This is a genomic window from Celeribacter sp., from assembly GCF_048261515.1.
Taxonomy (GTDB): Bacteria; Pseudomonadota; Alphaproteobacteria; order Rhodobacterales; family Rhodobacteraceae; genus Celeribacter.
In genome coordinates, this window is the sequence record NZ_JBLXFZ010000010.1 from 56361 (window position 1) to 99569 (window position 43209).

Annotated in this window: 47 protein-coding genes and 1 riboswitch (1 of these 48 cut by a window edge); of the genes, 19 read left to right on the top strand and 28 right to left on the bottom strand. The window is 58.6% G+C overall.

Going from position 1 to position 43209, the window contains the following annotated elements:
* The 11 genes from ACN0SC_RS15400 to miaB all read right to left on the bottom strand — a co-directional run.
* On the bottom strand, positions 1–64 hold the 5' portion of the coding sequence (locus ACN0SC_RS15400; RefSeq protein WP_417250577.1) for a (d)CMP kinase. Its footprint begins 551 nt before the window's first position; only the first 64 of its 615 coding nucleotides appear in the window; its start codon is at positions 62–64; its stop codon lies beyond the left edge, outside the window.
* 95 nt (positions 65–159) lie between these two features.
* On the bottom strand, positions 160–1509 hold the full coding sequence (gene aroA, locus ACN0SC_RS15405; RefSeq protein WP_417250578.1) for a 3-phosphoshikimate 1-carboxyvinyltransferase: 1350 nt from the start codon (positions 1507–1509) through the stop codon (positions 160–162).
* 80 nt (positions 1510–1589) lie between these two features.
* A complete protein-coding gene (gene trmB / locus ACN0SC_RS15410; protein WP_417250579.1) occupies positions 1590–2306 on the bottom strand; it encodes a tRNA (guanine(46)-N(7))-methyltransferase TrmB in 717 nt (238 codons plus the stop codon).
* Between the two features lie 132 nt (positions 2307–2438).
* Positions 2439–3620 (bottom strand): methionine adenosyltransferase, encoded by a 1182-nt coding sequence (gene metK, locus ACN0SC_RS15415; RefSeq protein WP_417250580.1) that lies wholly within the window; start codon positions 3618–3620, stop codon positions 2439–2441.
* A gap of 8 nt (positions 3621–3628) precedes the next feature.
* Positions 3629–3677: riboswitch (SAM-SAH riboswitch) on the bottom strand.
* A gap of 69 nt (positions 3678–3746) precedes the next feature.
* A complete protein-coding gene (gene lnt / locus ACN0SC_RS15420) occupies positions 3747–5369 on the bottom strand; it encodes an apolipoprotein N-acyltransferase (RefSeq protein ID WP_417250581.1) in 1623 nt (540 codons plus the stop codon).
* Positions 5281–6237 (bottom strand): transporter associated domain-containing protein, encoded by a 957-nt coding sequence (locus ACN0SC_RS15425; RefSeq protein WP_417250582.1) that lies wholly within the window; start codon positions 6235–6237, stop codon positions 5281–5283. Before ACN0SC_RS15425 ends, lnt begins: the two co-directional genes overlap by 89 nt.
* Positions 6238–6281: 44 nt before the next feature.
* The gene (gene ybeY / locus ACN0SC_RS15430) at positions 6282–6770 is read right to left on the bottom strand and encodes an rRNA maturation RNase YbeY (protein WP_417250583.1); all 489 of its coding nucleotides are present in this window, start codon (positions 6768–6770) and stop codon (positions 6282–6284) included.
* A gap of 86 nt (positions 6771–6856) precedes the next feature.
* Positions 6857–7870, bottom strand: coding sequence for a PhoH family protein (locus ACN0SC_RS15435; protein ID WP_417250584.1), 1014 nt, complete (start codon positions 7868–7870; stop codon positions 6857–6859).
* A 230-nt stretch (positions 7871–8100) separates the two neighbouring features.
* A complete protein-coding gene (locus ACN0SC_RS15440; protein WP_417250585.1) occupies positions 8101–8424 on the bottom strand; it encodes a hypothetical protein in 324 nt (107 codons plus the stop codon).
* 11 nt (positions 8425–8435) lie between these two features.
* Positions 8436–9008: an OmpA family protein gene (locus tag ACN0SC_RS15445; protein ID WP_417250586.1), complete on the bottom strand. Its 573-nt coding sequence runs from the start codon at positions 9006–9008 to the stop codon at positions 8436–8438.
* A 313-nt stretch (positions 9009–9321) separates the two neighbouring features.
* Complete coding sequence (miaB, locus tag ACN0SC_RS15450; RefSeq protein ID WP_417250587.1) at positions 9322–10671, bottom strand: tRNA (N6-isopentenyl adenosine(37)-C2)-methylthiotransferase MiaB; 1350 nt, start codon at positions 10669–10671, stop codon at positions 9322–9324.
* A 193-nt stretch (positions 10672–10864) separates the two neighbouring features.
* Here miaB and ACN0SC_RS15455 point away from each other — a divergent pair, with 193 nt between their 5' ends.
* The 3 genes from ACN0SC_RS15455 (at position 10865) to ACN0SC_RS15465 (ending at position 12957) form a co-directional block, all read left to right on the top strand.
* The gene (locus tag ACN0SC_RS15455) at positions 10865–11725 is read left to right on the top strand and encodes a glycosyltransferase family 2 protein (protein WP_417250588.1); all 861 of its coding nucleotides are present in this window, start codon (positions 10865–10867) and stop codon (positions 11723–11725) included.
* Between the two features lie 158 nt (positions 11726–11883).
* A complete protein-coding gene (locus ACN0SC_RS15460; protein ID WP_417250589.1) occupies positions 11884–12321 on the top strand; it encodes an FKBP-type peptidyl-prolyl cis-trans isomerase in 438 nt (145 codons plus the stop codon).
* 126 nt (positions 12322–12447) lie between these two features.
* Positions 12448–12957, top strand: coding sequence for a hypothetical protein (locus ACN0SC_RS15465; protein ID WP_417250590.1), 510 nt, complete (start codon positions 12448–12450; stop codon positions 12955–12957).
* Positions 12958–12966: 9 nt separating this feature from the next.
* Here the strand turns inward: ACN0SC_RS15465 and ACN0SC_RS15470 are convergent, their stop codons facing one another.
* On the bottom strand, positions 12967–13584 hold the full coding sequence (locus ACN0SC_RS15470; protein WP_417250591.1) for a DNA-3-methyladenine glycosylase I: 618 nt from the start codon (positions 13582–13584) through the stop codon (positions 12967–12969).
* Positions 13585–13640: 56 nt separating this feature from the next.
* Positions 13641–14072: an iron response transcriptional regulator IrrA gene (irrA, locus tag ACN0SC_RS15475; protein WP_417250592.1), complete on the bottom strand. Its 432-nt coding sequence runs from the start codon at positions 14070–14072 to the stop codon at positions 13641–13643.
* Positions 14073–14315: 243 nt separating this feature from the next.
* Between irrA and fabA the strand changes: the two genes are divergently transcribed.
* From fabA to ACN0SC_RS15490, 3 genes are all read left to right on the top strand, one after another.
* Positions 14316–14825, top strand: a complete 510-nt coding sequence (fabA, locus tag ACN0SC_RS15480) for a bifunctional 3-hydroxydecanoyl-ACP dehydratase/trans-2-decenoyl-ACP isomerase (protein ID WP_417250593.1) — start codon at positions 14316–14318, stop codon at positions 14823–14825.
* Between the two features lie 684 nt (positions 14826–15509).
* Entirely contained in the window at positions 15510–16739 is a 1230-nt protein-coding gene (locus ACN0SC_RS15485; protein ID WP_417250594.1) for a beta-ketoacyl-ACP synthase II, read from the top strand.
* A 133-nt stretch (positions 16740–16872) separates the two neighbouring features.
* Positions 16873–17661: an enoyl-ACP reductase FabI gene (locus tag ACN0SC_RS15490; RefSeq protein WP_417250595.1), complete on the top strand. Its 789-nt coding sequence runs from the start codon at positions 16873–16875 to the stop codon at positions 17659–17661.
* Positions 17662–17760: 99 nt separating this feature from the next.
* Here the strand turns inward: ACN0SC_RS15490 and ACN0SC_RS15495 are convergent, their stop codons facing one another.
* Complete coding sequence (locus ACN0SC_RS15495; protein WP_417250596.1) at positions 17761–18369, bottom strand: hypothetical protein; 609 nt, start codon at positions 18367–18369, stop codon at positions 17761–17763.
* A gap of 330 nt (positions 18370–18699) precedes the next feature.
* Between ACN0SC_RS15495 and ACN0SC_RS15500 the strand changes: the two genes are divergently transcribed.
* From ACN0SC_RS15500 to ACN0SC_RS15530, 7 genes are all read left to right on the top strand, one after another.
* On the top strand, positions 18700–19476 hold the full coding sequence (locus ACN0SC_RS15500; RefSeq protein WP_417250597.1) for a hypothetical protein: 777 nt from the start codon (positions 18700–18702) through the stop codon (positions 19474–19476).
* 101 nt (positions 19477–19577) lie between these two features.
* Positions 19578–20417 (top strand): alpha/beta fold hydrolase, encoded by an 840-nt coding sequence (locus ACN0SC_RS15505; protein ID WP_417250598.1) that lies wholly within the window; start codon positions 19578–19580, stop codon positions 20415–20417.
* Between the two features lie 82 nt (positions 20418–20499).
* Positions 20500–20826 (top strand): hypothetical protein, encoded by a 327-nt coding sequence (locus ACN0SC_RS15510; protein ID WP_417250599.1) that lies wholly within the window; start codon positions 20500–20502, stop codon positions 20824–20826.
* A gap of 60 nt (positions 20827–20886) precedes the next feature.
* Positions 20887–21672 (top strand): 3-oxoadipate enol-lactonase, encoded by a 786-nt coding sequence (gene pcaD, locus ACN0SC_RS15515; RefSeq protein ID WP_417250600.1) that lies wholly within the window; start codon positions 20887–20889, stop codon positions 21670–21672.
* On the top strand, positions 21665–22387 hold the full coding sequence (locus ACN0SC_RS15520) for an alpha/beta fold hydrolase (protein WP_417250601.1): 723 nt from the start codon (positions 21665–21667) through the stop codon (positions 22385–22387). Before pcaD ends, ACN0SC_RS15520 begins: the two co-directional genes overlap by 8 nt.
* Entirely contained in the window at positions 22384–23619 is a 1236-nt protein-coding gene (locus ACN0SC_RS15525; protein WP_417250602.1) for an MFS transporter, read from the top strand. Before ACN0SC_RS15520 ends, ACN0SC_RS15525 begins: the two co-directional genes overlap by 4 nt.
* An 83-nt stretch (positions 23620–23702) precedes the next feature.
* Positions 23703–23894, top strand: coding sequence for a hypothetical protein (locus ACN0SC_RS15530; protein WP_417250603.1), 192 nt, complete (start codon positions 23703–23705; stop codon positions 23892–23894).
* A 159-nt stretch (positions 23895–24053) separates the two neighbouring features.
* Here the strand turns inward: ACN0SC_RS15530 and ACN0SC_RS15535 are convergent, their stop codons facing one another.
* From ACN0SC_RS15535 to ACN0SC_RS15550, 4 genes are all read right to left on the bottom strand, one after another.
* The gene (locus ACN0SC_RS15535; RefSeq protein ID WP_417250604.1) at positions 24054–25292 is read right to left on the bottom strand and encodes an APC family permease; all 1239 of its coding nucleotides are present in this window, start codon (positions 25290–25292) and stop codon (positions 24054–24056) included.
* Between the two features lie 278 nt (positions 25293–25570).
* Complete coding sequence (locus ACN0SC_RS15540; RefSeq protein WP_417250605.1) at positions 25571–25975, bottom strand: ArsR/SmtB family transcription factor; 405 nt, start codon at positions 25973–25975, stop codon at positions 25571–25573.
* Between the two features lie 66 nt (positions 25976–26041).
* Positions 26042–26386, bottom strand: a complete 345-nt coding sequence (locus tag ACN0SC_RS15545; protein WP_417250606.1) for a hypothetical protein — start codon at positions 26384–26386, stop codon at positions 26042–26044.
* On the bottom strand, positions 26373–27419 hold the full coding sequence (locus ACN0SC_RS15550; RefSeq protein WP_417250607.1) for a permease: 1047 nt from the start codon (positions 27417–27419) through the stop codon (positions 26373–26375). The genes ACN0SC_RS15545 and ACN0SC_RS15550 overlap by 14 nt, the downstream gene beginning before the upstream one ends.
* Positions 27420–27875: 456 nt before the next feature.
* Between ACN0SC_RS15550 and ACN0SC_RS15555 the strand changes: the two genes are divergently transcribed.
* The 5 genes from ACN0SC_RS15555 to ACN0SC_RS15575 all read left to right on the top strand — a co-directional run bounded on the left by ACN0SC_RS15555 (position 27876) and on the right by ACN0SC_RS15575 (position 30510).
* Complete coding sequence (locus tag ACN0SC_RS15555) at positions 27876–28502, top strand: helix-turn-helix domain-containing protein (RefSeq protein ID WP_417250608.1); 627 nt, start codon at positions 27876–27878, stop codon at positions 28500–28502.
* 84 nt (positions 28503–28586) lie between these two features.
* Positions 28587–28928: a hypothetical protein gene (locus ACN0SC_RS15560; protein ID WP_417250609.1), complete on the top strand. Its 342-nt coding sequence runs from the start codon at positions 28587–28589 to the stop codon at positions 28926–28928.
* Between the two features lie 10 nt (positions 28929–28938).
* Positions 28939–29466: a hypothetical protein gene (locus tag ACN0SC_RS15565; RefSeq protein WP_417250610.1), complete on the top strand. Its 528-nt coding sequence runs from the start codon at positions 28939–28941 to the stop codon at positions 29464–29466.
* A 20-nt stretch (positions 29467–29486) separates the two neighbouring features.
* Positions 29487–30209, top strand: coding sequence for a hypothetical protein (locus ACN0SC_RS15570; protein WP_417250611.1), 723 nt, complete (start codon positions 29487–29489; stop codon positions 30207–30209).
* 127 nt (positions 30210–30336) lie between these two features.
* On the top strand, positions 30337–30510 hold the full coding sequence (locus tag ACN0SC_RS15575) for a hypothetical protein (protein ID WP_417250612.1): 174 nt from the start codon (positions 30337–30339) through the stop codon (positions 30508–30510).
* 7 nt (positions 30511–30517) lie between these two features.
* On the opposite strand, the gene eutC is transcribed toward ACN0SC_RS15575, so the two are convergent.
* The 10 genes from eutC to hisN all read right to left on the bottom strand — a co-directional run bounded on the left by eutC (position 30518) and on the right by hisN (position 42030).
* Positions 30518–31270: an ethanolamine ammonia-lyase subunit EutC gene (eutC, locus tag ACN0SC_RS15580; protein ID WP_417250613.1), complete on the bottom strand. Its 753-nt coding sequence runs from the start codon at positions 31268–31270 to the stop codon at positions 30518–30520.
* Positions 31271–31272: 2 nt separating this feature from the next.
* On the bottom strand, positions 31273–32649 hold the full coding sequence (locus ACN0SC_RS15585; protein WP_417250614.1) for an ethanolamine ammonia-lyase subunit EutB: 1377 nt from the start codon (positions 32647–32649) through the stop codon (positions 31273–31275).
* On the bottom strand, positions 32649–33557 hold the full coding sequence (locus ACN0SC_RS15590) for a phosphotransferase (protein WP_417250615.1): 909 nt from the start codon (positions 33555–33557) through the stop codon (positions 32649–32651). The genes ACN0SC_RS15585 and ACN0SC_RS15590 overlap by 1 nt, the downstream gene beginning before the upstream one ends.
* A gap of 26 nt (positions 33558–33583) precedes the next feature.
* The gene (locus ACN0SC_RS15595; protein WP_417250616.1) at positions 33584–34522 is read right to left on the bottom strand and encodes a phosphotransferase; all 939 of its coding nucleotides are present in this window, start codon (positions 34520–34522) and stop codon (positions 33584–33586) included.
* Positions 34519–35802 (bottom strand): Zn-dependent hydrolase, encoded by a 1284-nt coding sequence (locus ACN0SC_RS15600; RefSeq protein WP_417250617.1) that lies wholly within the window; start codon positions 35800–35802, stop codon positions 34519–34521. The genes ACN0SC_RS15595 and ACN0SC_RS15600 overlap by 4 nt, the downstream gene beginning before the upstream one ends.
* Entirely contained in the window at positions 35795–37636 is a 1842-nt protein-coding gene (locus ACN0SC_RS15605) for an ABC transporter ATP-binding protein (protein WP_417250618.1), read from the bottom strand. The genes ACN0SC_RS15600 and ACN0SC_RS15605 overlap by 8 nt, the downstream gene beginning before the upstream one ends.
* A gap of 1 nt (position 37637) precedes the next feature.
* Complete coding sequence (locus ACN0SC_RS15610) at positions 37638–38549, bottom strand: ABC transporter permease (protein ID WP_417250619.1); 912 nt, start codon at positions 38547–38549, stop codon at positions 37638–37640.
* Positions 38549–39529, bottom strand: coding sequence for an ABC transporter permease (locus ACN0SC_RS15615; RefSeq protein WP_417250623.1), 981 nt, complete (start codon positions 39527–39529; stop codon positions 38549–38551). Before ACN0SC_RS15615 ends, ACN0SC_RS15610 begins: the two co-directional genes overlap by 1 nt.
* A gap of 68 nt (positions 39530–39597) precedes the next feature.
* Positions 39598–41172 (bottom strand): ABC transporter substrate-binding protein, encoded by a 1575-nt coding sequence (locus ACN0SC_RS15620; protein WP_417250620.1) that lies wholly within the window; start codon positions 41170–41172, stop codon positions 39598–39600.
* A gap of 63 nt (positions 41173–41235) precedes the next feature.
* Positions 41236–42030, bottom strand: coding sequence for a histidinol-phosphatase (hisN, locus tag ACN0SC_RS15625; protein WP_417250621.1), 795 nt, complete (start codon positions 42028–42030; stop codon positions 41236–41238).
* A gap of 211 nt (positions 42031–42241) precedes the next feature.
* Here hisN and ACN0SC_RS15630 point away from each other — a divergent pair, with 211 nt between their 5' ends.
* Positions 42242–43060, top strand: a complete 819-nt coding sequence (locus ACN0SC_RS15630; RefSeq protein ID WP_417250622.1) for a DeoR/GlpR family DNA-binding transcription regulator — start codon at positions 42242–42244, stop codon at positions 43058–43060.
* The last annotated feature ends 149 nt before the right edge of the window (positions 43061–43209 follow it).

A 43209-nucleotide genomic window follows, 5' to 3' on the forward strand; every position in this document is an offset into this window, starting at 1 on the left:
GCGCCTTGGAGATCGTGCCTTTTCCAGCAGCGGCAGGACCATCGGTGGCGACACAAAAAGGCATTGGCAAAGCTCCAGCATAGGCCGCGCGATGTGTGCGCGGACCGTTTTTGTGGCCCGTGGGCGCAGTCGTGTCAATTGCTTCGCGCGAATGAACGGTCAGTCGCCCTGACTTGAGATTTGCGCACCAAGGCCGCGCATGAGTTTCTCGAATACAGGAAACGAGGTGGCAATCGGCGAACCATCATCAACCGAGATCGGCTCTTGGCTGGCCATGCCACAAACGAGGAACGACATGGCAATGCGGTGATCGATGAAGGTGGCGCAGGTCGCTCCACCCGCAACGCCATCAGGTCCGCATCCATGCACGGTCATGCTGTCTTCGGTCTCGTCCACCGTCACACCGCAAGCCTCAAGCCCCCGCGCCATCGCGTCGATGCGATCGCATTCCTTGACGCGAAGTTCCTTGACCCCCGTCATGACCGTTTTGCCCTCAGCAAAGGCCGCGACCACCGACAGGATCGGATATTCGTCGATCATCGAGGCGGCGCGCTCGGGCGGCACCTCGATGCCTTTAAGCTGCGAATGACGCACGCGCAAATCGGCCACGGGCTCGCCACCCTCTTCGCGCGGGTTCTCGAAGGTGATGTCCGCGCCCATTTCGACGAGCGTGGTATAAAGTCCGTTGCGCGTGGTGTTCTGGCTAACACCTGGCACGAGAATCTCGGAGCCTTCAACGATGAGCGCGGCGCAGACTGGGAAGGCTGCCGAGGAAGGATCGCGCGGCACGGCGACCTCTTGCGGCGTCAACTCGGGCTGCCCAGTGAGCGTGATCTTGTGGCCTTCCGCGACCTCCTCCACCACCACTTCGGCCCCGAAGCCGCGCAGCATCCGTTCGGTGTGATCGCGGGTGGCTTCCTTTTCGACCACCACGGTCTTACCTGGCGCGTTGATGCCGGCCAGAAGCACGGCGGATTTCACCTGCGCCGAGGGCACAGGCGTGGCGTACTCAACGGGCGTCGGGGTGTCTGTGCCGACAAGCGTCAACGGCAAGCGTTCGCCCGAACGACCAACGGCCTGCGCACCAAAGAGCGCCAGAGGATCGGTCACACGCCCCATCGGGCGCTTGTTGAGCGAAGCATCACCCGTGAAGGTTGTGGCAAAGCCATGCGTTGCGACTGCACCCATGATGAGGCGCACGCCCGTGCCCGAGTTACCGCAATCGATGACCTGCTCGGGTTCGCGGAACCCGCCAACGCCAACGCCATGCACAGACCACTCGCCCGCGCCGTGACGCACCACTTCCGCGCCAAGCGCCTGCATCGCACGGCCCGTGTCGAGAACGTCCTGCCCCTCAAGAAGCCCCGTGATTTTCGTCTCACCAACAGCCATCGCGCCAAGAATCAGTGCGCGGTGCGAGATGGATTTGTCGCCCGGCACATTCGCCGTGCCCTTCAGGGGGCCGCATTTTTGCGACGTCATGGGGATCGGGGTGCCGTGTCCTGACATGGGGAAGTGTCCTCGCTTGGGGGAGTGCGTTGTTCCGCCCGTGATAGCGCAACCGCACGTGGCGGTCCATACGGGCGCGATCAGAGGCGGCGGAAGGTCATGTAATGCGCCTTGCGCCCCTCGCGCAGCGCCTTTTTCTCGTAGCGCGTGGAGATCCAGTCTTCCCACGGCTCACGCCAGTCCTGCGGCCCTTCAGCCAACCATTCAAAGCCCGCGGACGGCACCTCTTCCATCGTCTGACGCACATAGTCGGGGATGTCGGTGGCCACGCGGAACTCTGCGCCCTCAGCCAGAACGCGGTGCAGCGGGGCGAGGTGTTCGGGGGTTACAAAGCGACGGCGATGGTGGCGCGCCTTTGGCCACGGGTCGGGATAATTGAGAAAGGCTTTGGCAATCGATCCATCGGGCAACACATCAAATAGGTCACGCGCATCGCCTGCGTGGATCGCCACATTGGTGATCGTCCCGTCGCGGCGAAGATGGCCTAGACATGACGCCACGCCATTGATGTAGGGCTCGCAACCGATAATCGCGACTTCGGGATAGCGCTTGGCCATATGCACCAGATGCTCGCCCGCGCCGAACCCCACTTCGAGCCAGACAGGGCGATCGCCGAAACGCGCCTTGAGATCAAGTTTGGTGCGGTCGGGGTTTTCTTCCCAAGTCACGGGGCCAGGCGAAAGTCGCGGAAGATCTTCGTCGAGATAGACCTCCTGCGCCTTATTGAGGGACTTGCCCTTGATCCGGCCGTAGAAGTTGCGCCACGGAGCGCCCGATTTATGCGTGTCATCTGTCATGGGCGCGTGTTTAGAGCCGCGCCCGCCTTTGCGCAATCACCCTTCGCCCCGCGAAACAGGCGAAATTCACCGCAGCAAAGGAAAACGGGCAGGAATCCCCTGCCCGCTTGCCCATTCTTTCTCGCACCACGATCAAACCGCGTTGGCGAGATCCTCGGCCAGATCTGTGCGCTCCCACGAGAACCCGCCATCCGCGTCTGGTTTGCGCCCGAAGTGGCCATAGGCCGCCGTGCGCTGAAAGATCGGCTTGTTGAGACCAAGATGGGTGCGAATGCCGCGCGGGGTGAGGTCCATCACCTTGGGGATCGCCGCCTCGATCAGCGCGGGGTCGATATCGCCCGTGCCATGCAGGTCGGCATAAATCGACAAAGGCGCAGCCACACCAATGGCATAGCTGAGCTGGATCGTGCATCGGTCAGCAAGACCCGCCGCCACCACGTTTTTCGCCAGATAGCGCGCGGCGTAGGCGGCCGAGCGGTCCACCTTGGTCGGGTCTTTGCCCGAGAACGCCCCACCACCATGCGGCGCGGCGCCGCCATAGGTATCCACGATGATCTTGCGCCCCGTCAGACCCGCATCGCCGTCAGGCCCACCGATCACGAACTTGCCCGTAGGATTAACGTGCCAGATAGTCTCGTCAGTCAGCCAGCCCTCGGGAAGAACCTCGCGAATGTAAGGTTCGACAATGGCGCGCACATCCGCGCTCTCAAGGCTCTCGTCGAGGTGCTGTGTGGAAAGCACAAGCGAATCCACTCCCACCGGCACGCCATTCTCGTAGCGCACGGAAAGCTGCGATTTGGCGTCGGGCCCGAGGGCAGGCTCGGTGCCATCCTTGCGCACTTCGGCAAGCCGACGCAGGATCGCGTGCGAGAAATGGATCGGGGCAGGCATCAGCTCGTCCGTTTCGCGCGTAGCAAAACCAAACATGATCCCTTGGTCGCCAGCACCTTCGTCCTTGTTGTCGGCGGCATCGACACCTTGAGCGATATGCGCGGATTGCTCGTGCAGGAAGTTCTGCACCTTCACCGATTTCCAATGGAACTTGTCTTGCTCGTAACCGATATCGCGGACGCAATCGCGCACGATACCGTCGATCTTACCCATGTATTCGGTCAGTTTGTCCTGATCGGACAGCCCTACTTCACCCCCCACCACGACGAGATCGGTGGTTGCAAAGGTCTCGCAAGCAACACGCGCCTCTGGTTCCTCGGTCAGAAATGCGTCAAGGATCGCGTCTGAAATGCGGTCACAGACTTTATCAGGATGGCCCTCGGAAACGGATTCCGAGGTGAACGTGTATTCTTTGCGTGGCATTGGGGTCTTGCTCCATTGATTGTCGCCCGCCACGTCAGGAAGCCGTTGTGGGGGCCGATAGGGAACATGCGATATATCCCGCGCAGCAAGGCGTCAATCTCCTTTCCCCACGCGCCCACGTATATCCTAGGCGCGCGTGACCACTTTGCGACGGAGGAACTGCGCGAGGCCACCAAGGATCGCGAATGCGGCGATCAAAATCGCGACACCCGTTTCGTGGAAGCGGGAGTAGATCGTGGGCGCGGCGGCTTCGGGAAGTGGTGCGGTGACGGCACCCGCCTGCCCCAAAGGAACAGAGCGTCGGATTTCTCCGCGCGGATCGATCACCGCCGAAATCCCCGTATTGGCCGCACGCACCATGGGCAGCCCCGTCTCAATGGCGCGGAAACGGGCTTGGGCGAGGGACTGCTGCGGCCCCGCGAAACGCCCGAACCATGCGTCATTGGTCAGATGCAGGAGGAAGTCGGGGCGCTCCGTGCCACGCAGGTCGCGAGGGAAAATCGCCTCATAGCAGATCAGCGGCAGCGCACGACCTGCGGCACCGAAGTCGAGAAGCTGCGGTCCTGCGCCCGCCGAGAACCCGTATCCCTCCGAGGCCGTGAACGTGCCGAAACCGAGCGTTGAAAGAACTTGTGGCAAAGGAAGATACTCGCCGAATGGCACGAGGTGATGCTTGTCATAAACCGCATCGAGAGCGCCCCCCTCCCCGATCACCGCAATTGAATTGTAGCCGCGCCGCCCGTCGATCCGTCGCCCGCCGACAACGGCGGTTGCTGGGGCGACACGTTCGGCAATTTCGCGTAACTGCGGCTCCGCGAAATTGAGCATCTGCGCTAGTGCAGTTTCAGGCCAGACAACAAGGTCGGCTTGCGACGCGTCAGAGAGCTGTAATGCGAGATCGTAAAACACCGGGATATAGCGCGGATCCCATTTCTGGTGCTGCGGCGCATTAGGTTGCACCACGCGCACGCGTGTCGTTGTGTCGGCGGTGTGTGCCTGCTCACCGAGCAAATGACCGCCCCCGAAGATAGCGATGAAGACAAGGGCCAGAAGCCCCACCCCGCGCCCGTTGAGATGTTTGCGCATCCCCACTTGCGCAAGAAGCGCGGCCAGAGCAAGGGTGAGACCCGTCAGCCCATAGGGGCCAAGCACGGCGGACCAAAAGGCCACGGAGGTGTCGAGCCAAATGTAAGCAGGCAGCGCCCAAGGGAAGCCCGTAAAAATCCAGCCTCGCGCCAGCTCGATCGCAGTCCACAGCGCGAGCAACCCGAAGGTGCCGAGCTTTACCCCACGGGCCGCGGCAAAGGCCCCCGCCCACAGAAGCGCCAGCCCGCCACACATAAAAGATAGTGCGAAGGGAATCATCCACCCGTGCCGCAACGGCTCCACCAGGAAAGGGTTCACGAGCCAGTTGAGCGCGCCGAGAAAGGTGCCGAAGCCCAAGGCCCAGCCGATCCACGCCGCGTCGCGGACAGATTGCGAACGTTGCCACAGTAAAATTCCAGCGGCCAATCCGAACAGTGCCACAGGCCAAAAGCCTAAAGGCTCCTGCCCCGTTGCCACGAGCAGCCCCGCGCCGATAGCGCTCCATCGGGGACGACGCAGGGCCGCCCTGCGCCAGCGGCGAAACCGTCGCGCAAAAGGCCGAGCGCGCATGGGATCAGTTACCGCTTGCTGGCGGCGCGGTGGTGTTGCCCGCCGCCTGCGGCAGACGCACCCGCACCCGTTTGATGCGGCGTGGGTCGGCATCTATGATTTCGAACTCCGTGCCACTTGGGTGATGAATCATCTCGCCACGAGCGGGCACACGGCCCGACAGAAGGAACACCAAACCGCCCAGCGTGTCGATTTCCTCATCGTCGTCCCCATCGGTGAGCTTCAGCCCGATTGCGGCCTCGAACTCTTCCAGCGGCGCCTTGGATTGCGCAATGAAGACCCCTGGTCCGCTTTGGGTCCAGAACACGTCTTCCTCAATGTCATGCTCGTCCTCGATCTCGCCGATGACTTGCTCGACCAGATCCTCAAGCGTCACCAATCCATCAACGCCGCCGTATTCATCAATCACCAAGGCCATGTGCATACGGTCGCTCTGCATCTTTTGCAGCAACACACCGATGGGCATGGATGGAGGGGCGAAGAGGAGCGGGCGGATCATCTTGCGCAGATTGAAGCGCCCGCCGTTACCGTTGAACCCGTGGCCAAGCGCGAAGTCCTTGAGGTGGACGAGGCCAATGGGCGTGTCCAGCGTGCCTTTGAAAACGGGCAAACGCGTGTTGCCGCTCTCGCGGAAAGTCGCGACCAGATCGTCTTTCTTGATGTCCACGGGGACAGCGACGATCTCGGCCTTGGGGACCATAACATCATCGACCCGCATACGCCGCAGGTTGAGCATCCCCGGACGATCCGCGCCGTTCGGAGCGGGCACGGGATCAGGTGCGGCGGGGGCGCTTGTGTCTGATGATGGGGTAGAAGGGGAAAACACGGATGTCAGGCGGGTCCAAAACCCGCGCCTCGATGTGTCGCTGTCATCGGCACCGCGGTTTGCTTCCGCGGATTTTGTGGGATCGTGCGGCGCGCTCTGCGCTGCCGTAGAAGATCCAGGCTCTTTATCGCCCATCGGCCCTTTCCAAATTTACTGTCCCGCCAATTTCGGGATGACCTCTAATATGGGTCGGGCACATCCAGAGTTTCAAGTATCTCTGTCTCTGTGCCCTCCATTATCTCCGCATCCGTGTCCGAGATGTGATCATATCCCAACAGATGTAACAATCCATGAACGAGCAAATGCGCAACGTGGTGGTCCATCGGCTTGTCCGCCGCCTCCGCCTCCGCCGCGCAGGTGTCATAGGAAATCGCGATATCGCCGAGTTCGATTGTTCCGTCAAAGTCGGGTTCAGGCAGAGGCGGTCGCGCATCGGGTGTGGCGCGCTCCTCGGCTGGCCATGACAGCACATTGGTCGCGCGATCTTTAGCGCGGAAATCGGCGTTGAGCACCTTGATCCGCGCGTCGTTGCAGGCCAAAACCGACCCTTCGCACAACTCGGGATCAAGCCCCAAGTGCCCGAGAGTTGCCGCTTCCGCACGCGTAGCCAGCGCCTCAAGCGCCACGGCGCTCCAACGGTCGTCTTCAATCAGAACGTCGAGTGTCATTTCATCCGCCCACGGCCCATTCGCCCTAGAAAATCCTCGCGTGCTCTACACCGAACAACGCGATTGTCCCAGAGAAATTGCGCCCGTCAACTTTCATCGGCCTCGTAGGCTTCGATGATCGCGGCGACAAGCGGGTGACGCACCACATCGCGGGAGGTGAAATAGTTGAACGCAATGTTAGGCACACCCGCCAGAATCCGCTCCGCGTCACGTAGGCCCGAAGGCACCCCGCGCGGCAGATCGACTTGCGAGCGGTCACCCGTGATGACCATGCGCGACCCTTCGCCCAGACGGGTCAGGAACATCTTCATTTGCATGGTGGTCGCATTCTGCGCCTCGTCGAGCACCACGAAAGCGCGGCTGAGCGTGCGGCCCCGCATAAAGGCCAGCGGCGCGATCTCGATGGTCTTTTCCTCTTTCATCTTCGCCAATTGCTTGGCGGGGAGGAAATCGTTGAGCGCGTCGTAGAGCGGCTGCATATAGGGATCGACCTTCTCATCCTGCGTGCCAGGAAGGAAACCAAGACGCTCGCCCGCTTCTACCGCCGGGCGCGACAGGATGATCTTGTCGACATGGCCGTTGATGAGCATGTTCACGCCAACGGCCACGGCCAGATAGGTCTTACCCGTCCCAGCAGGACCGATGCCAAAGGCCAACTCGTTGTCAAAGAGGCTCTGGACATAGGCTTTCTGCGCGTCCGTGCGCGGCTCGATCAATTTCTTGCGGGTCTTGATTTCAATGTTGCCGCCGTTGAACATCTCGATCTGATCACCCGGAAGACCGCCGCCCGCAGCGTTCTCGCCCATGCGCAACATCCCGTCGATATCGCCCGCCTCGACCTCGCGGCCCGCTTCGAGTTTACCGTAAAGCTCCTGAAGCACCGCCGCTGCCTTGCCACGCGATGGCCCGTTGCCCATCACGGACAGGACATTACCGCGCCGGACAATCTGCACATCGAGCTTGTGTTCGATTTGGGCGAGGTTCCGATCAAACTCACCGCACAGGTCGATAAGCAATCGGTTGTCATTGAATTCCAGCAATGTTTCGTGGACAGCGTCCGTCGATTGCGGGGTGGTCAAAGCGCTCAGGCCCAAATGCATCTCCAATATTGAAGTGGCTATGACCCGATCGTGCCAAGGGATAGCGTCCAAAGCAAGCGAAGACACCATATCTAAGGCATTCTTCACGAAATTGTCGAAAATTGGGGACGTATTCGCAGGGCTTTTTCAGATAACCGCCACAGTTTTGAGCGAAAGAAAAACGACCCCTTTCGCAAGAAAGGAGCCGTTTTCCAATGGTTTGTTACACGGCATGCGAGCCATGCCCGCGTTTAGATCGGGTCAGAGAAGCTCGAACCCGACTTGAATGGGCCAACGGCTGTATTCGGCTCGGCAATGCCCGAACACACGGGTTTGCCGTATTTGTCGACGCGCGCAGAGAGGTAGCCCTCAACACCATCGTCAATGATCCAGTGGTCACAGCCCTGCGGGTCGATCCAGATCCCAGCCTGCAGTTGGCTGAGGTGCTTACTGTCGAAACCACGGTCCACAGTCTTGTCCACCTTGTCGCCCATCATGGCTTCGGACAGGGTGCTCTCACAGGCGGCCAGCGACCCGACAGCGGCGAGAAGGGCGATTGCTTTGGTTGCTTTCATCGTCTCTCTCCTCACTTGATACAGATGATTTCAACACGACGGTTTTCCGCCATGCCTGCGGCGGTTCTGTTGGATGCTTTCGGCATCCGCTCGCCATAGCCCCGCACGTCTGAAATCCGAGCGCCAGTGCTGGCGGCAATCTTGGCCACCGCGTTTGCGCGGTTGTAGCTCAGACGCATGTTGTATTCGTCGGAGGCGCGGCTGTCGGTGTGACCGATGATGATATAGGCCGTGGCACCCGCGCTCCTGAAGAACTTCGTAAGACGTTCGCGACCCGCTGGCGAAATGCGGTGGCTGTCCGTGGCGAAGAGTTGATCGGAATTCATCACCGCGCAGGATTTCACGGGGTGACAGGTCGGCATGCCCTGACGGTCCACCTTGAGGTCCATATAGCCCTCAACGCCATCATCCATCACCCAATGCTCGCACCCGTCGGGGTCGATCCAGATTGTCGGTGCGTAGCGCTCACCGTTGACGGTGCCCGAAATTACTTGTGCCGAAGCTGCGGTCGCGGAGAGCGCAAGTCCTGCGATTGCGGCCAGCGCAAGCGCGTTGCGGCCTTTGTTCAGAAACTGGTTCAACACGACGTCATGTCCCCCACTCTATCGTTTCACCCAATGACGCGACCAGCACTGCTTTGCGCGTCACCATTGCCTGTCGCATGGTGCGGCGCAAAAGCAGCAGCTCCCCGACCACGCCACTCATTGCAATATTGTAGGGAAGGATAGCAAACTTCGTGGGTTTGTGAAGGCGGATTTACTACATATTGTATCTCAATGATCAACTGATGACGTATTTTAGCGTCATTGTTGCTTCACGGACAGCATTGACCCCACGATGCGCCTCACTCGCGCGCGCCGCTGCCACAATTCGCATCGAGTCCCGCCGCGCCTTGTGTCAGTCGATCACTTCGCCCGCCAGCGAGTTCGGCCCGCTTTCCACGATGCGAACCCGTTTGATTTCGCCCACGGCGACAGGTGCGGTGACGTGGACGGCGTGCAGATATTCCGACTTGCCGACCATTTGGCCTTCCATGCGCCCCTTGCGCTCGAACAGGACGGAGACCTCGCGGCCGACCATCGCATCCTGAAACGCCCGTTGCTGCTCGGTGATGAGGGCCTGCAGGCGATGGAGCCGCTCGGTGGCCACATCCGCATCAACCATCTTGTCGCCCTTCTCGGCCGCGGGCGTTCCTGGGCGCGGGGAGTATTTGAACGAGAAGGCGGAGGCGTATTTGACCTCGCGCACCAGCGCCATCGTGTCCTCGAAATCCTGATCGGTCTCGCCGGGGAAGCCCGTGATAAAGTCGCCCGAAAGCGCAATGTCGGGGCGCGCGGCACGGATGCGTTCAATCAGACGGATATACTCCTCGGCAGTGTGCTTGCGGTTCATTGCCTTGAGGATGCGGTCGGACCCTGATTGCACGGGGAGGTGCAGGTAGGGCATCAGCTTGGAGCAGGTGCCATGCGCGTCAATCAGCGCCTCGTCCATGTCATTGGGGTGCGAGGTTGTGAAGCGGATGCGCTCTAGGCCATCCACCGTAGCCAACTCCTCGATTAGTTGCGCCAGCCCCCATGTGCCGCCGCCCTGCGCATCGGGACCGTCACCATGATAGGCGTTAACGTTCTGCCCCAAGAGCGTGATCTCGCGCACGCCGCGCTCCACCAGATCGCGAGCCTCGGACATAATACGCGACACGGGCCGCGAAACCTCGGCACCGCGCGTATAGGGCACCACGCAGAAGGCGCAGAACTTGTCGCAGCCTTCCTGCACGGTAAGGAATGCCGCAGGGGCGCGTTTGGCTTTGGGGCGCGCTTTCAGGTGCTCGAACTTGTCCTCTTCGGGGAAGTCGGTGTCGAGCGCCTTCTCGCCGCCTCCTGCCTTGGCCTCCAGCTCGGGCAGACGGTGATAGCTCTGCGGGCCGACCACGAGGTCCACCATCGGCTGACGACGGATGATCTCCTCACCCTCCGCCTGTGCCACGCAGCCCGCCACGCCGATTTTCAGATCGGGGTTGGCAACCTTGAGATCCTTGTAACGGCCAAGCTCGGAATAGACCTTTTCAGCCGCCTTCTCGCGGATGTGGCAGGTGTTGAGCAGGATCATGTCGGCTTCTTCGGGGCTCGACACTTCCGTATAGCCCGACCCGCCAAGCGCCTCGGCCATGCGTTCGCTGTCGTAGACGTTCATCTGGCACCCGTAGGTTTTGATGAAAAGTTTCTTGAGGTCCGCTTTGCTCTCGGCCATGGCCCTGTCCGTGCATGTTTGGGAAGTCAACGCGCCTCCTACACCAAGCCCGCAAACGGGGCAAACGGCTTTTGCATGTGCCCGACGACACACTCCGATGGGACATCGCTTGCAATCCCCGTCCCTTCATGGCTTTTTTACCGAGATCGCGGAGGGTTAGCCGCACGGGTAACAATCGCCAAGGGACGCACGGATGCGCTACGAAAGCCTCGACATTTTTCTGAAAGACGGGGCGGACCTTATCGCCAAGGGGCCGATCGCGCTGATCTTTGCCGAGGATGAGGTGGAGGTGGCTTCGACGCTGCGTCACCACCTCGGCCTCGGGTTCAAACAGGTCATCCTCTTCGCCCCCGACGAGATCACCGTGCCCCAAGGGGTCGAGGCGCAGGTCTTGCGCGTTCGCCACAACACCCGCGCGGTCAATATGCTCTCCACCACGGTCAACCGCATCATTGCCGCCACGCATGGCCAATGGATCTACTACTGCTACAACGCCGAATACCTGTTCTACCCGTTCTGCGAGACCCGCAATATCGTCGATCTGCTGACATTCCACAGCGAGGAACGCCGCAACGCGATGCTGACCTATGTTGTGGACCTCTACGCAGGCGATCTGAACGCTTACCCCAATGCCGTCTCGCTCGAAGATGCGCACCTTGACCGTTCGGGCTACTATGCCCTCGGGCGCGCGGGAACGGACGGGCCGAAAGAGCGACAGCTCGATTTCTTCGGAGGACTACGCTGGCGCTTCGAGGAGCATGTGCCCAAGGATCGTCGCCGCATCGACCGCATCGCCCTGTTTCGCGCCAAAAGCGGATTGAAACTGTCGGAGAACCACCTGTTCAACGACGAGGAATACAACACTTTTGCCTGCCCGTGGCACAACAACCTCACCGCCGCGATTGGATCGTTCCGCATGGCCAAGGCGCTCAAGGCGAACGCAGGCTCGACTTTTGATATCCACGAGTTCACATGGCACAATTCGGTGGAGTTCGAGTGGCAAAGCCAGCAGCTTCTTGATCTCGGTCTGATGGAGCCAGGTCAGTGGTTTTAGGCTGATTTCGAGCTTTAAAGGGGCGAAAACGGCGATCCGTGCGCGTTTCAGGGCTTGCCACCGTTTACATCCGCGATTGAGTCCCTATCTTGGGGCCATCGACGAGAACCCGCCAAAGGGGCGGCCTCACAATTCACCGTAAATCGAAAGTTTCTCTCATGACCGAAGTAAAATCGGGCGACACCGTTCGTATCCATTACACTGGCACGCTCGCAAATGGCACTGTCTTTGACAGTTCCGAAGGCCGTGACCCGCTCGAATTCACTGTCGGCTCCGGCCAGATCATTCCGGGCATGGACAAGCATCTCCCCGGCATGACCGTGGGCGAGAAAAAGACCATCGTGGCCGTGGCCGCTGAAGCCTATGGCGAGCGCCACGCCGACGCCCAGCAGGCCGTCCCGCGCGAGCAGATCCCCGCGGAGATCCCGCTTGAAGTTGGCCTCCAGCTTCAGATGCAATCGCCCGAAGGTCAGGTCATCCCTGTGACCGTGGTCGAAATCACCGAGACCGAAGTGACGCTTGACGCCAACCACCGTCTTGCAGGCGAGGATCTGACCTTCGCCATCGAGCTTGTGGAAGTCGTCGCCCAAGGGTGAGGTCGTCCGACAGCACATATCAGCATCGAAGAGGGCGTCGCATTTGCGGCGCCCTTTTTCATTGGGTCGCACCACGGAGCGGATGCGGCGTTTGACACGAGGGCGCAATGGCGCGAGAAAGCGGACATGAGCGCACGAGACTTCACTTCCGACTGCGGCAACTGCGCCGCGCTATGCTGTCTGGCTCTCGCCTTCGACAAGGGGGAGCATTTCGCCCATGACAAGGCGGCGGGAGAGCCGTGCAAACATCTCGACCACCACGATTGCAGCATCCACACCAATCTTGCCGAGCGCGGTTACAAGGGCTGTGCCGCCTACGAATGCGCGGGCGCGGGCCAGCGGGTGACGGCAATGTTCGGCCAGTCATGGCGCGAGGTTCCCAAACAGGTGGCACCGATGATGGCAGCGTTTCGCACCATGCGCGATGTGCAAGAGTTGCGACAGATCCTTGAAGCCGCAGCGACCTTTCCCCTGCCCGAGAAAACAGCCGAAGAACGTGAGGCTTGGCTGGCAGCACTAGATAGCGAATGGACGCCGCAGAGCCTTGCGCGTTTTGAGGCCAACGCAACTGCCCGCGCGATCCGTGACTGGCTGCGAGGACTTGCCGACTACGTGCCACGCACGCAAAACTCCTGAGACACGCCCTTAAGTAGGACGGATCAGACCTTCGCGGAGTTCCTCTGATTTTCTGTGGTACGCACAGTCTGCCATGTGGTCATTGACCATCCCCATGGCTTGCATGAAGGCATAACAGGTCGTCGGTCCGACGAATTTCCACCCGCGTTTCTTGAGGTCTTTGGACAGGCGTTTGGAGGTTTCGGTGACGGCGACAAAAATCGCCCCGCCCTTTTCGGCGGCCTGCTGCTCGGCGCTCGGTTCAAAAGACCAGAAATAGGCGGCGAGTGATCCGAATTCGGCCCGAACTTCCAAGGCGCGAGCAGCGTTGTTAATCGCCGCTTCGATCTTTCCACGGTGGCGCACGATGCCCGTGTCTAGCACGAGGCGCTCCACATCATCGGCCCCGAAACCCGCGACCTTGGCAGGATCGAACCCCGCAAAAGCCGCGCGGAAATTCTCGCGCTTTTGCAGGATCGTCCACCACGACAGACCCGACTGGAACCCCTCAAGACAGATTTTCTCGAAAAGGCGGATATCGTCGGTGACGGGGTAGCCCCACTCCTCGTCATGGTAACGGATATATTCAGGATCGGAGGCGCACCATTTGCAGCGCACCACACCATCGTCGCCCACAAAAGTCGTCATGCAACCACCTCGAAAACATGGTTGGACTTAGAGCCAGCTTCGCGGAAAATGCGCACCTAGTTGGATTTCGGACGCAGGCGGATCACCACATCGACCGAGGCGATCTCCATTCCCTCGGGCGGCTCGGGAAGGCGGGCGATCTCCATCTCTTCGGCAGGGGCATCGGTCAGCGACCCTGAAGTCTCCCAGAAGAAATGCGGGTGCTCGGCCATGTTGGTGTCAAAGTAGGAGCGCGTCCCGTCGACGGTGACTTCCTGCATCAGCCCCGCATCGCAAAAGGCGCGCAGGGTGTTGTAGACCGTGGCCAGCGAAACCTTCTCTCCCGCCTCGGAAGCAGCGGCAAAGAGGCTCTCGGCGGTGACATGGCGGTCATGCCCGTCACCCACCAGAAGCCGCGCAAGCGCCACGCGTTGACGGGTCGGACGCACCCCTGCACCCGACAGCCAGTCTTCGCTGCGGCATATTTCGATTTCGCGGCGTTCGGTCATTGCGATGACACCTGTTCACTTTCGGCATGGCGCGCGTCCCGGGGCGGCCAGCCCCTCGAAGTCGCGCGTTTGCGTGCAATATAAGGGATTGCGGCACTGATTTTCAAACGGAATTGAGAAATAGCACAAGTCGCGCCGCCAACACCACGCGCCACGCACAGGCCTCCTTGCGCCCTTGCGCGCATGTCGGACGGGGTGTTAGAGGGAAACCAAGCGTCAAGAATGATCGAAAAGGCAGGGCACATGGCCGATTTTCCCACAAGTTTCTCCAAGGAAGACCTCCTCAAATGCGCGCGCGGCGAATTGTTCGGGGAGGGCAATGCCCAACTCCCCGCCCCGCCCATGCTCATGATGGACCGCATCACCGAGATTTCGGCCGATGGAGGCGCACACGGCAAAGGCCACGTACTGGCCGAATTCGACATCACGCCCGACCTGTGGTTCTTCGAATGCCACTTCCCCGGAAACCCGATCATGCCCGGCTGCCTCGGCCTTGACGGCCTGTGGCAGCTCACCGGCTTCAATCTCGGCTGGCGCGGTTGGCAAGGGCGTGGTTACGCGCTCGGCGTGGGCGAAGTGAAACTCAAGTCCATGGTGCGCCCCGACAGCAAGCTGCTGACCTACGAGATCGACTTCACCAAAGCCGTCCAAACCCGCCGCCTGACCATGGGCGTGGCCGACGGGATCGTGAAAATCGACGGCGAACTGGCCTATGAGGTCAAGGACATGAAAGTGGCGCTTAGCGAGAGCTAAGTGCTCTGCGTTAGCAGTTTGTGAGACAGGGAAAGTGTGAAGCGGCGGGGTGAAAGTCTTGCCGTTTTTTTGGGGGGGATGAATACCGCCTTGGCGGGATGCTAAAACCCCAAACCCAAACTGTCTAGAATGAACAGCGCCACACCTGATTAATACAAGAACATTTCATCGTCTCTAAGTTGCAACGTCATGCCAAAGAACGCATAGTGCGGCAGACTTGAAGCGTTGAACGAGTGTGGATGTTGGGGTGCGTAGGTGAAGTTCATAATCTTTATAGTAATCTTTGGCGTCGTGGGGGCCGTCGTCATGTACCTTCCAGCGCTCCTTTTTTCTCTAACGCTCTTCATCCTAAGGTCATTGAGCAAACCCAGACTAGTCAATTATGCGGACAAACTAGAAGCCTATTTTAACATTCATGGCGTCAAATATGAGCCCGCCAATAGATTATCATTTCGAACATCTGGAAATATGTTTGTACAAACCGTGCTGGGTGTAGCCGCTATTTTTTGGAAATTTGTGGCCCTTACCGCTGGCGTTGGGGTGGCTGGGTGGTTCATTGATTAAGATCAAAAAGTCGAAACCTCTAGACTCTGCGATTCGTCCCCTCATACACATCCCTCCCCCCTTGCACGCCCCTCCCCCGCTACCTTACAACCAAAGGCAAGCAATTAAGGGAGCACGTTTATGCGTCGCGTCGTCGTCACCGGTCTCGGTGTAGTTTCATCCATCGGCAAAAATGCCGACGAGGTTCTCGCCTCACTCAAGGCAGGCAAGTCCGGCATCACCGCGAACGAGGCCATGATCGAACATGGATTTCGCAGCCAAATCGCGGGTGCCGTGGATATCGACATCAAGGAGCACGTGGATAAACGCGCGCTTCGTTTCATGGGGCCAGGTGCGGCCTATGCCCATATCGCCATGGGGCAGGCCATCGCCGATGCGGGTCTTGAGGAAAGCGATGTGGTCAACGAGCGCACGGGGCTTATTGCAGGCTCGGGTGGTCCCTCCACCTCCGCCATGTTCTCCGCGCACCAGACGGTTCTGAAATCGGGCAGCCCCAAACGGATCGGGCCCTTCGCCGTGCCCAAGTGCATGGGCTCCACGATCTCCGCCAACCTCTCGACCGCTTACCAGATCAAGGGGATCAACTACTCGATCACTTCTGCCTGCTCCACCTCGCTGCATTGCATCGGTTCGGCCTCTGAACAGATCATGATGGGCAAGCAGGACATCATGTTCGCGGGCGGAGGCGAGGAACTCGACTGGACACTCTCGTGCCTCTTTGACGCCATGGGCGCGATGTCGTCCAAATTCAACGACACGCCGACCAAGGCCTCCCGCGCATTCGACGCCAACCGTGACGGTTTCGTCATCGGCGGCGGCGGCGCGATCCTTGTGCTGGAAGAGCTGGAACACGCCAAGGCGCGCGGCGCGAAAATCTACGCGGAAGTCACGGGCTTCGGGGCGACCTCGGATGGTGCCGACATGGTGGCCCCCTCAGGCGAGGGCGGCGAGCGCGCGATGCGTCTGGCCCTGTCTACCCTGCCCGAGGATCGCAAGGTGAGCTACATCAACGCCCACGGCACCTCGACCCCCGTTGGCGATGTCGGTGAAGTGGAGGCTGTGCGTCGCCTCTTCGGTGAGGGCAATGTACCGCCGATCTCCTCGACCAAGTCGATCACGGGCCACACGCAAGGTGCGGCGGGTGCATTGGAGGCGGTGTTCTGTCTGCTCGCGCTAAAGCACGATTTCATCATCCCCTCCGTGAACGTCGAAACTCTCGACCCCGCCATCAACGAAGGCGAGATCGCCACGGCGCTGGTCGAGAACGCAGGGCTGGATAGCGTGATGACAAACAGCTTCGGCTTCGGCGGCACCAACGGTTCGATGATCATGTCGAAACTGCACGACTGATCCGAAAGACATAACGACATAAAGGGCTGCCCGAACGGGCGGCCCTTTTTCATGCAAACCCCATACACGCCTCAAAAACTTGACCCGACGGCACAAACAGGCCAAACACTCCGCAACGAAAATGAGGGCTAACATGGCTGATCTTCTTAAAGGCAAACGCGGGCTCGTTATGGGTGTCGCAAACGAACGCTCAATCGCGTGGGGCATTGCAAAGGCCTGCGCCGAGGAAGGCGCGGAACTGGCGTTTACTTATCAAGGCGAGGCTTTTGGCCAGCGCCTGCAACCGCTGGCCGAAAGCGTCGGATCGGACACGATGGTCGATGTCGATGTGACCAATCCCGAGCAGATGGACGCGGCCTTCGGTTCGCTCAAGGAGAAGTGGGGCACGCTCGATTTCGTCGTCCACGCCATCGCATACTCGGACAAGAACGAGTTGACGGGCCGTTTCCGTGACACCTCCGTGGAGAACTTCAAGAACTCGCTGCAAATCTCCTGCCACTCCTTCATCGACGTGGCCAAACGTGCCGCCGAACTGATGCCCGATGGCGGGTCGCTGATCACGCTGACCTATGGCGGCTCTAACCGCGTGACACCAAACTACAACATCATGGGCGTGGCGAAGGCCGCGCTTGAGGCCTCCGTGCGCTATCTCGCCAATGACCTCGGCCCAGAAGGCATCCGCGTCAATGCGATCTCCCCCGGCCCGATGAAAACGCTCGCAGGCGCGGCAATCGGTGGCGCGCGCAAGACCTACCGCCACACCTCGGAAAACGCCCCGCTGCGCTCCAACGCAACGCTTGAGGCCGTGGGCGCGACAGCCGTTTACCTCAACTCCGATGGTGGTGCCTATACAACGGGCGAGATCATCCGTGTCGATGGCGGGTTCCACATTCTCGGAATGCCGCAGGAAGCCAACCTTTAAGAGGTCAACCTTCGACAGACGGAAGAACGCAAAACGCCCCGCCAATTGGTGGGGCTTTTTCTATTGCTCGAAGGGGGCGCTCAAAAGGCTGGCGAACGCCTAGTGCGAACACCCGTCACAGCCCTCGCAGGCCCGCGCGCGCTCTTTCATGGATTTGAAACTCTCGTCCCAGCTTTCCCCGTCGCCATAGTCCAGAAAGTTCTGATAGTGGTCATGACGGTCGGGAAGATGGCGAGCGTGTTTGATCGGGCACCAGTAATATTCCGTGCGCCCCGCCACCTCGCGCACATAGGCCAGAACACCGTTGCAATAGCCGCAATAGACGCAGTTCAGCTTTTGCATGAAGTTCAGATAGGTGAGCTTGTGACGGTCCACCGCGATATAGTCGCTGCGCTTCACCTTCGGCAGCTTGTAGGCGGGAAAGCAGATGGCCTGATAGATCGTGACCCAGAGATCTATGAGGACAAAAGGCACGATCAGGCTGTAGATCACGGGCGCGGTGACGATCTCCCACGGGCGAGCACGGCGCAAGAACACCGACCAGCGCACACGGAATGCACGGCCGCGTCGCCGTGCCTCATCCTCGAAAACGACCCGACCATTGCGGACCTGATATTTGAAACGTTCGCGCGCCGCGCGGGCGTCAACTTCCAGTTGGGTCTGTAATTCGCGCCAATTCTCGCGCAGCTTTTCGACAGTCTGGTTCATGGGTGCGCCGATCCTTCTGTTTTGCGGAGCAATAACAATGGGTTTCGAGGGTTCAGTATCACGCAACCGAAGGCCACACGCCAGCCCAACCGTATCCGCCCTAACCGAGATAGAATTGGCCGCGCTGGAACGGTAACGTCCACGCTCAAGAAACACACTGTTTTCGGCACCTTAGCACAGTATGGACACCTCTGGCCGCCACATTGTCGCCACATTCGGACCCCAAATTGGCCGAAATAACGCGGATCGCACGGCTGCCACCGATGCGGTTCCACAGGCGCCACTGGAAACAAGCAGCTCTGTCAACGTGTCAGATTCCTTGGGGGGACAATGACCTTTCTCGTCACGGCCATTGCGCTGGCCATTTTTGCCTTGCCAATGCTTCGTGACGTGCCGCAGCGCGGACAGATACAGGCCGTCGGCTTCGATGGTCTGGGCGTGCTGATCGGCTTTGGCATCACCTGCCTTGTCGCGGCAGTGACCTCTCCAATGATGGGCTTCGGATTTGTCCTTGCCGTGATTGTGCATGAGACGGGCGGCGCGCTGGCCTGTCGGATTGCAGGGCAGGATGTTGCGCGCCTGCGTCTTGTGCCCCTGCCCTTCATCGCCCCGCCCCGCTCGGACCGCGCCTTTACCACGGCACTGGAGGAAAGTTTCGTGGCGCTCTACGGTCCCGCACTGGCCATCGTGCCAATGGTTCTGGCTTTCGGCCTCTTCCACGCCTTTGCCGCGACCGCCCCTGCATTTGCCGATCTGATGCGCGCCACGGCGATTATGCTAGGTGCGTTCAACTTCATCATGCTACTTCCCTTCCTGCCCTTCGCGGGAGGCCGTGTCATGCGCGCGGTATCGGAAGCGTTCTGGCCCAATCTCGGCGTGCTTGTCACCGCCTTCATGACCGCGGCCTTCCTCGCCGCCGCCTTGCGCGACGGGTCCATCGCGATGTTTGTCCTGTCAGCCGCAGGGGCGCAAAGCCTCTTGCACAAAAAGCGCAGCGAACAGGTCGTGCTTTCGCCCAATGAGGCGCTCTTGGTCATGGCCACCTACGGCTTCGCCCTCACCGCGCATTTCACGGGCGGCTGGTGGCTCATCGGCAGTCTGATGTAACCGCGTTTCGCGACGCGCCGCCTCTTCCCCCCCATGCGCCCTCATGCCATTGTGGCGCGGACAGCGCGTGATGCGCCGCGCAAGGACCATGGGGAGCCGCAATGACCGAGACATTCACCACCGCCGATGGCATCCGCCTTGCTTACGATGTGCAGGGCAGCGGCGTGCCGCTTTTGTGCCTCGCGGGGTTGACGCGGAACATGGACGATTTTGAGCCCGTGGTGGAGCATTTCGCCTCCCGCGCGCAAATCATTCGCCTCGACAGTCGTGGTCGCGGAGCATCCGACCATGCCGACCCCGCGACCTACACCATCCCGCAAGAGGGGGCCGATGCGCTGGCCCTGCTCGACCACCTCGGACTGGAGCGTGCCGCCATCCTCGGCACATCGCGCGGGGGTCTCATTGCGATGGTTCTGGCTGCAACCGCCAAGGAACGGCTCGCGGGTGTTTTGCTCAATGACATCGGGCCGGAACTGGACCCAGAGGGGCTGGCTCATATCATGGATTACCTCGGCCGCCCCTCGGCCTATCGCTCCTATGACGACGCTGCCGAGAAACTCCCCAAGGCACTCGGTGCGCAGTTTCCCGATGTCTCCTTTGACCAATGGCGCACCTATGCACGGCGGATTTGGAGCGAGGGGCCGCGACGGTTGGAATTGCGCTACGACCCCCGATTGCGCGAGGCTGTCGAGGCGGCGAGCGTGACGGGTGACGTTCCCGACATGTGGCCGCTCTTTGACGCGCTCGATGATCTGCCGCTTGCACTTCTACGCGGGGAGAACTCCAACCTTCTCTCCCGCGCCTGTCTGAACGAGATGCAACACCGCCGCCCCGAGATGATCACCGCAGAAGTGGCAAATCGCGGCCATGTGCCCTTCCTCGACGAACCCGAAAGCCTCGCGGTCATTGAACGGTTTCTGGCCGAGATCGAGGCCGCGTGACGTAAGGCAAGTCCGAATTCGATGGCTAATGCGGCGGCGCAGCACTAGGCTGGGCGCATCGTCAACAGCAACATGAGGCCATATGTTTGCCTATGCAGTATCCCAGCCCGTTCTTTTGATTCTCGTTGGTTCAAGCTATGCGCTTGCCACAATGGGGATGAAACTCGTCACCTCGGTCCAGTTCGCTTGGGGAGGGGCCGCTCTCATCCTCGCGGGGCTTGCACTCGCCGCTACAGGCGAGATTGCCCTGCTGAAACACAACTCCATGGGCCAGATGTATCTGATCCTTGTGGGTGTCGAGACGACGCTTGTCCTCGTCTTGGCGATGGTTATGGGGGAGAAAGTGACCCCCCGCATGATCCTCGGCGGCGGCCTGATTGTCTCGGGCGTCATCGCTGTTTCGCATTGATTGCAACGACACGCGCCGTTACCTAAGTAGGCTCTTTGTTGAGCGAGGGAGACGGGCACGATGCGTGTCGAGGCCAACGGACATCTTATACATTTTCGCGACGACGGGCCACGCAATGCGCCCGCCGTCGTCTTTGCCCATGCGCTCGGGACCAACCTGACCCTTTGGGATGAGGTCGTGGCGCGACTGCCAAGCGGTTTGCGTGTGATCCGCTATGACCTGCGCGGTCACGGGGAAAGCGCTGTCCCGCCCGCGCCCTATTCGATGGGGCAGCTCGTGGGCGATGCGGAGGCGCTGCTCGACCATTTCGACGTGCGCGATGCGGTGTTCGTGGGTATCTCCATCGGCGGCATGATCGCGCAGGGGCTTGCCATCAAACGCCTCGACCAGATCCGCGCGCTCGTCCTGTCCAACACCGCCGCCCGCATCGGCATCGGCAGCCAGTGGGACGACCGCATAGCACAGGTCCGCGAGAAAGGCGTGAGCAGTCTTGTGGAGGCAACGCTGGAACGCTGGTTCCATCCCTCGTTTTGCGGCACCGAGACAGCGGCCCATTGGGGGCGCGTCGTGGCGGGCACGGATGCCGAAGGCTACGCAGGTTGCGCCGCCGCGATTTCTGGCACGGATTTCTACACGCCGACCTCAGGACTGCGCCTCGCCTGCCTCGGGATCGCAGGCAGCTTCGACGGCTCAACCCCGTCCGACTTGGTGCGCGAAACAGTTGGTCTCATTCCTGGATCGCGCGTGCATCTGATGAAGCGGTCGGGCCATCTACCCTGTGTCGATGCACCAGAAGAATATGCTGAGGTGCTGACCACATTCCTCAAAGACATCGGCCATGTCTGACCCAGTCTTCCTCTTCGTCCACGGATCGTGCCACGGGGCTTGGTGCTGGCGCGGTGTGTTGCCCGCGATGCGCGCACGAGGGGTGGAGGCCCGCGCGCTCGATCTACCCTCCCACGGCGACGACTCAACGCCCTACGCCGAGGTGACGTTGGCCCATTACCGCAACGCCATTCTGGCTGATATCGACGCGCACGGCGGCGCACCCGTGGTGCTCGTGGGGCACTCCGCGGGCGGCTATCCGATTTCGGCCGTTGCAGATACTGCCCCCGAAAAGGTCACGCATCTTGCCTATGTCTGTGCCTATGTGCCGCGCGATGGATTGAGCCTCGCCGACATGCGGCGGCGGGCCAAGCGGCAGTTGATCCTCGACGCGATCAAGAAAACCGACGACGGGCTGGCCTTCACCTTCCTGCCTGACAAGGTCGAGGATGCACTCTATGGCGATTGCCCGCATGTGCTCGATTTCGCCCTGCCACGCCTGACGCCGCAGGCCATCGCGCCGCAGGAGCAACCTCTGCCGCTTGGCCCCAGCTATGCCTCAGTGCCGCGCAGCTATGTCATCTGCGACGAGGACCGTGTCATTCCACCCGAGTATCAAGCCGCCATGACCCATGACTGGCCCGCGGGAAGCGTCCGCCATCTCCCCTCCTCGCACTCGCCATTCTTCTCCATGCCCGAACGGCTGGCCGATCTCCTGATTGCAGGTGCGACATGAGCGACGCCACAGGCTCACCCTCCCGCCTCGCAATGGGGTTCATCATCGCAACGATCCTGATCGACGGCATGGGGGTGGGGCTTATCTTCCCCGTCATGCCCGACCTGATCCGCGAAGTCACAGGACGCGCCCTTGCCGATGCCGCGATCTGGGGCGGGGTGTTGGCGACAGGCTACGCGGTGATGCAGTTCTTCTTCGGCCCGATTGTCGGAAACCTGTCGGACCGTTTCGGACGCAGACCCGTGCTGATCTCGGCGCTCGTGGTTCTGGGCATCGACTATCTGGTGATGGCGGTGGCGCCGACGATCTGGTTCCTGCTGGTGGGTCGGCTCCTCGCAGGGATGACCGCCGCGACCTATTCGACCGCCGCCGCCTATGTGGCCGACGTCTCGCCGCCCGCCAAACGCGACCAGAATTTCGGACGGTTGGGCGCGGCAATGGGTGTGGGGTTCGCGCTTGGGCCGATGGTGGGCGGGTTGCTATCAGGGATCGACACCCGCGCGCCCTTCTACGCTGCCGCAGCCCTCGCGCTTGCCAATGCGCTCTTCGGCCTGATCGTCATGCCTGAAAGCCTCGAACCCGACAAACGCCGCCCCTTCAAACTGTCACGCGCCAATCCCTTCGGAGCGTTCCGCGCATTGGGGGCGCTCAAGGGGGTCGGGCCGCTCCTTCTCCTCTTCGCCGTGGCGCAGGTGGCCTATTTTGTCTACCCGGCGGTCTGGGCCTTCTTCGGGCAGGCACAGTTCGGCTTTGACGCGCAGATGGTGGGGCTGACACTCTTTGCCTTCGGTCTCTCGATGGGCGTGTCACAAGCGTTTTTGATCGGTCCTATCGTGGCGCGCATCGGCTCTTATCGCACCGCCATGGCCACGCTCCTCCTCGACATCGCCGTGCTGGCAGTCATCGGCCTGACGGATACGATCTGGCTCATGTGGGTGCTCACCGTGATGGCAGGCTTCACCTCCATCGCCATGGTCGCGATCCAGAGCATCACCTCACGCGCCGTGCCTGACGACCAGCAAGGCGAGTTGCAAGGCGTCCTTGGCGCGCTCGCAGCACTTGCCATGATCGTGTCGCCGCTTCTGATGACCCAGACCTTCGCCGCCTTCACGCACGAGGCCGCGCCGCTCCACCTTCCTGGCGCGCCGTTCCTGCTTGCTGCCGCCCTCTTGGCGATCTGCGCGCTGGTGTTGTGGCGGTGGCGTGCAGGCGTTGGTGCGGCACTCGACTGACCCGCTCAATGAAATTTGATCGAGCGTAAATGAAATTCGCGCGCATTGTGTTATACTGGCGGCACAGTGAAAGGAGATGTCCAATGACACGCCACATCACAGACACCGCTACAATGGCGAAACGTAGCTCACCGCGGCTGGCCCGCTTTGCTGCCATCGAGCGCCAACGCAAGCCGTCCCGCGCAACCCTCGCGCTGCAAAAGGCGCCACGCGGAACTCCGCAAGATTCGCGCGCTCGCGCCTTCACGCGCATCGAACGCGGCATCGAGGCCTGAACCAAGCGCTCTCGCGGGCAACCACTCGCCCACGCCCCTGCCCCGCCCGACATATCGGACGGGACTGGGGTGTTTGGCACTTTGCCGTATTGGTACCCCTTCAGAGGTTTGGAACAGACCTTGGCCAATCACTCTGTTTTTGACGGCCACGTCACGCCTCTAGAGCCATGACGTTGCAAACAGAAGCACGCTGGTCAGCACACCCAAGACGGGGACTACTATTGGAACTCTGAAATGGTCGGCACCATCACCGCCTTGCCATTTCAGACGAATGAGTGCGGCGTTCACCAAGATGAATATCAAGAGAACGATCTGTGAGGTGTGCTCGGCCAGCTTTTCGATCGGCAATGCCAAGGTCAGCAGCACTATGATGCACATCACCAAAAGCGTTGCGATGGCTGGCGTTTGTGTTCTCTTGCTCACGATGGCCAAGGCAGGAAACAGATGTCCGCGATCTGCTAAGCCGTAAAGCACTCTCGATGCCATGATCATCTGGATCAAGACACCGTTTACGGTGGCTACGATAGCGATGACGGAAAAGCTCTGTTGTATGCTCTTAGGGGCCATTTCAAAGACCAGTGAGAGCGGGGCCGTGGATGCGGCCAATTTGTCGAGCGGCACGGCTACAAGCACTGCGGTTGTCGTCGCGAGGTAGAGCAATGTCGCTATGACCAGTGTCAGAACAATGGCCTTGGGCATGGTCGACACGGGGTCTTTAACCTCTTCTGCAACGTTCGCCATGTCCTCGAATCCGACAAAAGCAAAGAATGCCAGTAGCGAGGCCGCGCCGATCCCGATCCAATGCGGTCCGACGAGAGGCGGCAGCATCTCAACCAAATCGACGCCAAGTGGCTCGGACATGCCAAAGCCCCAAACAGCCACAAAGATCAGCCCGCTGATTTCGATAAGGGTGATGATCGCAGCCACAATGACCGACTGAGTGATGCCCCACAGGGCGATGACACTCATCAGCACCACGACCGCGATAGTCAGCGCCCAGTGAGGCGCGGCAATCAATCCTTGTAGATATGATGCAGCTCCGATGGCAACAGCAGCCGCCGAGACCATACCCGACAGCGCGACCGCCAGTCCCACGAAGGTTGCCATTGATCCCGAGCGAAACCCAGCCTCAACATAAGCGGCTTCACCAGCGCTGACGGGATAGCGGGTTGAGAGTTCAGCGTAGGAAAACGCGGTGAAGGCGACAACAATGGCGGCAATTACAAAAGCGACTGGCGCATGGGCTCCAGCCTCGGCCGCTGTTGTCCCCACCAGCACATAGATGCCTGCACCCACTGTCACACCAAGCCCGTAGAGCGTGAGCAAGGGCGTGTTCAGGGCACGCCGCAGTTTCTGCGTCTGGTTCGCGTCGTTCTTCTGGGCGTCGGGCACTGTCATTGCAATAAATCCCTTTAGGCGTTCCCTCTGGAAACGGGTGCCAAGCATCGCGCTCGCCTCAAAATGGGCGAAAGCACTGCATGTGTGAAGGGTTTAGCTTTGGTTGCCGCAAGAGAACAGGTACTCATGCGCGCGCGACGAAGGCCAAATTGTCGCGCAGAGGTGTCGTTTGAGCTGCCTACACATAACCCGCGCACCTAGATGCCAACGCGGCGAGGCAAGAAACGCGGGTAGCAATGATCAGCCAAGGCAGTTCAGCTGACATCACGTGCCGCTGTTCAAACGGTTTTGGAGCGGGTGATTTCTTTCCATTCCGGGCTGCTGGCGCCCACGACGCATCGTCCGTCTTCGCGAAGGCTCAGTCGCAAGCGGCATCTTTTAATTTCATCTTTGAATTGGCTCTCGGGGATCGTTCGGACAGCGGTTGCGACGCTTTGGAAAAACGGATCATCCTTTTTCTCCAACGTGTAGAAGACCCACTTTCCGTCCTTCTCGGCCCGCACCAAACCCGCCTTTAGCAAAATCTTCAAATTCCGAGAAACATTGTAGTGCGTCTCGCCGAGCACATCCATTGCCTCGGCGACACAGATACGTTCGTTGATTTGCAACAAGAGCCAGAACAGACGCAATCGGTGGGGTTCGGCAATTGCCTTCAATGCCTCGACGTAGCGATCATCCATCATCTCCCCTCCTCTTGGGCTGTGTCGTCGAAAGCTACCCGCGCTCCAGCGAAACGACAATCTGCAAGTCTAATCCGATGGATCACGGCGCACGGGTTGGTCGCTTTCTTTAGCGAGACCGACGACCATCATGATGACCCCGATCAGGAAGACCAGACCAGAATGGCAGGCGTGGAATATCAGTTCGCCTTTGCTGGCACCTGAGAACAAGGCAACCCAGAAGAACGGGCAGAACAGTCCCAAAAGTGCAATAGTGGCGCCCGGCCTTGCGGAGTCGGGCAGTTTGCGCTCCAGCACCGCGCGTTTGGCCGCCCGCCAGATATGTGTGTAGGGGCAAAGAGAGAGGAGGGCGCGGGCCGCTGTGGTCCGCACCTCTCTCTTGTTGCGCGGCGTGATCCCGTCAGGCGATGACAACGAACAGCCCTCCGCCGATCATGGCCAGTGTCAGCACGGTGACGACAAAGGCAACCACGGCCTTGGGTTTGAGCACCGACGAGATGATTGCAATCTCGGGCAGGCTGGCCCCCGTGCCGCCGATCAAAAGCGCCATCGCCGCGCCCATTCCCATACCCTTGGCGATCAACACCTGAAGCAGGGGCAATGCCATTTCAATGCGAAGGTAGAGCGGCACACCGATCCCCGCTGCAATCGGGATCGCATACCAACTGTCGCTGCCGACGTATTTCTCGACGATTTCGGCGGGGAGGAAGGCGGCGGACAGGGCGCTGATCACGGCACCGATCAACACATAGGGGATGATCCGTTTGAACAGGGCAAGGGCGAAGGGCATGGAGGCACGGATGCGCTGCGCATGGGGCAGTTTCGCATGGGTTGAATTCGCCGCATCAGTCGAAAAGACGATGGGCACGCCCGTATCGTCGCAGGCAGAGGCCGGTGCCGCAGAGCAGCTTGCCGTGGCAATTGCAGCAGTGCCGCCGCATGTGGGCGTAGGGGTTGCGCCGCAGGACGGGGCGGACGCGGCACTACAAGCACTCGCAGGGGCTGCCATGTCGCGCCGGACTGCGTGTTTTAGCGGCGTCAGACCGATGAGATAACCGGAAAGAACCGCCCCGCCCAGCGTGATCGCGATATAGATAAGCGTCACATTGAGGCCAAAGGTCGCCAGAATAAGCCCGACCACGACGAAGTTGCACAGGGGCGCGGAGATCAGAAAACCGAAGATCGTGCCCATCGAGGCCCCCATCTCCGCCATGCCCATCACCACGGGCACCATCGACGCGCTGCAAAACGGTGTCAAAGTGCCTAGCAAAGCGCCCATGACGGGGCCACGCTTCTCATGCTTTGCCAGATTCTTCTGAAGTTTTTCCTGCGGGACATATTCGCGGATGATCCCCGTTACCACGGACACCAAAGCGATAATGACGACAAGTGCGCCGCCGACATGCAGGAATTCGTCGAGTGCAATTCTCCAAGCATTTTCTTCCATTGTTCCAATCATTCTCCGCTAAGCCATTCATACGCATATTCGCGCAAATATGCGTATGATAGAAATTCACGATTTACGCAAGAAGGATTTTTCGGGTGCTATCGAAGGTTCAAACGGAAGCCGCCAGGCCAGCGCTGGCTATACCAGCATCCTTTCGAAGGCGAGAAAGAGGACGTTCATCCGCAAGTCGTCCAAAGGAGGGAGATACGGCGCCATTGTGTACCTCTGCGCAAGCGGTATCATGTCTGAGGTTTGCCTATTTTAATCGTTTGTTTTCTATACTCCGCTCGAAGGGACGCGCGCATTCCACATTATGAAGACATCGCGGTGTCTGAGCATCTGCAACCCTTCGTCCGACGCATTCTGTGCGCACGGATACAGGGAAACCTTTCCGAAACAGTTCCTGCGCGCCCGACGGGGTTTACCTATATCGGGTGGCTGGCGCAGGGGGCGGGTGTGGCGACGGTGGGGGATCAAACCTTCAACTATGCCTTAGGTACAGTGCATTTTTCGGGGCAATTGACGACATTTGACGCCGAGTACACGCTGACCGGCCCCGCAGTTCATTATCTGGCGGAATTGCATGGCTGCGCGGCGTTCCCCATTCTCGATCAAGACATCGGCGCATTACAGAACAAAGCCATCATGCTGGACACGGAGATAGCAGAGCAGCCAACCGTTGAGGCATTTGTAGCCATTCTTGACCGGCTCTCGCAAAACGCTTCCATAAAAGCGCCGCCTCAAATCACCGAGGCTCTCCACCAGATTGAAACTCGCAACGGTGTGATCCGCATCGCGGATTTGGCGCAGGATCTGGGGATGGGTGATCGGCAGTTTCACCGTCAATTTTTGCGGGTAGTCGGAATACCTCCAAAGACCTTTGCCGTATGTCAACGCATTCTAACGGCGCTCAAACTGCGCACAGAAACCCCCGACATGCCCATTAGCGATGTGGCCTATGCCGCAGGATTTTCGGACCAGTCGCACCTGACACGCATGTTCAAACAGTATATGCGAACCACCCCTGCGAAGGTCGAATTTGATAGCGATGGCGTGCTGCGCAGTCTTGTTGCGAAAGCCTGAAACGAACCCCTGTCCGATTTGTTCAATAAACAGAATGCACATGCCGCTACGCTTGCCGCAGCCGAAGCAAGAGGGGGCAATTACATGCTGAAAGTCGCTGCCATTCTCATGGCACTTGGCGTAGCCGCACCTGTCGTTGCACAGTCTTGTGCGCCATTTATGGGCGATCCGTTGGACGGGTTCACGCCGCTCGGCGCCACCGCATATCTCGACCTTCCCGACGCTGATGTCGTGCGCGTGACCTCCCCCATAGAAACCGCAATCATCAACGACATTGTCGCGGGCAGCATTCGCACAGCGTCCAAGACGTGGTGCCAGATCGGCGTTCAGCGCATGATCGTCGATTTCGAAGTGCCCGTTGAGGACGATGCAATCAGCGTGGAGATGATCCATTCGCGGTCCTTTGCCCTTAATCCATACATTTGAAAGATATTTTATGCCAATTCGTTATGCCGTAGCCCTCTCGCTCCTTTTGCCCGCCACCAGCTTTGCGCAATCCGATGTGACGTCAGAACTGGCGGAGCTTGTGGCCATCGATTTCACGCAGGTCAGCAAGGCGGAATTCATCGACAAGCACGAAGAAGCTCTCAGCATTGGGTGGGAGCCAAGCATGCAACTTTATGCGCGCGTTGACCCGTCCCTTGCCGAGATCGTGCCGCCGTTTACGTGGACCGATGACTACGTTGAGACCTACGGGTGCCTCTATGACCGCCTCAAAGAACAAGACGCGCTCGGTGAGGCAAATGCTATGTTTTCCGGACTGCAGGCGTCTATCGAATACATATACGCGCACCCCGACTTCAGTATACTTACGTTGGCGGAGCACGAGCCATTCATTGATATGCTCCAGCCTAGCGATCTCTATTTAGAGGCATCCATGTCATGCGGCCTTGGCGCTTTGAATGCACAGGCGATGAAGGATAGCGGCTTATATGACGCGTTTACGGCGTTCATGTCGCAATGACCCAGAAAAGAGATTTGAGAGTGTCAAAATCATCCACTGCGATTGCGGCCCTATGCGGGTTGATCCTCGGCGCACCTAGCGTTGCAGCCCAAGATGCACCCACACGTCCCGTTTTCTCTGAGGCCTATGTCGTGCACGGTTTGATGGCGGGCATCGCGGAAGCCACGGCGCGCAGCAAAGCCGCCGCGGCAGAGCAGACGACGCGGTTTAGCCAGCATGAGGGCGCGTTCGAGGCCTTTGTGCGCAGCGACCCAATCGTGCAGCAGGTCAATTGGCCCTATGGAACTTGCACAGATATGTTGAGCCTTGTGCCGCCGCCCATGGATGGGTGGGGTCTACGCAGCGAGACGCTCGCGGTCCAAACACCCAACATTACCGACACTTTTGTCGAGGTCAGCTATGTCACTTTTGGTGCGTCGGATGACGGTCAGGGTGACGACGTCTACGCGAGCGAGCAAAGTGTGACAATTACGATCAACGCAGACCCTGCCGCGGCTGTCACATTTGGAATTGGGTTTTCGGACCCCAATATGCGTGCCGCTTTGTTGACTGACGGCCCCTATGGCTACCCGATCCTGCCTTACGGTGGGCATAGCACATTGCTTGGTCCCTATCTCGTGGGTGTGACGGGCACGGGCACTGAAAGCCCTGCGCGCTACTTCGAGCAAATGATCCGCTGCGCCATCGACAATGGCCTGATTGCGGAGGGGCTAGACCTCGCGATATTTTCTGAAACGCCGTAGTTGCAGGGGTTGAAACAGCTTCAATCGCACGCCCCAATAAGGGACTTTTTTTGAAACATTACCCAGCCTGCCTGATGGCCGCGAGCCTCCTTGCATTCGCTACCCCGCGCTGGCGCAAGAAACCGTTGTGCTGTCGGTCTGTCAGGACGGGCTGGAGGGCGGCACAAGTCAGACCCTCGAAGATATGGGCAGCTTCCTGTCGGACAACTGGCGCATATCGGCAAGCGGCGCAGGGCTGACGCTGGGCGTGAATGTGATGAACGTCACGCTAAAGTGGGGATGCCACGGGCGGTATCGCTGAATTTCGTTCAGTCACGCGCAACGAGTGTATTCGTAGCCATCGGGCTATTATCTTTCAAATCCACACCCGTTAATTTCATCGTTAAGGCCGCATCAACCAACCAATGAATGCGCGCGGCGGCGGCGGCATAGGACAACCCACCATTGGCATGAATATTGGACACACAATTTCGCGCACTATCGCGCGTGCCAATCTTGGGCGCCCATGTAAGATAGGCCCCCAAGCTGTCAGACACAGTCAATCCGGGTCGTTCCCCGATGAGAACCAACACCATTTGAGCACCTATTGTCTGACCGATGGCATCGCCAATCGCAACCCGCCCCTGCTCAACCACAAATACAGGGGCGTCTTGCGCTAAGGGGAGACACGCCCGTAGCGCGGCGAGCAACGGCACTGAATGCGTCATTGCGGCCAAGGGAGATAACCCGTCTGCTACAACAATAGCGAGCGGCGTTGCGTTGTGCTCCAACGACGCCTCTGGCGCGAGCATACGCCCCAGATCAGGCCGCTTGAGATACTGTGCGCGATCTATCGCGCGACTGGAGAGGCACTGCGCCTCAACGCCGAACGCATCTTGCAGCGCCCTCTGCAAAGCGGCGCTATCCAAAGGTGTATAAATTGCATCGCGGGCGGCCGCGTGGTCCTCTTGAAAGGACAGCAAGTTTTTCAACGGAAGCGCATCCGCTTTGCCATCCAGCCGCACCCGCGACGGTGTCATCGCCATGAGTGCATCCAAACGGCGTTCCAATGCCTTGTTCATGACTACAGCCCCATTTTCAACAAGAGGTCCGATTGAGCGGATGGTAGAAATGCTTGCGTGCTACTCAAACCAGTTTGACGTAACCATGCGTCAAACTCCGGCGCGGGGCTTTTGCCCGAAATGTCGCGCAGATATGCGATATCTTCAAAGGCGAGGCTTTGATATCCAAGCATCGTGTCATCACCTCCGGGCACAGATATCAGAAAGTTCACACCGGCATTGACCAGCAAGGTTGCCAATGTGTCCATGTCATCCTGATCTGCATGCGCATGGTTCGTGTAGCATACGTCCACCCCCATCGGCAGACCCATCAGCTTGCCGCAGAAGTGATCTTCCAGACCAGCTCGAATGATCTGCTTGCTATCATAGAGGTATTCAGGCCCGATGAAGCCGACCACCGTATTCACAATCATCGGATCAAAGGCGCGTGCCACCGCATATGCGCGGGCCTCAAGGGTCTGTTGATCGACACCGTGATGGGCATCCGCGGAGAGGGCCGCCCCCTGCCCTGTCTCGAAATACATAACGTTTTTCCCGACGGTGCCACGCGCCGCCGCAAGCCCCGCTTCATAGGCCTCTTGCAAAACCTGTAGCGTGACACCAAAGCCTTCGTTCGCACCTTGAGTGCCCGCAATGGATTGAAAGATCAAATCCACAGGCGCACCGCTTTCAAGCAGGTCAAGAGCATTGGTGACATGTGTGAGCACACAGGTCTGGGTCGGGATTTCGAGCCCTGCGCGGATGTCATCCAACATCTTCAAGAGATCGGCGCAGTTGCCCAGATTATCCGACGCCGGATTAATGCCAATGACCGCATCTCCCGCCCCGAAAAGCAATCCGTCCAAAACGCCGACGGCAATGCCTTTGAGATCGTCGGCAGGGTGGTTGGGCTGCAATCGTGTGGTCAGTGTTCCATTTTTCCCCACGGTGCTTCGAAAGGCGGTAACAACTTCAACCTTGCGGGCCACTCTGATGAGATCCTGATTGCGCATCAGCTTGCTCACGGCCGCGATCATTTCGGGAGTAAAGCCGGCGCTGGCCGCCGCAATACTTTGCGTTGTCGCGGCATCGGACAGCAACCAATCCCGCAGTTCCCCCACCGTCATCGACGAAAACGGGGCAAAGGCCGCATTGTCATGGCTGTCGACAATCAATCGTGTGACATCATCCAATTCGTAGGGAATTACAGCTTCGTTTAAAAAGGTTTTGAGCGGCAAGTCCATCAAGACACGCCGCGCGGCAACCCGCTCGACCGCACTGTTGGCGGCAACTCCCGCCAGCTGATCGCCTGACTTCTCGGGTGTGGCCACAGCCAGAACATGCGCAAGCGACCGAAAAACGTACCGCTCCCCCTGTGCTGTTGCACGATAGGATGTCATCACAATCTCCGGAGATGGGTCGCCCAGTCAGGGTGCTCCATAATTGACCGCGCACGCATTTTTTTCCACATTCCGTATTTATGGAAATCAAAGTCCAGGCGCGACATCTTGAGTTGCACCATCGACCACAGGCACCACTTCACATCCGCCAAAGCTTTGTGAACAGTCACGCGCGACACGATATCATCGCGCACTTCGCCAAAGTATTCTTCGATCAGTTCCAGTTCCCGCTCACGCGAGAAGAACATCTCACCAAACCAGATACCCAGATCATAGCACCGGTCATTCATCGACGCGTATTCATAGTCGATCAACATCACAGTGCCCGCATCATCAATCATGAAATTTCCGGGCATTGGATCATTGAAAGAGGTCACCAAATCCAGACCCGAGGCATGTATCGCCTCACGTGCAAGATCGGCATTCAATAGAATCCACGCGGCATCCTTATACATGGGCGCATGCAATTCTTTCACTTGCTGCAAGTGCTCGTCGATCATGTCGAACACGGTTTTCGTCAAACCTAGCGCAGGCAGGCCGTGCATCGTCCGATAGGCTCCAATTGCCGCTTTACACAGATCAATATCAGCAAAATCGCTGTTGGTTGACGGACGTCTGTCGGGCAAAAAGTCGTTAATTTCAATGCCACGGTCTCCGAGATCATCATAGACGCGCGGTCCTAATCCCGCCGCCGCCGCCTTTTGTGATGCGTCCAGCGCCGTGACCCTATCAATGAACATTTCAGTCCCGTTTCCAGGAACCTTCACAAACCAGTCCCCAGTGCCTTGCGTCTCTTTCACCCGCCAGTTTTCATTGGAAATCCCTCCGGATACGGGACCATAGACCATGCCCTCTCCGCCCTTGAAAAGCGGCGCATCACGTAGGACGGTCTCGATCGTTTCTTCCATCGAATTGGTTGCATTACCGAGAGTTTTCATTGGGCTGCGGCCTCCACTATGATGCGGATTTTGTCTTCATACTGAGGATGGGTGAGCGACAAGCGCAGGCGTAGAAGCCGCCATTCGCTGTATTTGATCCACTCCACCCCTTTGCGCTCCGAGCGATGTGACATCAGCCGCGCCCACAATGCGTGAACCATATCATCGACATGTGACCAAAGCCGAGCACGAGCAAACAGAGCCGCATCAAAAGCTCCCGTGTAGGCAACGAATGCTGCCCGCATATCACGCTCGAAATCGGTCAGCTCCGCCAGCAGACATCCCAAATCATACATCGGGTCGTTCATCCCCGCATGATCGAAATCCACCAGAGCCACTTGCCCGTCGGGCCCGATCATCAGATTGGATGCCGACCCGTCATTTCGGCATGGAACCGCCTCAAAACCTTGGGACAATGCATCCTGCGCCAGCCCGACCACACGGCGCAGCCACGTGATATCATCAGGCAAGGCGACGCCGTAGGTCTCATGAGCCGTGATCAGGCTATCAATCCTCGCGAAGGCATCGTAGCGCACAGGCAACGGGGCGGCTCCATGAAAGACCTTCATCGCGCCAATAGCCGCCGCCATCACAGCCTCGGATTGCAAGTCACTCTGACGGGCGGTTTTCCAGCCCTCTCCCAACCGTTCCAAAGCAACGGCGCCAGTCGTCGCGTCGCTCCACAGCACTTTCGGCCCCGCCCCGACTTCACTCGCTTGCGTCGCCGCCTGAATGGCGCTGGCCACGTGGATGTCTCCCGCCATTTCAGGATGTATCCGTTTGATAAACGCAGTCGGCGTCATCACGGAACGGCTTTCGAGCGCCATGTAGCTCGGCGACGCCAAGGCCGCAGGCCCTGCGACCGTGTCTTCCATTGCAAACCCAGCGGCCGTCACCGTCTGTTCCATCATTTCATCTGTTACCAAATCGGTCATATCGCACCTGCAGCCGCATCAAGCGACCCGCCCTCCAAATCAATGCGGCGGATCATTTCAAAAAGAACATCGCCCCCTGCTGTGAGATCTTCAGGGGAGGTGTATTCATCGTGGCGGTGAATGACCCCGTTCACCGAAGGCACAGCAATCACGATGGCGGGCAACACCGCGTTCACGGCCACCGCATCATGCCCTGCGATCGTATCCAGTTGCATTTTCGCATAGCCAAAATGATCGGCAGCAGCCTGTGACAATGCGATCAATCGCGGATCGAATTTACCGGCAGGACGGCGATCTATGGCGATAATCTCCGCCTCAACCGCCGCCTTCCGCGCCAATTCGGGCAATGCGTCGCGCAACTCATCTTCGGCCCATGCCAACATATCCGGCTCAGGCGCACGCAGCTCCGCAAACAAAACGGCCGAGCCTGGGACGATGTTGGGAGAATTGGGCGAAATATCCACCCGCGCTACGGAGGTGTAGAGCGTGTCGCTGGCGGCATCCGCGATCTCTCTGACCTTGACGATGATATAGGCCGCGCCCAAAACGGCATCACGGCGTTCTTCCATCGGGGTCGGACCTGTGTGGTTCTGCTTTCCCGTGACCTCGATGCGGATTTTTAGCGCGCCCCAATGGCGCACAAATGGAGCGATGCGTGCGCCCGCTGTTTCCATCTTGCTGTCGCCCTCGATATGCACCTCAAGATAGCAATCGGGCTTTGGCGCAGTGTCCGTGCCCATGTAGCCCGTGCGGATCAACTCGCTCTCCACCGTCTTGCCATCGCGATCCCGACGCTGAAGCGCAAAGTCCCGCGTCAGCGTGCCCGCATAAACAGACGAGCCGAGCAATGACGGCTGAAACCGTGCGCCTTCTTCATTCATCCAGTCGGCGATCACGTAGTTGCAGGTTGGAGTGACACCTTCCGCTTTGGCCTGCGCCCGCCATGTCTCCACAGCGGCAAGTCCAGCAACAACACCATAAGCGCCATCAAACCGGCCTCCTTTGGGCTGGCTGTCCAAATGCGATCCGATCATGACCAGCGGCGCGTCTGGCCCCGCAAGATCAATCCGCCCGAACAGGTTGCCGATATCATCGACGAGCACCTCATAGCCGCGCTTTCGCAACTCTTCACAAAACCAGTCACGCGCAGCCTTGTGCTCATTGGTGAGCACCGGACGGTCAACACCGCCATCGCCAGTATCACCGAAGGCCGAGACCTGATCCATCAGACTATGCAGGATCGTGGCATCAATGCCCGAAAATTGTGAAACGTCACCCATTTTCGACCACCTTTCCTATCGTATCTGAATTCAGGAAACACGCGGCAAGAGCCTGATCCCCACGGCTCCTCAAAGTGGGATTTTCAGCCCTGCATCGATCAAACGCATGAGGGCACCGCCCCGCGAAGGCACAGCCCTCAGGCAGATCAATTGGTGAAGGAGGCTCTCCTTCAAGTAGACAATCCTCGGGCGTGTATCGACGCTCTTCCAAGGTCGGCGCCGCAGACAAAAGCGCACGGCTATAGGGGTGGCCCGGATCAAAGAACAAACGCTCGTTTGGCGCAACTTCCACAGTTTCGCCCAGATACATCACCGCGATGCGGGAACATACCTGTCGCACCATCGTCAAATCATGCGAGATGAAAATATAGGTGAACCCATGCTCCGCTTGCAGACGCTTGAACAGGTCGAGAAGTTTGCCCTGTTCGGTCTGGTCCAAAGCAGACAGGGTTTCGTCCATGATCAACAGGCGCGGCTCAAGAACCAAGGCCCGTGCCACGTTTAACCGCTGCCGCTGCCCCGCAGAAAGACCCGTTGGAAGGCTGTCGTATAGATCTTCGGGCAGGCCCACTTCGACCAACGCGGCTCGCGCCCGTTCACGGCGCTCCTCACGATTTCCAAGGCCGTGGATTTTCAGGGGTTCTTCCACGATGTCGCCAATCGAGGACTGTGGCGGCAAAGAGCCATAGGGGTCTTGCAACACAAGTTGGAAACTGCGGCGCAATTCACGCAGACGTTTCGGTGACGCCTCCCCGACATTCTCTCCATCAAAGAAAACCGATCCCGCATCGGGCGATTCCAGCCCCGTTAAAAGGCGCATCAACGACGACTTGCCACAGCCGGACTCACCGACGATTCCGAAGTTATCCCCAGGATAGACATCGAATTCGACGTTGCGCACCGCTTTCACCAAGGCTTTGCCGCTTTTGCCCTTGGTCTCGTAGTGTTTGGCGACGCCGCGCACGGACATGATTGCCCGCTGATCGCGCTTTTGCCGTGCATCCCGCCCGTTTCGCCCATCAGCCCACAGCGTCGGCAATTCCGCGATCAAGCTGCGCGTGTAAGCGTGCTCGGGTGACGCGACCAACTGTTGTGGCGTCTGGCGTTCAACCACGCGCCCCTGATGCAGCACCATGACCTCATCGGCAGCGTCACAGGCAACGGGGAGCGACGAGCAAATGAACAGGATCGCCGTGGAGAAATCCTCGTTCAATTCTCGCATCAACTTCAAAATCTGCGCGGCGACGGTCACATCAAGCGGCTGTGTAATATTGTCGGCGATCAACAACACCGGATCGGAAATCAGCGCATCGACAATCATTGCCCGCTGCATCATCCCGCCCGAATATTGAAACGGGTATTCGTTGAAGCGCCGCTCGGCCGAGGGAATCTTAACCGCCTCAAGCAAACGAATGGCCTTCTCCTTCGCGTCTTGCTTGGAGATATTAGGTCGCACGGCCTGCAGTTTCTCGACCAATTGCGCCCCCACGGTCATCGTAGGATCAAGTGCACCCGCGGGGTTACCTCCGACATAGGCTATATCACTTCCAGCCAAGCCCTTGGCATAGGCAGTATCGGTAATCAGATCGCGCCCGTTGAAAAGTATTTCACCCGAGGTGATCTTGAGCGGAGCGGATAACCAACTGGCCAGCGCGCGTGCAAGCACTGTCTTGCCCGATCCACTTTCGCCAATCACCGAAAGAATTTGCCGCGGTTTGAGATCGAAACTGATCTGGTCGAGCACGGTGCGGGATGCGCCCTCGGTCTCGACAGTGACGGTAAGGTCACGCACAGACAAAAGAGCATCCGCCGAGGTTGGGGTATCAAAAGCCATATCACATGCCTCCGTAAATTTTGTTGCGCGCACGTTCCAAAGACGCGCCCATCAGGTTGATGGAGGTCAGCGTCAGCACTAGAAACACACCCGGCATTGTGGCAATCCACCAAGCATTCATCAGATACTTCCGCCCGTCCGCGATGATGTTTCCGAAGGTCGGCGTCGGGGGCTGCACCCCGAGCCCGAGGAAGCCGAGGACAGCCTCGAAGATCATCATCCGCGCGATATCGAGCACCGCGACAAAGGCAATGGGAGGCAATACCAGCGGCAAAATCAGGGTGAACATGATCCGCCAGTCAGTCGCACCCAAAACCATCGCGCCGCGCACAAATTCCTTCTTGCGCTCGGACATCACGGTTGACCGCATGACGCGGGCATAGACGGGCCACCCTGACAGGCCCAAGACGATGATGATCGAAGGAATTGTCGGACGCGACACGCCCAGAATTGTGATGGCCAGAATGATCATCGGGATCGACAATTGCGCATCTGTCAAACGCATCAGAACCGTGTCCGTGCTGCGTCCGAAATAACCCGCGAACAAACCGACCATCGCGCCAACGGCCAACATCAAAACGGTTGTCGACAGGCCAATCAAAAGCGAATAGCGCAGCCCGACCAATGATCGCGACAGCATATCGCGCCCCAGTTGATCGGTGCCAAGCGGATGCGCCCATGACCACCCCTCGCCCAGAAACAGCGGAGCAGTCAATTTGGCAGAAATGTTCATTTTTGCGGGATCAATGCCCGAGAACATCGGGTAAAAGATTGCGGCCAGAAACAGAACGACAAAGACGATCAGTCCTGCTTTGAATTCTCCGGAGGCAAATGCCTCCGACCATATCCTTGCGCCGATTTTACGCTCTTTGCGTGGCGAGGCGATGTCGGGGATGTTTTCTACAGTACTCATTAGTATTCAAGCCTCGGATCGATGGCCGTCGCACAGAGGTCGACGACGATGTTAATCACAACAAAAGCAGCTGCCGTTACGATTGCGATGCCTTGAATGAGCGGGAAATCACGTTGCATGACCGCGTTAATGGTCAGCAAGCCCAGCCCCGGATAGTCGAAAATGAATTCGATCACGAGAACCCCGCCCAAAAGCATGGAAAACTGAACGCCAAGGAGATTCAAAAGCGGCACTGCTGAATTTTTCAACGCATGGCGAAAAATGATCTGGCTGCGCGTCAATCCACGGACCACGGCCATATCGATGAAGTTTTGCGACATCACATTGGCCACTGATCCTGTGAGTGTGCGGATGATAAATGGCGCGATTTCCACAGCCAGAACCAAGGCCGGCAGAATTGTATAGGCGAAGCCATCATAGCCAATGGCAGGAAGAAGGTTCAGTTTCACCGACACAAGGAGCGCCAGAACAATGCCCAGCCAGAAGTTGGGCAAACTGACAAAGACCGAAGAGAGATAAAGTGCAAAGCGGTCGGGGAATTTTCCGGGCTTGAGCCCTCCCCAAACCCCGATAGGGACCGCGATGATCAACGCGAATATCATAGCCAAGGTTGCCAGTTGCAACGTCATTGGCGCCGTTTCGGCGATCAGATCCCACACCTGTGCTCGTTCGCTGCGCGTATTGTCGTCGAAACTGGCCCCACCAACCGAGGCACCATTGGCTGGACGCACAAAGCTTTGACCCAGATCTCCTTGCACAATTCCACCGACATAGCGGCCGAATTGCTGATAGATCGGATCACGAAGGCCCATGTCTTCGGCGATTTGCTCGATCAGTGCTTCGGGAGCCATCCCCCCAGCCATCAAGCGAACCGGATCACCGGGAACGACCCGTAGCAACGTGAAAATGATTGCCGAAACGAGGAAGACAATCAGCGTCCCTTGCAACAATCGTCGGAGAAGAAATCTGGCTATGAACATGGCTCTCTCCCGTAGGAATTGGAAAATCCAGAGCCTCGGCAATGCCGCCGAGGCTCTGGCGTATCGGATCAGGACATGGTGGTTTTGGACGCGTCCATCATGCCGTCGGGGAAGATGAACAGGTCTTTCACATCAGAGCGCATTCCGTGCATCAAAACCGATGTGAACAGGCTGTAGGCAGGAACTTTTTCAGCCAGAAGCGGCATCAGGTTGTTCTGCAGGCTGTCACGGCGTGCTTCGAGAGAGGGCGCATCACGCTCGGCATCCAGAGCCGCATCGATTTCCGGATCTTCGATCCCGCAAATCCGTTTGGACGACGAGTGGAAGTGTGTGCGCAACACCAAATCAGGCTCTGGCGACGCGCTGGTCCAACCGCAATCGATCATATGGCCGGGGCCGCCACCGGGACGGTCGTACAAACGTTCGTTCCACGCCGCCACTTCCATCACGTTCAGCGTCACAGGAAAGCCCTGCTCTTGCAAAAGTGCGGTGATAACTTCACCGTATTCTTTGGTTTTCGGATAGAAACCGGTCGATGTGATATATTCGATTTCCGGCAGGCCCTCGCCACCAGGATATCCCGCCTCAGCCAGCAGTCGTTGACATTCTTCGGGATCGTATTCGGGGTAGTTTTCAAGGTCCGAGTAGCCGAATTTGATCGGCGAAACAAAGCTGGAAGACGCTTCGCCAGCGGACCCCATGACCTCAAGAATGATGTCGCGATCAATCGCATGACAGACGGCCTTGCGCAGAAGCGGGTTGTCGAATGGAGGCTTGGAACAGCGGAACCACAGGTATTTGTTCTCCACCGAAACCGCACGGTTCAGAACGATACCGTCTTCCTTCTCGAGCGTTTCAACCTGCTCAGGCTCGAGACGTTCGATCACATCCGCCTGGCCATTCATCAGCGACAACATGCGTGTTGTGCCATCACCCACAAACGAGAATGTCACACCCGGAATTTTCGGCGCGCCGCGGAAATAGGTCTCGTTCGCGACCATGACTGTGTCATTGCCAGATTGCTCCAAGAACTTGAAAGGACCGGTGCCGTTCAAACGCTGCGACAATGGACCGTTGGGTCCACCCGCGATGTCTTTTGCCGACATGATCGGGAGATAAGACGCAAGGAACACAAACATCGCAGCGCCGTAGCCGCCTTTGGTCGTGTCCACGATCACGGTGTAATCGTCAGGGGTTGTAACCTCGAATGTATCCGCAAAGCCAGGGTAAACCTGTCGTGACCGTTCAGGTTGTGCGCCGTATTCAAAGGTGGCTTTCACATCCTTGGCCGAGAACGGTTCGCCATCGTGGAAGACCACACCTTCGCGCAGTTTGATTTCCAAATGTGACGCGTCCAGCACGTTGATTTCGGTCGCCAGCTCGTAAATCACTTCGTCAGGATTTTCTGGCGTCATTGGCGAACGCGTGAGAAAGCCCATGATGAAGCCTTCGATGTTGAATTGAGACAGCGTGGTATGCGCCATCGGATCCCAGTTGCCCGTGATGTTTTCAGCGGACAAGAAGGTCAAAGGGCGCATTTCTTGAGCATGTGCCGAGGTAAAGAAAAAGTCGGGATTGAGGTGCATAGCCGCCGTAGAGGCGCCGGCCATCATCCCGTACTGCAGGAACTTGCGTCTATCCATTGTATCACTCTCCTATTGTAACCCGTCGGGGCCATTCTTTTCTGTTGGGGGGAATTGCGGTCTTTACGCCGCTTCGGTCACACGCAATTCGTTTAGTTTTGCGAGCATTTCTGCGTGTAATTCGGGAGTTGCTGCCGCCAGAACATCGCCTGACGACGCGATGCCAAGAGGCTGTCCGTGCCAATCCGTAATGACGCCACCAGCGCCCTGGATTACTTGGACAACAGGAAGGTAGTCATAGGGCTCAAGGCCCGTCTCCAGCACCAGATCACAATACCCTGAGGCCAAAAGCGCGTAGGTGTAGCAATCACCACCGAAACGCAGCAATCGCACACTGTTCCTGAGCGCGTCGAAAACGGGTTGCTTGTGACCCGCAAACAAAAGCGGGTCGGTTGTATAGGCATAGGCCGAGGCGAGATCACGACAGTCGCTTGTTTGAACAGGCGTGCCGTTCATCGTCGTTGGCGCCCCTGCAACGCCGCACCACCGCTCACCGAGCATTGGCATGTCTATCTGGCCAAGTTGCGGCGTGCCGTCTTGCAGCAGTGCAGTCAGACCACCGAACAGCGGATGCCCAGTTACGAAGCTCTTCGTGCCATCAATCGGATCAATAACCCAGACATAGGACCTGTCGAGATTTTCAACGCCGTGCTCTTCGCCGAAGATGCCATGATCCGGATAGGCGCCCTTGATCCGCAAGCGAAGTTGCTCTTCGATCGCGCGGTCGGCAACCGTCACAGGGCTGTCGTCATCCTTGTGTTCAACATCGAGCGTATTGCGAAAATAATCTCGCGCAATTCCTCCCGCTTCATCTGCGGAACGGTTGGCAAACGCCAATGCATCAGCAAGATTGATCATCACGGCACCTCTTCAAGTCTTTGTCCTGCACTGTTCGTAGTGCTTAACCTGAACCTGATCTGAGGCCTCGCCGACAACCACACAATTCACAGAAAAACCACACATACGCATAGCTTCTCTGCAAATATCTCCTAATTATTGAGGCTTTTTATGTATTTAGATTAATTTATGGACGAAAACGCAACGAAATACACACCACCTCCAGATTCGTGTGGAAATTCGCTTTCGAGCTGATATCCAACCTTTAACGGAAGGGACATCTATGTGGTCACATGAGAGACAATCGAAAATTCTGGAGAAGCTTCTGACAGAGGGCAAAGTTCTGACCGTTCAGATCGCGGACCTTTTCAATGTCTCTCGAGAAACCATCCGTCGCGACCTTCTTGAACTTGAAAACAACGGCAGCCTGAAACGTGTTCATGGCGGCGCGGTGCCAGCGGGTCGCAATATCCCACCCGAACCGCGCTTCTCGGATCGGTTGGTGGCCTCGACCAACGCAAAACGCGCCATTGGTCGCGCCGCAATGCAATTGATCGAGCCAGACTCCACACTCTTTATCGATGCGGGGACGACGACATTAGCCTTTGCACAAGAGCTGGTACTCGCCAATATCCCATTGAGAATTTTGACGAACTCTATCGAAATTGCCCAACTCACAGCCCCGCCCGACCACATTGATACGCTTTTGCTTGGCGGCACGCCTCATACAGATGTTCCAGCCACCTACGGTGAACTGACCCTCTCGGAGATAGATCGCTTTCTTGCAGATATCGCCGTCCTGTCCCCTGTCGCCTTCCACGCCACGCGCGGAGCGTCTGACTTCGAACTTCATGAAGCCGAAGTCGCGCGCAAAATGGTCACCTGCTCCAAAACCTGTATTTTACTGTGTCATTCCGACAAGATTTCTCAAGAGAGCCGCGTGACGATCTGCCGACCTGAAGAAGTGGATCACCTTGTCACAGACACTCAAACCCCGTCGACCTTTACCTTGCCTCGCGGGAAGGTTCACTTTGCCGTCGAGCTGAACTGATCGCGGCGCCCAAATCCCGCACGGCGCTGCCCAAGTTACGCCGCGGCGACCCTAACTGCGCACACAGCGGAATGAGCTACTCCCCATTTGTTGGACAGGATCTGGCGTAAATTAAGCTACTCTTTGCTCCTGCTGATCGGGTTGTGTTC

What these genes read in the sequence shown, in the direction of transcription:
- aroA (WP_417250578.1), bottom strand. Translation starts at nt 1,509, where the DNA reads ATGTCAGGACACGGCACCCCGATCCCCATGACGTCGCAAAAATGCGGC.
- trmB (WP_417250579.1), bottom strand. Translation starts at nt 2,306, where the DNA reads ATGACAGATGACACGCATAAATCGGGCGCTCCGTGGCGCAACTTCTAC.
- metK (WP_417250580.1), bottom strand. Translation starts at nt 3,620, where the DNA reads ATGCCACGCAAAGAATACACGTTCACCTCGGAATCCGTTTCCGAGGGC.
- lnt (WP_417250581.1), bottom strand. Translation starts at nt 5,369, where the DNA reads ATGCCGACCCACGCCGCATCAAACGGGTGCGGGTGCGTCTGCCGCAGG.
- ACN0SC_RS15425 (WP_417250582.1), bottom strand. Translation starts at nt 6,237, where the DNA reads ATGGGCGATAAAGAGCCTGGATCTTCTACGGCAGCGCAGAGCGCGCCG.
- ybeY (WP_417250583.1), bottom strand. Translation starts at nt 6,770, where the DNA reads ATGACACTCGACGTTCTGATTGAAGACGACCGTTGGAGCGCCGTGGCG.
- ACN0SC_RS15435 (WP_417250584.1), bottom strand. Translation starts at nt 7,870, where the DNA reads ATGCATTTGGGCCTGAGCGCTTTGACCACCCCGCAATCGACGGACGCT.
- ACN0SC_RS15440 (WP_417250585.1), bottom strand. Translation starts at nt 8,424, where the DNA reads ATGAAAGCAACCAAAGCAATCGCCCTTCTCGCCGCTGTCGGGTCGCTG.
- miaB (WP_417250587.1), bottom strand. Translation starts at nt 10,671, where the DNA reads ATGGCCGAGAGCAAAGCGGACCTCAAGAAACTTTTCATCAAAACCTAC.
- ACN0SC_RS15455 (WP_417250588.1), top strand. Translation starts at nt 10,865, where the DNA reads ATGCGCTACGAAAGCCTCGACATTTTTCTGAAAGACGGGGCGGACCTT.
- ACN0SC_RS15460 (WP_417250589.1), top strand. Translation starts at nt 11,884, where the DNA reads ATGACCGAAGTAAAATCGGGCGACACCGTTCGTATCCATTACACTGGC.
- ACN0SC_RS15465 (WP_417250590.1), top strand. Translation starts at nt 12,448, where the DNA reads ATGAGCGCACGAGACTTCACTTCCGACTGCGGCAACTGCGCCGCGCTA.
- ACN0SC_RS15470 (WP_417250591.1), bottom strand. Translation starts at nt 13,584, where the DNA reads ATGACGACTTTTGTGGGCGACGATGGTGTGGTGCGCTGCAAATGGTGC.
- irrA (WP_417250592.1), bottom strand. Translation starts at nt 14,072, where the DNA reads ATGACCGAACGCCGCGAAATCGAAATATGCCGCAGCGAAGACTGGCTG.
- fabA (WP_417250593.1), top strand. Translation starts at nt 14,316, where the DNA reads ATGGCCGATTTTCCCACAAGTTTCTCCAAGGAAGACCTCCTCAAATGC.
- ACN0SC_RS15485 (WP_417250594.1), top strand. Translation starts at nt 15,510, where the DNA reads ATGCGTCGCGTCGTCGTCACCGGTCTCGGTGTAGTTTCATCCATCGGC.
- ACN0SC_RS15490 (WP_417250595.1), top strand. Translation starts at nt 16,873, where the DNA reads ATGGCTGATCTTCTTAAAGGCAAACGCGGGCTCGTTATGGGTGTCGCA.
- ACN0SC_RS15495 (WP_417250596.1), bottom strand. Translation starts at nt 18,369, where the DNA reads ATGAACCAGACTGTCGAAAAGCTGCGCGAGAATTGGCGCGAATTACAG.
- ACN0SC_RS15500 (WP_417250597.1), top strand. Translation starts at nt 18,700, where the DNA reads ATGACCTTTCTCGTCACGGCCATTGCGCTGGCCATTTTTGCCTTGCCA.
- ACN0SC_RS15505 (WP_417250598.1), top strand. Translation starts at nt 19,578, where the DNA reads ATGACCGAGACATTCACCACCGCCGATGGCATCCGCCTTGCTTACGAT.
- ACN0SC_RS15510 (WP_417250599.1), top strand. Translation starts at nt 20,500, where the DNA reads ATGTTTGCCTATGCAGTATCCCAGCCCGTTCTTTTGATTCTCGTTGGT.
- pcaD (WP_417250600.1), top strand. Translation starts at nt 20,887, where the DNA reads ATGCGTGTCGAGGCCAACGGACATCTTATACATTTTCGCGACGACGGG.
- ACN0SC_RS15520 (WP_417250601.1), top strand. Translation starts at nt 21,665, where the DNA reads ATGTCTGACCCAGTCTTCCTCTTCGTCCACGGATCGTGCCACGGGGCT.
- ACN0SC_RS15525 (WP_417250602.1), top strand. Translation starts at nt 22,384, where the DNA reads ATGAGCGACGCCACAGGCTCACCCTCCCGCCTCGCAATGGGGTTCATC.
- ACN0SC_RS15530 (WP_417250603.1), top strand. Translation starts at nt 23,703, where the DNA reads ATGACACGCCACATCACAGACACCGCTACAATGGCGAAACGTAGCTCA.
- ACN0SC_RS15535 (WP_417250604.1), bottom strand. Translation starts at nt 25,292, where the DNA reads ATGACAGTGCCCGACGCCCAGAAGAACGACGCGAACCAGACGCAGAAA.
- ACN0SC_RS15540 (WP_417250605.1), bottom strand. Translation starts at nt 25,975, where the DNA reads ATGATGGATGATCGCTACGTCGAGGCATTGAAGGCAATTGCCGAACCC.
- ACN0SC_RS15550 (WP_417250607.1), bottom strand. Translation starts at nt 27,419, where the DNA reads ATGGAAGAAAATGCTTGGAGAATTGCACTCGACGAATTCCTGCATGTC.
- ACN0SC_RS15560 (WP_417250609.1), top strand. Translation starts at nt 28,587, where the DNA reads ATGCTGAAAGTCGCTGCCATTCTCATGGCACTTGGCGTAGCCGCACCT.
- ACN0SC_RS15565 (WP_417250610.1), top strand. Translation starts at nt 28,939, where the DNA reads ATGCCAATTCGTTATGCCGTAGCCCTCTCGCTCCTTTTGCCCGCCACC.
- eutC (WP_417250613.1), bottom strand. Translation starts at nt 31,270, where the DNA reads ATGAACAAGGCATTGGAACGCCGTTTGGATGCACTCATGGCGATGACA.
- ACN0SC_RS15585 (WP_417250614.1), bottom strand. Translation starts at nt 32,649, where the DNA reads ATGACATCCTATCGTGCAACAGCACAGGGGGAGCGGTACGTTTTTCGG.
- ACN0SC_RS15590 (WP_417250615.1), bottom strand. Translation starts at nt 33,557, where the DNA reads ATGGAAGAAACGATCGAGACCGTCCTACGTGATGCGCCGCTTTTCAAG.
- ACN0SC_RS15595 (WP_417250616.1), bottom strand. Translation starts at nt 34,522, where the DNA reads ATGACCGATTTGGTAACAGATGAAATGATGGAACAGACGGTGACGGCC.
- ACN0SC_RS15600 (WP_417250617.1), bottom strand. Translation starts at nt 35,802, where the DNA reads ATGGGTGACGTTTCACAATTTTCGGGCATTGATGCCACGATCCTGCAT.
- ACN0SC_RS15605 (WP_417250618.1), bottom strand. Translation starts at nt 37,636, where the DNA reads ATGGCTTTTGATACCCCAACCTCGGCGGATGCTCTTTTGTCTGTGCGT.
- ACN0SC_RS15610 (WP_417250619.1), bottom strand. Translation starts at nt 38,549, where the DNA reads ATGAGTACTGTAGAAAACATCCCCGACATCGCCTCGCCACGCAAAGAG.
- ACN0SC_RS15615 (WP_417250623.1), bottom strand. Translation starts at nt 39,529, where the DNA reads ATGTTCATAGCCAGATTTCTTCTCCGACGATTGTTGCAAGGGACGCTG.
- ACN0SC_RS15620 (WP_417250620.1), bottom strand. Translation starts at nt 41,172, where the DNA reads ATGGATAGACGCAAGTTCCTGCAGTACGGGATGATGGCCGGCGCCTCT.
- hisN (WP_417250621.1), bottom strand. Translation starts at nt 42,030, where the DNA reads ATGATCAATCTTGCTGATGCATTGGCGTTTGCCAACCGTTCCGCAGAT.